The organism is Kitasatospora sp. NPDC059327, from assembly GCF_042752535.1.
Taxonomy (GTDB): domain Bacteria; phylum Actinomycetota; class Actinomycetes; order Streptomycetales; family Streptomycetaceae; genus Kitasatospora.
This window is the reverse complement of the sequence record NZ_JBHYYB010000050.1, coordinates 1-54,957: the sequence shown is the minus strand read 5'-3', so window position 1 is coordinate 54,957 and position 54,957 is coordinate 1. Positions and strand designations below refer to the sequence as shown.

Genomic DNA, 54,957 nt, shown 5'->3' with positions numbered 1-54,957 from the left:
GGAACCCGCGTGCGTGCCGATGCAGGGCGTACCGGGCCCGACGCACGCCCGGCGGCTCGGCGGGCGCCGGCTCGCGCGCCGCCAGGCGCAGCCGCAGCGCGACCGCGGAGAGCGCGTCGTCGGAAAGCCAGCGGGCCGCCGGTCCGGGCACGCACCAGGCCAGGTCGTCGGCCGAGCGGGCGCCCGCCGTGCCACTGCCGTCCGGTACCTGCCGGAGCGTCAGCCGTACGGCGGCGTCGTCGAGAGCGTCGGCGTACCGGATCCGGGAGAGCCGGTGTGCCGCGCGGACCACGGTGAGCGGGGTGCGCAGCGCACCCGCCAGGACGCCCGCCGTCGCCCGGTCGGCGCCGGCCAGGGCGGCGACCGGGGGCAGCAGTTCGCGCGGCCGGCCGGCCCGGACGAGGTCGGCCAGCCGCGCCGGGTGCCCGTCGAGCACCTGGCGGGCGCCGTAGCCGGTGAGGTGGTCGGTGCCGCCGGCGTCGAAGCGGGCCTCGGCGCCACCGGCGGCGATCAGTTCGGGCCCGGGCTCGTCGGTGAGACGGCCGGTCCGCGGGTCGGACCGCAGCTCGGCGTAGGGGAGGGTGTCGGGGCCGGGGGCGAGCACGGTGTGCCGCAGCCGGGGGGTGGCGGGAGCGAGCGCCGGGGTGGCCGGGCCCTCGGTCTCGCCGAGGGTGACGGCGGCCAGTTGCTCGGGGGCGGGCCGGCCCGGACCGGCCGTCCGGACCCAGGAGCCCTTGACCGCGCCGTTCCTGGCCGGCCCGCCGGATCCGGACGCCGGACGGGCTCCGATGCCCCCGGCCCGCGCCGCGACCGGTTCCCCGCCGCCGGGCGCGGACACGGGCGCGGTGGCGGTGACGGGCGGGGTGACGGGCGCGGAGGCGGGCGCGGAGGCGGTGACGGGCGCCGGCGGGACGGCGGCGGCGAGCAGCGCGACGGTGGCCGAGGCCGTCCCGTACGAGAGGTCGACCCCCAGCCGGGCCCGGCCCGCGTCGGCGGCCCCGGAGCCCGGGGTGCGGACCCGGGAGCGTACGGACTCCAGCAGCGCGCGGGTGAGTTCCCGGACGGCCGGTGCCTCGCCGCGCGACCGTGTCTCCCCGCCGGGCTCGTCGTACGTCGCGAGGTAGGGGCGGCCGCCGCGGATGGCCAGCGTGTGGCCGGGCGGCACCCGCTGCACGCCGAGGTACGGGGTGCCGGTGCCGAGCGCCTCCGGCGACTCCGGGCAGGCGAGCCGGGCGGCCAGGTGGCCGGTGTCCAGGGGCGCGCCGACCAGGTCGGCGAGCGGGAGCGCGGCGGTGGCGTACGCGGTGCCGTCGCCCCACGGGGTGTGGAAGACGGGCTGGGCACCGGCCAGGTCGGTGAGCAGCGCGGTCGACCGGGTGCCGGTGCGCAGGACGACGGTGTAGCTGCCGGGCCAGGTGGTGAGGTGGCGGACGGCACCGCCACGGGCGGCGGCCAGGCCGGCGGCGAGCTCGGCGTCGGAGGCGCCGCAGTGGCCGAGGACGGCGAGCCGGGTGGTCGCGGGCGTGTCCTCGACCTGGTCGGGTGCGGCGGGGCCGGTGGTGACCACGGCGGGGGCGCCGGGGCGCAGGGTGACCAGCCGGATCTCCTCGGGCCGCCAGTCGCCGACCGCCCAGAGCGGACTGGGCCCGGTCCAGAGGGGGCGCGCGGCGATCGGCGCCACCGCGCCGGGCGCCTCGTGCGCCGGGGCGCCCGCTCGGGGCGCACCCGTGCTCCAGCCCGTCAGCCACCGCATCGCGCCTCCACCGGACGAGGACCTGCACCGCGCGGCGCGTCCTCCGCCGGGCAGCTCCGGCCGGCCCGTGGCGTGCCGCGGCGGCCGGCCGCCGCGATCGGGCGCGCCGTCAGGAGACATCGTGCCACCGCTCGCGCGTCCCGTGACCGGAGTTGTCGTTTCCGATTCGCCACCCGGCGACCGGGCGACTCGCCGACCCGGCGGCGGGTGCGGCGGAACCGCCCCGGCCCGGCGGTCGCGACGGCCGGGCACACCGCCGCCCGGCAGCACCCTCCCGACGGGTCCGACCGCGAACCGGCCCTCGGGGGCACGGCCGCGGGGTCACGTCTCGGCGCCACGCCCGCGCGGTCCCGGCCGGACGCCCCGCCCGCGACGGCACGCCGCGCGCCGACGCGCGGAACCGCCGGACGGTCACCGTCCGACCGGGCGGGCCGGGCCTCCCCCTCCCCGGCCCGGACCGCCCTTGCGCCGCCCTTGTCATGGCCATCGCGACATGGCCGAAAGGCGCCGTCCGGCCCGGGAGGGCATCCGCATGCCCTCCCGGACTTCGCCACCGTCCGCGGGGATGGAGACGGCGGCATCCCCCGGCCCGCCGGGTCCTCGACGGCGGGCCGACCCACGACCACCAGCGAATCGCCGACCAGCCGGTCGGGCCAGGGGGCACGGCCGGGCGCACATCGACACGGGACCGGAGCACGAGGCTCCGGCGGAGGCCGGCCCGATCGCCTCCGGCCACTTCCGAGCGGTCGGCCCGGCCCCCGCGGGACCGCCCACCACCGGCCGCCGGGCGCGCGATCCCGCCATCCGGAATGCGGCCTCTTAACCCTCGGAACGCGTCCGACTACTCTAGGTACAGCAGCTACGGCCCGGTGCCGCCCGGGCCCCGCGCACAAGGCCGCAGGAGGTGCCGCCGCCACCATGACCGTCAGCCCACGAGGACCGAACGAACGGCTCGGCACGCTCCTGACCCTCGCCCAGATCAGCAACGCCGGCCTGGCCCGCCGGGTCAACGACCTCGGCGCCCAACGGGGGTTGACGCTGCGCTACGACAAGACCTCGGTGGCCCGCTGGGTCAGCAAGGGCATGGTCCCGCAGGGCCCGGTGCCGCACCTGATCGCCACCGCGATCGGTGGCAAGCTCGGTCGGCCGGTACCCCTGGAGGAGATCGGCCTCGGCGACACCGACCCGGCGCCCGAACTGGGCCTGGCCTTCCCGCGCGAGGTCTCCGAAGCGGTCCGCTCGGCCACCGACCTGTGGCGGGTCGACCTCGATCTGCGGCGCGGCCCCGGCGGCGGCCGCTGGAGCGACAGCCTGGCCGGCACCTTCTCGGTCGCCGCGTACGCGACGCCGGTCTCCCGCTGGCTGATCAACCCGGCGGACGGCTCGGTGGCCCGCGAGGCGCCGCGCGCGCCCGCCGAGGCGGGCTCGTACCGGGTCGGCCACTCGGACGCCGCCAAGCTCCGCGAGGCCGCCCAGGAGGCCCGCCGCTGGGACTCCAAGTACGGTGGCGGGGACTGGCGTTCCTCGATGGTGCCGGAGTGTCTGCGGGTGGAGGCGGCTCCGCTCCTGCTGGCCTCCTACAGCGACGCGGTGGGCCGGGCGCTGTTCGGCGCGACGGCCGAACTCACCCGGCTGGCCGGGTGGATGGCCTTCGACACCGGTCAGCACGAGGCCGCCCAGCGGTACTACATCCAGGCGCTGCGACTCGCCCGGGCGGGCGCCGACGTGCCGCTCGGCGGCTATGTGCTGGCCTCGATGAGCCTGCAGGCCGGCTACCGGGGCTTCGCCGAGGAGGCGGTCGACCTCGCCCAGGCCGCGCTGGAACGCAACCGCGGGCTGGCCACGGCCCGCACCATGAGCTTCTTCCACCTGGTCGAGGCCCGGGCCCAGGCCAAGGCCCGCAACGCCGCGGCGTGTGCGACGGCGCTCGGCGCCGCGGAGAGCGCGCTGGAGCGGGCGCGCGCCGGGGACCCCGATCCGGCGTGGATCGACTTCTACGCCTACGACCGCCTCGCCGCCGACGCCGCCGAGTGCTTCCGCGACCTCGGAGTGCCCTCCAAGGTCCGCCAGTTCACCCGGGAGGCGCTGGCCCGGCCCACCGAGGGGTTCGTCCGCTCGCACGGGCTGCGACTGGTGGTCTCCGCGATGGCCGAGGCCGAGGCGGGCAACCTGGACGCGGCGGTCGCGGCCGGCGAACGGGCGGTCGAGGTCGCCGGCCGGATCTCCTCGCAGCGCAGCCGCGAGTACGTGGTCGAGATGCTCCGCCGTCTCGAACCCTTCCAGGGGGAGCGCCGGGTCAGGGAACTGACGGAGCGGGCCCGCGCGGTGATCGTCGCCCCGGCCTAGCGGATCCCCGCGGTAATTCGGATGCACCGGCGGGAGGGGCCTGGCTATGGTCTCTCTCGTCCAGGTGCGCAGGCAGAGGTTACTTCCACTGTTAATGGGCGGGTCGCGGGTTCGAGTCCCGTCACCGGCTTTCGGGCCGGTGTAGCTCAGTCGGTAGAGCAGCTTCGTCACCTCAGCCGCCTTCGATCTCCGGACACCACATTCCTGAATAGGTTTTCCGCACCTCCCGGTGCGACGGCAGCGGTTACTTCGGTCGAGTGCCCCCAGTGGGGCGCGTTGAAGCTGAGTTCCATCGACCGCCGCCCACCTTGATCTCGGGAGGCAGAGCGCCGGGGTGCCCGGTGCGCAGGCGGGGGTTACTTCGGATCTTGCGGTTCCGGGTTCGAATCCCGGGCGTGCCGTACGCGGCCGCTAGCTCAATCGGACAGAGCACAAGGCATACACCTCCGCCGAGGCCGGCCGCCGGGCCGGCGTGATCTCGGGCACCCCTTCCTTCGCCGTGCCTCCTGCGCGTTCCACCAGCCAGCAGGGGGATCTCACCATGTCGCGTTTCAACACCCGTACCACCAAGCCCAGTCCGAACTCGCCCGTGACCACCACCGGCGCGCGCGCCGCCAACCACAACGGCGGCACCGGATTCCTGCGCGACGCGAAGTCCGAACTGTTCCTGCTGGCGGTCGCCAACCTGGTCGGCCAGGACACGTTCCACGAACAGGGCGGCGCCCGGGACGACCGCTACACCGCGCTGGTGCGCGAACTCGCCGTCGCCGACCCGCGGTGGACCCTCGGCCTGCTGCGCTGGCTGCGGTCGGACGCCCACCTGCGCACGGCCGCGCTGGTCGGCGCCGCCGAGTTCACCCGTGCCCGGCTGGAGGCGGCGGCGCCCGGCTTCTCCCGGCAGGCCGTGGACGCCGCCCTCCAGCGCGCGGACGAGCCCGGCGAGCTGCTCGCCTACTGGACGACCCGCTACGGCCGTGCGCTGCCGAAGCCGCTCAAGCGCGGCATCGCGGACGCCGTCCGCCGGCTCTACCACGGCCGCGCGCTGCTCAAGTACGACACCGCCGCCAAGGGCTACCGCTTCGGCGACGTACTGGAACTGACCCACCCCTCGCCCGATCCGGCCAAGCCGTGGCAGGGCGAGCTGTTCCGCTACGCACTGGACCGCCGGCACCGGCCGGACGAGGCCGTCCCGCCGGCCGGCGACCGGCTGCTCACCGCCAACCGCGAGCTGCTCGCGCTGCCCGTCGAGCAGCGGCGGGCGGCGGTCACCGCCGAGGGCGGCGCCGAGCGGCTGGCCGCGGCGGGACTGACCTGGGAGGCACTGGCCGGTTGGCTCCAGGGACCGCTGGACGCGGCCGTCTGGGAGGCGGTCGTCCCGACCATGGGCCCGATGGCGCTGGTGCGCAACCTTCGCAACTTCGACCGGGCCGGGATCTCGGACGAGGTCGCGGCCGAGGTCTGCCGCAGGATCGCCGACCGTGACGAGGTGCACCGCTCCCGCCAGTTCCCGTTCCGCTACCTCGCCGCGCACCGGCACGCGCCGTCGCTGCGCTGGGGGCACGCGCTGGAGACCGCGCTCTCCCACTCGCTCGCCAACGTGCCCGCGCTGCCCGGCCGGACGCTGATCCTGGTCGACCGCTCGGGCTCGATGTTCGACCGCCCGAGCGAGCGGACCGAGCTCAACCGGGCCGACTCGGCCGCGATCTTCGGCACCGCCCTGAAGGTCCGGGCCGCCGACGCGGACCTGGTCGAGTTCGGCACCACCAGCCGGGTCGTCGAGGTGGGCAGGGGCGAGGCGGTGCTGCGCGTCCTGGGGCGCTTCGGCGACCTCGGCGGCACCGACACCGCCGCCGCGATCCGCACCCACTACCGCGGCCACGACCGGGTCGTCGTGGTCACCGACGAGCAGACCGGCCCCGACGGCCGGAACCGCGACCCGTTGGCCGCCGTCCCGGCCCGGGTGCCCGTCTACACCTGGAACCTGGCCGGCTACGCCACCGGCCACGGGCCCAGCGGATCGGCGTACCGGCACACCTTCGGCGGGCTGGGCGACGCCGCGTTCCGGCTGATCCCCCTGCTGGAGTCGGGCCGTGACTCGACCTGGCCCTGGGCGGCGGCGCAGGGCCGCTGAGGCACCCTCGACCGGCACCGCCCGCCGTGGCAGCATCGGCGGCGGGCGGGGGCGGGCCGAACGAGGAGCGAGCGGTGGCGTACGACTTCGACGTGCTGGTGGTGGGCGGCGGGATCGTCGGGCTCTCCACGGCGTACGCGCTGACCCGGGCCCGCCCCGGGCTGCGGCTGGCGCTGCTGGAGAAGGAACCCGGCTTCGCCGCCCACCAGACCGGCCGCAACAGCGGGGTCATCCACAGCGGCGTCTACTACCGCCCCGGATCGCTCAAGGCCCGCTACGCCGTCGCGGGCGCCGCCGAGATGGTGGAGTTCTGCCGCGCCCACGCCATCCCCCACGAGGTGACCGGCAAGCTGATCGTGGCCACCGACCCGGCCGAGCTGCCCCGGCTGCGGACCCTCGCCGAACGCGGCCGGGCGAACGGCATCCCGGTGGCCGAGCTGGACCGGTCCGGCATCACGGCCCACGAGCCGCGGGTCACCGGCATCGCCGGGCTGCACGTCGGCACCACCGGCATCTGCGACTTCCCCGCCGTGGCCGCCGCCTACGCCCGGCTGGCCCGCGAGGCGGGCGCGGAGCTGCGCACCGGCACCGAGCTGCGGGCGGTCGCCCGCCGGGCCGACGGCGTGACCGTGCAGACCTCCGCCGGCGAGCTGCGCGCCCAGGTCCTGGTGAACTGCGCGGGCCTGCACAGCGACCGGATCGCCCGGCTGGCCGGCGACGATCCCGGCGTGCGGATCGTGCCGTTCCGCGGCGAGTACTACGAACTCGCCGCGGAACGCCGGGACCTGGTGCGCGGCCTGGTCTACCCCGTGCCCGACCCGGCCTTCCCCTTCCTCGGCGTGCACCTGACCCGGGGCATCCACGGCGAGGTGCACGTCGGCCCGAACGCGGTGCCCGCGCTGGCCCGCGAGGGCTACGACTGGCGCACCGTCGGCCCGCGCGACCTGGCCGGGACGCTCGCCTTCCCCGGTACCTGGCGGATCGCCCGCCGGCACTGGCGCTACGAACTCGGCGAGCTGCGCCGATCGCTCTCCAAGCGGGCGTTCACCACGGCCGTCCGGCGGTTGCTGCCGGCCGTCACCGCCGAGGACCTGGTGCCGGCCACCGCCGGGGTGCGGGCCCAGGCGGTGGCCCGGGACGGCACGCTGCTGGACGACTTCGCCTTCGCCGGCTTCGACCCGGACGACCCGCGCTCGACCCGCCGCCTGGTGCACGTGCTGAACGCCCCCTCCCCCGCCGCCACCGCCTCGCTGCCGATCGGCCGCGAGGTGGCCCGCCGGGCGCTGGCCGCCCTCGAAGCGGGCGGCTGATCCGGTGGGGCCCCGGACCCGCGTCGGGTGCGTCACAGCCCCTGGGGACCGCGCCGGGCGGCCCCGTAGACTCGGGTGATTGTGACTGCCACCGCCCCGATCCCCCAGCCCTCGCCGTCCGCCCGGCTCTCCGCCGCGCCGGCCGGCTACCCCGCGCCGATGTACCCGCACCGGGCCACCGAGGCCCAGCACAGCGAGCGGCGCATTCGCAGCTTCCAGCCGCGCCGGGGCCGGATGACCAACGCCCAGGCGGGCGCGCTGGACCGGGGCTGGGAGACGTACGGCATCGCCATCGACGGCAGCCCGCTGGACCTGGACACGCTCTTCGGCGGTCTGCCGGTCACCCTGGAGATCGGCTTCGGGATGGGCGAGACCACCGCCGCGATGGCCGCCGCCGACCCGGCGACGGGCATCCTCGCCGCCGACGTCCACACCCCGGGGCACGGCAACCTGCTCGGCCTGCTGGACCGGGACGGCTCGCGCAACGTCCGCCCGGCCGCCGGCGACGCCGTCATCCTGCTGCGCGACATGCTGCCCGACGCCTCGCTGAACGGTCTGCGGGTCTACTTCGCCGACCCGTGGCCCAAGCCGAAGCACCACAAGCGCCGGCTGGTCCAGGCGTCCTTCCTGGAGCTGGTGCTGCCCCGGCTGGCGCCCGGCGCCCTGGTGCACTGCGCGACCGACTGGGAGCCGTACGCCGAGCAGATGCTGGCGGTGCTCTCCGCCTCGCCCGAGCTGGAGAACCTGCACCCCGAGGGCGACGGCACCGGCTGGCTGGAGCCCGCCGACCACCCGGACGGCAGCGTCCCCGGCTACGCGCCCCGGCCCGACTGGCGGCCGGTCACCAAGTTCGAACGGGCCGGCATCGCCAAGGGCCACGTCGTCCACGACCTGCTGTTCCGCCGCCGCTGAGCCGCCGCCGGGCGTTCGACCCGGCGGCCCCGCGCTCACCCCGCGCCCCCGACCGCCCCGGCCCGCCGGAGGGGATTCGTCCCGAGTCCTCCCGACGGGCCGGTGCCGTGGCCTACCCTGTGCCGGGTGAGCAGCCCGTCCGCCGGCGGGTACCGGACCACCGTCCAGGCCGCCGGCGACCGCGAGACGCCCACGCGCACCGCCGGCACCCGCGCCATCCCGGGGCCCAGGAGGCGCCGGGCCCATCGGCTCGTGCCCTGGCCCCCCGCCCCCGCCCCCGACCCCGCACCGCCGGTCGCCGCCGCACCGGCCCGGCGCCCCGCCCGCCCGGCCGCGCTCTCCTCGGTGACCGCCACCGCCGTCCTGGCACTCGCCGGCTGCGGCGTGCTGATCCTCCACCTGGTCCGCCGCCAGACCGGCACCACCGGACTGCTGGTCGGACTCGGCCTGGCGCTCGTCCCGCTGCCCTTCGTGCTCGGCGGCCTCGCCTGGCTCAACCAGACCGCCCGGGTGCCGCTGCGCCACAGCGTGTTCTGCCTGGGCTGGGGCGCCTTCGCGGCGACCACCATCGCGATCCTGGCCAACGGCTGGGCCAGCACCTACCTGACGGCCCACCAGGGCAGCCTGGGCGAGGTGCTGGGCGCCGACCTGGTCACCCCGGTGATCGAGGAGAGTGCCAAGGGCGCCGCCCTGCTCGTCCTGCTGCTGCCGCTGGGCCGGCGGATCCGATGTCACGGCCACCGCACCGACCGCCCCTGCGCGAGCGTGCTGCGCCGGCTGCCCGGCCCCGGGCAGCCGCGCGGGTACGACCGCCGGCCGGCCCTGCCGCACGCCCGGGGCCGGCTGCGGCTGCGCCCCTACCTGCGCCCGCTCCCGTACCTGCGGCCCCACCCGCCGGCGCCCGACCGCTCGCGGGCCCGGGCGCGCCCGCGCACCCTGGCCGCCGGGGTCGTCCTCGGCGGGATCACCGCCTGCGGCTTCGCCTTCACCGAGAACGCGCTCTACCTGGGGCGGGCCTTCACCGACGACCAGCAGCAGCGGCTGGACAGCATCGGTCTCGGGGAGTCCCCCAGCCTGCGGGACTTCGACGGCACCGTGCAGACCTTCGTCCTGCGCGGCCTGCTCTCCCCCTTCGCCCATCCGCTGTTCACCGCGCTGACCGGACTCGGCCTGGCCATCACGCTCACCACCGGCCGGCGCCGGCTGGCCAGACTCGCCGCACCGGCCGGACTGCTGCTGTCGATGGCGCTGCACGGCACCTGGAACGCCGCCGCCGACCTCGGCACGCACGGCTTCCTGCTGGTGTACGCGGTGCTGATGGTGCCGTGCTTCGCGGCCCTGGTCTGCTTCGCGGCCTGGACCAGGACCAGGACCGCGCGCCGGGCGCACGCCCCTGCCGGGGCCCGGTGAGGAAGCGATTTCCCATCCGGGCGACTTCCCCGTATTGTTGTGTTCACCGACGCGGGGTGGAGCAGCTCGGTAGCTCGCTGGGCTCATAACCCAGAGGTCGCAGGTTCAAATCCTGTCCCCGCTACTCAGTAGCACGAAGGCCCGGAGGATTCTTCCTCCGGGCCTTTCGCGTGCCCGGCGCCTTGTCCATTCCCGGCGCCTTCTCCGCACTCCGGAACCTCGCGCGGGCCCGGAAGCCGTTCGCCCGGACGGGGCTCGACCGGCACCGTCAACGGCGCGAAGACCTTCAGCCTCAAGACGAAGGACGAGAAGGGCGAGGAGTCGACGATCCACATCGCCACCGAGGGCAAGCCCTACCCGGTGCGGATCGAGAAGACCGCCGGCAAGGACACCGGCCGGATGGACTTCACCGACTACGACAAGCCGCTCACCGTCCAGGCCCCGCCGGCCGACGGCGTGCCCGACTTCGGCCAAGTTCAAGGGCCAGTTCAAGACCGCCTGAACCCCGCGCGACGGCCCGGATTTAATCCGTTGCCCTCCTTCGGATGAGCTGCCTAAGGTAGCCGCACACTGAAGGGAGGTGATCCTGAATTGAGTTCCATCAGGATGCGTGAGGTGGCTGCTCGCTAGAGCCGCCCCTGCCTGCGCAGGACGAGGCTCGATGCCTCCGGCAGGCGAATTCCAAGCAGTCACCCGGCCCGTGGGCTCACCGGTACATCCCCGGTGCCTCGGCGCCCGGCCATCGCGAGGCCGGACACCGAGGAGCAGCCCACGGGCTGTCTGCTGTTCCGGGGCCGGCGCGCCGGGCCCGGCAGCGGACCTCCGGCGGGGCCGGTCACCCGGACGGGTGCCCGGGGCGTTTGCCTCCGGGAGCTCCGGCGCTAGAGTCGGCGCGGATTCCGGAGCGGAGCGGGACGGCCACAGGGGGTGGGCGATGGCGAGGACACGGCGGGCCGGGGGCACGACGGCCTTGCGCACGGCACAGCGGGGAACGGTCGGGGCCCTGTTGGGGGTGGGGGCGCTGGGACTGCTCCTGTTCTCCCTCGGCCGGGAGCACAGCTGGCAGGCGCTGGGCGGTGGGCTGGTGGTGTCCGGGGCCTCGGCCGTCCTCGGCGGCGCGCTCGGCTTCCTGTTCGGGGTGCCCCGGGTGCGCGGCGGCCCGGGCGGTGAGCCGCAGGGCTCGTACGTGCCGAACACCAATCTGGAGCAGGTCTCCGACTGGCTGACCAAGGTGCTGCTGGGCGTCGGGCTGACCCAGCTCGGCTCGCTCGGCGAGCGGCTGCACCAGCTCGGCGCGGCGCTGGCCCCGGCCCTGGGCGGCGAGCAGGGTGCGGCCCCGTTCGCGGCCGCGCTGGTCCTGTACTTCCTGGTGCTCGGCTTCCTGGCCGGCTGGCTGGTGACGCGACTGACCCTGCCGCAGGTGCTCTCCGACGCCGACCAGGCGCTCAAGCTCTTCCTGGCCGGCCAGGACCGCGACCGCCGGGGCGACAAGGTGGGCGCGGACGACCTGCGGGTCCGGGCGATGCAGCACCTGGGGCTGCTGGGCGGCAGCGCCGACCGGGCCGACGACCCGGCCCGCCTGCTGCCGTCGAACGCGACGACCGGGCCGGAGAGCGTACTGGCCGAGGTCCGGTCGACGGCCCGGCGTTCGGCGCTCACCTCGGACCAGGTCCGGGAGCTGTTCGCGGACGGCAACGAGGACCGGCGGATCCAGGCGCTCGCCCTGATGCAGGGCGATCCGGCCCTGGCCGACCTGCCCAGCGTGCTGGACGCGATCGAGCACCCGCGCTCCGGCTTCGAGCAGTACCACGCGCTGCTGGCCGCCCGGGGCCTGCTCTCCCGGCTGCCGGCCGCGGAGGGGCGGCGCCTGCGCGACGCGGTGGCCGGCCGGCTGGTGGCCGCGGACGGCATCCCGTACGGCTCGGACCGGAGCTGGCTGGCGGAGAAGATCCTGTCCCGCCTGGAGGCACCGGCCCCGCTCCCCCCGAAGGTCGACCTCCCGCTGCAGGCCGGTCCGACCGCCGGACCGCGGCCGGACCGGCAACAGGCCTAGGCCCTCGGCCGGGCGGCGGAGCGCCGCCCGGCCGAGCGGCCGCGCGAGGGCCGACTACCGCCCGCCCGGCCGCAGCGAGCCCGCGCCGGCGGACCTCGGACGGTGGTCGGCGGCCCGCAGGACGAGGACCCGCCCGAGGCGCCCCGAACCGGCCGGGAGCCGGCGGACCTCGCTGGCGATCCGGCGCTCACCCAGCGCGCGGCGCAGCCCGTCGAGGTGGCGGCAGCGGCGGCCCGCGCCGTCGTTCAGCGGGTGCACCCGGACCTCGCCGTCGGGGGCGGTCACCCGGACCAGCTCGGTCAGCGCCGCCAGCTGCTGGGCAGGGCCGAAGAGCTCCGGGTAGGCGAAGACCAGGAACCCGCTGAGGGTGAGCGCGAAGGTGTCGTCCGCGAACGGCAGCCGGGGCAGCGCGGCCGCCACGTACTGCTGCGGGTGGGCGGCGGAGTCGGCGGCGAACAGCCGGCGGGCCCGGTCCCAGCTGCGCAGGTAGCGGTCGTACGGGCGGTGGTGGGGCGCCGGGTAGAGGTCGGGCCGGGCGTCCATCGCGGCGGCCATGGCGGCCCGGGCGGCCAGCGCGCGGGCCGCGAGCTCGGGGGCCGGCCACGCGTACGCCGGGTCGGTGGCGATCACCCGGCAGCCCAGCTCGCGCGCCTCGGCGGCGAGACCGGCGGCGCCGCCCGGGCAGTCGAGCACCGGGCCGGGGAGGGCCGCGAGCGAGGCCCTGGTCAGGTCGAACAGCGCGCAGTACTCGTCCAGCGGGCGGGAGGTGACCAGGACGTCGGCGGCGAGGTCGGTACGGGCGGCCATTCGGCCATCGGAACACGGGTCGGCCCCGCCCGCACCCGGAGCGTCCGGTGCGGGCGGGGCCGAAGGCGCGGGCGTTCAGCGGCCGAGCAGGCCCCGGACGGCGAGCCGGTTGACGTTGGTCAGGCCGCGCACCAGCTGCGGGGTGAGCAGGACGAACACGAAGCCCAGCAGCGAGAGCCCGGCGATCTGCAGCGGCCCCTCGATGTAGTGGACGTGCTCGACGCCGTGGCTGTCGGTGTAGTCGAACACCTTGAGGCCCGGCCACCCGACGTACGTCGGGTAGACCCACTGGTAGAGCGGGTAGAGCGCCAGCACCCAGCCGACCAGCAGGAAGGTCAGCGACACCACGAAGCTGAGGACCGCCCACGGGAACATCACCACCTGGTAGAGCACGGCCTTCCAGCCCGCCGCGTCCGCCAGCCGCGCGGTGATCACGCCCCAGCCGCCGGGCCGGCGCACCCGGACCGACTTCGGGCCGGGCACGTCCAGGGCCAGCAGGCCGAGGGCCCGGGCCCGCTCCAGCCGTCCGAAGCCCCGGGCCCCGCTGGTCAGGGCGGCCAGCACCGGCATGCCGAGCACGGTGACGAGGGTGCCGAGGCCGAAGGCGAACAGGACGACGGCGAACGCGAACCCGACGAGGGCGACCGGCAGCCCGGTGAGGGCGAAGCCGAGTTCCCGGTAGAAGTACGACGAGAACGGCGCCCGCCACACGTACGGCGGCTCCTCGGTGCGCCGTACCGCGTCGTCGCGGTCGTACTCACTGCGCTGCGTGCTGAGGCTGCTGCTCATGGCCCTCGGTCCTCGGGTGCTTCTCGGTGGTGTGCCGGGCTGACCTCTCCACCCTGTCAAAGCCCGGACCGGGCGGACATCCGGCTCCCCCGCGAAGCGGGTGGGGGGTTAACCCCCCGTTCGGGGCCGCCCGCCGCCGGACGGCCACTCGTCGGCGAGCAGCGAGTACTGGAAGGAGTCGTGCCAGGCGCCGCGCAGCAGCACGTCGTGGCGGATCCGGCCCTCCAGCCGGAAACCGGCCCGGGTGAGCACCCTGATCGAGGCCGCGTTCTCCACGTCCACCCGGGCGGCCAGCCGGTGCAGGCCGAGCGGGCCGAAGGCGAAGTCGCAGAGCAGCGCGGTGAGCTCGCCCGCGTAGCCGTTGCCCCAGGTGTCGGGGCGCAGCGCGTAGCCGAGGTCGGCGCAGTGGTGACCGCCGAGGGTGAGGGCGGCGTTGCCGATCGGGACGGCGCGGGCCGGGTCGTCCGCGTCGGTGCGGCGGGTGACGGCCAGCCGGTAGACGGTCCGCTCGTCCCGCAGCGCCTCCTCCAGGTACTGCTCGATCTGGTCGGCGCAGTCCTCGCGGTCACGCGGCTCGAACGGGAGGTGGCGGGTGGCCTCCGGATCGCCGAACACCGCGTACAGGGCGTCGACGTCGCCGGGGCCGTGGTGGAACTCGCGGATGGCCAGGCGGGGGCCGGTGAGTCGGACGGGGACCATGCCTGCCGACCCTACCCGGGCTTTCCGGTTACCTTACGTGACATGGAAGAAGAAGACCTGCGGCTCGCCCCGCGCACCAAAGCCGCCGAACTGCTCGCCTGGGCGCGGACGCAGGACCACCCACCGGTGGCCGAGGCGCCGGTGCGGGCCGTGCTGGCGCTGCTGGAGCTGGGCGAGGGCAGGATGCGCGACGGCTGGCCGGAGCTGACCTCGGACGCCGTGGAGCAGTTGCTGTACGAGCGGCTCTACCTGTACGTCCAGCCCGCGCCGGAGGAGGACCCGCTGGCGTACGGCGCGGCCGTGCGGCTGCTGGTCGACCACCAGCGGGCCGCGAAGCGGCTGAACGCCAAGCGGCAGGAGCGGCTGCACGCGGAGGCCGAGTGGCAGGGTGAGGTGGCGGCCGGGCTGCTGCGCCGGGCCGATCTGGTCACCTGGCCCCGGCTGTACGCGCTGCTGCTGCGCGCGGACGGCGTGGACCTCACCGACCTGGAGGCGGTCCGGGGCTGGCTGACGGCGTTCCGGGAGCTGGCGCCGGAGGACCGGCTCGCCGCGTGCGAGGGGTTGGAGGCGGCCGGCGAGCTGGACGCGGTGGACGACGGGGGCTGGGGCGACGCCCGGGCGATCAGCGTCGGGATGGCCACCGACGGTGCCCGCCGGCTCCTGGAGCAGGGGCTGATGCGGCGCAGCTACCGCAACCTGGCGGAGCTGACCGCGCTGGGCCGACCGATGCCCGACGAGCTGGCCGGGGACTTCGGGGCGTTCGAGGAGGCCGCCGTGGAGGCGGCGCTGGACCTGGCCGGCGAGTGGACGGTACCGGGGCTGCCCCGGCTGCTGGTGGAGGAGTTCCCGGAGCTGGCTCCGGAGCCGGGCCAGGAGGAGATCGACGCGTACCTGGCGCAGCTCTCCGAAGCCCCCGACGGAGCCCCCGACGACGCAGCCGACGACGCAGCCGACGAGGGGGTCGAGCCCTGGGAGGCCGAGGAGGCCGACGGGACCGGGGCGACCGAGGTCCGGGACGCCCCAGGGGTCTGAGACACGCCGGTGCCCCGGCCGTCGTGGTGACGGCCGGGGCACCGTGGCGTGCTGTCAGGGGGTGATGCCGCGCTGCTCGAACCAGGTCTCCGGGTCGACCGGGGCGCCGCCACCGGGGCGGACCTCCAGGTGCAGGTGCGGGCCGGTCACGTTGCCGGTCGCGCCGACCTTGCCGAGCTGCTGGCCGGGGACGACCTTGCCGGAGCCCTTGATGATCGAGGAGAGGTGGCAGTACCAGATCTCGGTGCCGTCGGGCAGCGTCTCGACGATCCGGTAGCCGTACGACCCGGCCCAGCCGGCCGAGGTGATGGTGCCCTGGCCGACCGCGTACACCGGGGTGCCGGTGTCGGCGGCGAAGTCCAGGCCGGTGTGCAGGTGGGCCCAGTAGGAGGCGCTCTGGCCGTAGTGGGCGGAGAGGTCGTAGTCGCGCACCGGCAGGTTGATGGCGGCGAGCTTGGCCTTCTCGGCCGCCTCGGCGGCGAGCTTGGCCTCCTGCTGCTGGGCGGCGCGCTTGGCCTCGGCCTCCTTGGCGGCCTGGAGGCGGGCGCCCTCCTCGGCGGCGGTGCGCTGGCTGTCGGCCTGCAGCTGGATCCGGGCGGCGAGGGCGAGGCCCGGGTCCGCGGAGAGCGCGACCGGCGTCTCGTCCGGGGCCTCGACGGCCGGGGCGGCGGCCGGGGTGGCGGAGGCGAAACCGGTCGCGCCGAGGGTGGCGGCGACGGCGGTGACGCCGAGCAGCGGAGCGGTGCCGCGGGTCTGACGGGGCATCCGGTGCCGGTTGGCCTCGGCGGCCTGCGGGCCGCCGTCGGCGGGCCCGCCGAACTCGCCCGGGTGGGCGGGCGGCCAGGGGTGGTCGAGCAGCTGGGTGCCGGCGGGGGAGCCGGGCAGGTGTGCCGGAGAGTGCGACGACGCCACGGAGGCGCGCTCCTTTCCTTCCTTCGCGCCTACCGGGTTAGCTGACGGGTTCGGAGCAGGAAGGTCTCCTACGGCTGGGCGGGCCCGGCCGATTCACCCCAAGGAACGTGGTTCCCCGGCTCCCTGGCCTGCCCGGAGGCCGGCCGGCGGGATTAGGCGACGGCGCACGGTGCCGTCTGGGTACGGCGTTGCGGACCGCGCTGCGTTATCAAACGTTAATCCTAGGAGCCCCTGATTCCAAGCCGTCCGTTCGGGACAGCCGGATACAACTCGGACACCGCGCGACCCGATGGGCGTTTTGGGCGGATTGGCGGCAACTGACACTACCGAACGTGATTGGACGTCAACGAACGACCCCCTATCTGAGTACTCCTACTCATGTGCGGCCCGGACCGGCGCCGCCATCCTGACGCCATGAACGCACCGATGCAGTCACGCACCACGGCCGCGTACTACCTCCAGGCCGTCCTCTCCTTCGCCCTCTCCGGCGGCGCCCTCGCCGTCGGGATCGCCTACCTGCCGGTCGGCGGCTGGACCCGCGCCTTCCTCGCGATCGGACTGCTCTACACCGTCACCTCCGCCTTCACCCTGGCCAAGGTGATCCGGGACCGGCAGGAGACCAACGAGATCGTCACCCGGGTGGACCAGGCGCGGCTGGAGAAGCTGCTCGCCGAGCACGACCCGTTCAAGGTGGAGGGGGTCTGAGCATCGACGCCGGGGCACGCCGGGAGCCCGGCCGCGGACCCGCTTGACGGCTAAGACTATTAGCCTTAGCTTTATGGCTATCGGCACACAGTCGATGTCCCGGCGGACCGAGGAGGCCCCCATGCCCGGCACCTTCACCCCCAGCACCCAGTACCTCGACGTCCCCGGCGGCCGGCTGGCCTTCGACGACACGGTGCGGGGCGACGGCGCCCCCGTCGTCCTGCTCCCGGGGATGCTCGACAGCCGGGCCGCGTACCGGCACCTGCGCCCGCTGCTGGTGGCCGCGGGCCACCGGGTGATCACCCTGGACCTGCGCGGCTTCGGCGAGTCCTCGATCGACTGGGACGACTACTCGCCGGCCGCGATCGCCACCGACGTGCTCGCCCTGCTGGACCACCTCGGCATCGGCCGCGCCGCGCTGGTCGGCAACTCCTACACCGGCGCGACCGCGGTCCGGGTGGCCGGGGACGCGCCCGAGCGGGTCGCCGGGATCGTCCTGCTGGACGCCTTCGTCGAGAACCTGCCGCCCAACGCGCTGCGGCGCGCGATGTTCGGCGTGATGGGCGCGCTGCTGGTGCACTCGCCCGCGTTCTGGGGCCTCTACCACCGCAGAATGGCCTACCCGACCGCCAAGCCGGCCGACTTCGACGCCTATGTGGACGGACTGGTCGCCGCGATGCGCACGCCGGGCCGCAAGAAGGCCACCCGGGGCTACGTCCGCGGCGACTCCGCGCCGACCGGCTGGACCGCAGCCGTGACCTGCCCGGCGCTGGTCGTGATGGGCAGCGAGGACCCCGACTTCCCCCGGCCGGAGCTGGTCGCCGACCGGCAGGCCGCCGCGCTGAAGGGCCGCAAGGTGATGATCGAGGGCGCCGGGCACTACCCGATGGCCGACCACCCGCGGGCCACCGCCGACGCCCTGCTGCCGTTCCTCGCCGAACTGGCCTGAGCCCCGCCCCTTCCACGCACGGAGACCGCACCATGCCCCGAGTCGGACTGACCCCCGAGCAGGTCGTCGACCACGCCCTCGCCCTCCTCGACGAGCAGGGGTCCGAGGCCCTCACCCTGGCCGCCGTCGCCGGCCGCGCCGGGGTGGCCACCCCCTCGCTGTACAAGCACGTCAGCGGCGGACTCGCCGAACTGCGCCGGCTGATCGCCGTCCGGGTCACCGAGGAACTGGCCGACCGGCTCGCCGAGGCCGCCCTCGGACGCGGCGGGGACGACGCCGTCGCCGCCGTCCTGCGCGCCTACCAGGGCTACGCCACCGAGCACCCGCAGCGGTACAACGCGCTGCCGCAGGCCCCGCAGCCGGACCAGGACCTGACCAGGGCGGCCGGCCGGCTGGTCGGGGTGATCATCGCGGTGCTCCGCGGCTACGGTCTGGACGGTTCCGAGGCCGTGCACGCCGCCCGGACCGTCCGCTCGGTGGCCCACGGCTTCGCCTCGCTGTCGATCGGGGGCGGCTTCCAGCTCGCCGAGGACCTCTCCGACACCCAGGACCGCCTGATCACCCTGCTCACCGGCGGCCTGCGGAACTGGCCCACCGCCTGAGGCCCGCGCCGCCGAACCCCCGCCCGGTGCCGGCCCCGCCGACGCCCCGACCGACGCCCCGACCGACGCCCCGGGGCAGCGGCCCGGGGCAGCGGCCCGGGGCAGCGGCCCGGGGCAGCGGCCCGGAGCAGCGGCCCGGGGCAGCGGCCCGGAGCGATCACGCCGGCCGCCGGCCGGCCCCGGCGCACCCCCTGGTCAGGGCGGCCGACCCGGCCCCGACCGACGGGTGACCGCCGGTACCGGTGCGCCGTCCGGGTCACCCGTCACCCACTTGAGAAATAAGGTATGAAGAATTGAGTGCCCCCTAAGGCAACGGAAAGGCCGGGATTCCCATGGACCTGACCTCACCGTGGCTTCCCCCCTCCGAGGACGAGAGCCGGACGCCGCGCAGCAGCCCCACCGCGCGCAGCGCGATGCGCTGTGTCCGCTTATTGCTCGGCTGCGCCAGCGCCGCCGAACTCCTCGGCACCGTCCTCGCCGAGGGCCCGAGCTGGATCACCGGTGAGGGCTCCGCGCTCTACCTGGTGGATTCCGCCGGAATGCTCCGGCTCACCGCCTCGCACGGACTGCCCGACTGGGCCCACGAGCGGTACAGCCTCGTCGACCCGGCGAGCGAGCTGCCCGCCGCGATGGCGCTGCGACTGCGCCGCCCGTACCTGCTCAGCCCGGAGCGCACCAGCGTCGACTACCCCAACCGCAACGCCGGCATGGGCACCGGCATGGTCGCCCTGATCACCCTGCCGATGATCGTCGACGAGCGGCCCATCGGCGTGCTCGCCCTCGCCCTCGCCCACCGGGGCACCGTCCCCCGCCGGGACCTGGACGTCCTGGAGACGCTCGGCGACGCCTGCGCGCACCGGCTCGCCCACCTGCTCGACAGCGCGCGGGCCGGCGCCCGCCCGGCCGGGACGGCCCGCCCGGCCGGCGACACCGCCGCCGGGGCGGGCGGCGACCCGGCCGCCGGCCTGGCCCACCCGCTGCTGTCACTCGCCGTGCGCTCCGCCGGGCACGGCGCCTTCGAGCGCGACCTGGTGACCGGCGAGACCTACTGGGACGCCACCGCCTACCGGGTGGTCGACCGGCCGGTGCCGCCCGAGGGTGCCCCGGCCACCGCCCCCGACCTGGACCGGCTCGTCCACCCCGAGGACCTGCCGGAAGTGCAGGCCGCCCTCGCCGAGGCGCTCGCCACCGGCGGCCCGTACCGGATCGAGTACCGGGTGCCGCGCCGGGGCGGCGGCGCGATCCGGATCGAGGAGACCGGTGAGGTGATGCTGGACGTGCACCGGCGGCCGGTCCGGATCGCCGGGCTGCTCGCCGACCTGGACCGCGCCCGCGCCCCCGAGGAGGAACCGCCCCCCGGTGCGGCGGGTGGTGGTCCCAAGGCCGTCGGCGCCCGCTCGGCGCTGCTGCTGGCGCTCACCCGGGCGCTGTCCCGGGCGGTCACCGTCCGGGACGTGACCACCGCGGTGACCGATGTCGCCCGGCCGGCGTTCGGCGCCGCCAGCATCGTGCTCGACCTGGTCGACGAGGGCCGGCTGCTGCCCGTCTCGCACACCGTCTACGGCGGTCCGCGCCGCACCGAGCTGACCCGGCTGGCCGACCTCTCCGAGGGCGTGATGCAGCACTCGCTGGCCCGCTCCTCACCCCTGTTCAGCGAGCCCGGCCCGGCCCGGCGCAGCGGTGGCGGGCCGCTGACCCCGGCCTCCTGGGCGGTGCTCCCGCTGGTCGCCTCGGGACGGCAGGTCGGCTCCTGTCTGATCACCTTCTCCACCGAGCGGACCTTCGGCCGCGAGGACCGCACCCTCTACTCCGCCTTCGCCGGCATCCTGGCGCAGTCCCTGGAACGGGCCCGGCTCTACGACATCCACCACCACCGGGCCACCGAACTCCAGCGCGCCATGCTGCCCCGCACCCTGCCGCGACTGCCCGGGCTGGCCAGCGCCGCCCGCTACCTGCCCAGCACCGAGGGCATGCAGATCGGCGGCGACTGGTACGACCTGCTCCGGCTGCCGGACGGCCGGATCGGTCTGGTGATCGGCGACGTCCAGGGCCACAACGCCGAGGCCACCGCCGTGATGGGCCAGCTGCGCAGCGGCCTGCGCGCGTACGCCACCGACGGCCACGACCCGGCCGCCACGCTGGCCAGGACCAGCCGGCTGCTGTCCGAGCTCGACACCGACCTCTTCGCGACCTGTCTCTACCTCACCCTCGATCCCGCCGACGGCAGCCTGCGGGCGGCCCGGGCCGGGCACCCCTCGCCGGTCCGGATCGCGGCGGACGCCAAGGCCGTCGAGCTGGACCTGCCGGGCGGTCCGCCGCTGGGCGTGGACCCGGGGATGCCCTACCAGCTGGCGGTCGGGCACCTGGCGGTCGGCGAGACGCTGCTGGTCTACACGGACGGGCTGGTCGAGGACCGCGAGGAGGACTACGACGAGTCGGTGCAGCGGATGCTCGGCGGCCTGGAGCTGTGGGCCCGGCAGACCGGACCGGTCGGGCTCGGCCCGACCGCCGCCCTGGACCGGCTGGCCGATCTGCTCACCCTCAATGTGACCGAGCGCCGTTCCCGGCCGGACGACGTCGCCCTGCTGCTGCTGCACCGGAGTTCGCCGGTGCCGTGAGCGGGGCCTCGTCCACCGGCGGTACCCAGCCGGCACCCAGGTGACGCGGAGGCGCGCGGCCGGGCGCCTCCGGCGCGGGCCGTCCGGGCTCGAAGGAGGTCTGATTGGCGTCGTATTGACGGGATATTGACGAGATCCAGTCAGTTGGCGAGATCCGTTCACACCTTCGTAGGATCATCACCCTAGAATTCGCGGCGTGACGATGACTCAGTGGTGCGCAACGGCAACCGGCGTTCTCGCCGCCCTCGCCCTCGTGGCCGCCGCCCGCTACCGCGCGGTCTCCGTCACCCAGCGCCGCCGGGCCGACCGGCAGCAGCGCGACAACAACCGCCTCAGGGAACAGCTCGCCGCCCAACTGGCCCACCGCGGAACCGAGCTGGCCGCCGTCCAGCAGGAGCAGGAACTCAACGCCTCCACCCAGCGGGCCTTCCTCAGCGTGGCCCGCCGGATCCTCGTGATGGCGCACGACCAGCAGGCCCTGCTGGACGAGATGGAACGCACCCACGACGACCCGGCGCTGCTGGAGGGCCTGCTCAAGGCGGACCACGCCGCCGCCCAACAGGCCCGGCTCGCGCAGACGCTGGCCGTCCTCTGCGGGGCCCGGGCCGGGCGGCACTGGCCCGAGCCGGTCCCGCTGGAGGACGTGGTGCGCGGCGCCCAGTCACGCATCCTGCCCTTCCAGCGGGTGGTCGTCCGCAGCCGGATCGAGACCGCCGTGGTCGGCGCCGCCGCCGAGGCGCTCATCCACGCCGTGGCCGAGCTGCTGGACAACGCCACCCGCTACTCGCCGCCCAGCACCCAGGTGTTCGTCACGCTGATGCCCGTCCACAACGGCGCCGTCGTCGAGATCGACGACGGCGGCGTCGGCATGCCCGAGCAGGCCGTCGCCAAGGCCGCCTCCGCGCTGGCCGGCGGCACCTCGCTGGAGGTCTCCCGGCTGGGCGAGGTACCGCAGCTCGGACTGGCCGCGGTCGGCCGGCTCGCCGAGCAGTACGGGTTCCGGGTCACCCTCAGCTCCGCGCCCTCCCCCTACGGCGGCGTGCGGGTCGTGGTGCTGCTGCCGAACGCGCTGCTCACCGAGCCGCTCCCGCCGACCGTCCCGGGCCTGGGCCCCGACGACCCGGCGTTCAGCCCCGGCCCCCGCCGCACCCCGGCCGACCCGTACCCGGCCGGGCTCCCGATGACATCCGGCCACCCCCTGGTGGAGACCCCACCGCCCGGCCCCGCCGCCGCGCCGCCACTGCCCCGCCGGAGCCACCGGCGCGACCGCGCCAGCCGCCACGGCACGCCGTCGGCCCCCCCGCCGGCGCCCGCGCCGTACCGGTCGGCGCAGGACGCCCGGACGTTCATGGCGATGTTCCAGGCCGGCACCGCCAACGGCCGATCGGCCGCCCGGACGCAGGCCCAGCCCCACCCTTCCCTTCCCGCTTCCCCCCAGCTCCCCCAGCGCTTCGGAGAGTTCCATGACCACCACCCCTGATCTCGGCTGGCTGCTCGCCGACATCCTCACCGTCCCCGAGGTCCAGCACGCCGTCGTGGTGTCCAACGACGGCCTGGAGATCGGCCGCAGCGCGGGCATCCCGCGCGAGGACGCCGAGCGGCTCGCCGCGGCCTGCTCGGGCCTGCAGTCGCTGGCCCGCGGCGTCGCCCAGGGCTTCGGCGGCCACGGCAGCTCCACCCGCCAGATCGTCATCGAGTACGGCGGCGGCTACCTCTTCGTCGTCGCCGCCGGTGCCGGGGCCCACCTGGCCGTGGTGACCGGCGAGGCGGTGGACGCCGGCCTGGTCGCCTACCAGATGCAGGTCCTGGTCGAGCGGATCGGCAGCCATCTCACCAGCCCGCCGCGCGTCGATCACGCGGCGGGGGGCCTGCGGTGAACGGGCCGGTACGGCCCTATGTGATCACCGGTGGCCGCAGCCGGCCCACCCGGGCCGCGCTCGCCGTCGAGAGCCTGGTCAGCGCGTTACCCGACCGGCCCGAACTGCCCGAGGACGCGCTGCTCAACCGTGAGCACCAGCGGATCCTGGAGCTCTGCCGCAGCCTGCTGTCGGTCGCCGAGGTGGCCGCCTACCTCGGGCTGCCGCTCGGCGTCGTCAAGGTCCTGGTCGGCGACCTCTGGGACCTCGGCGCCGTCCAGGTGCTCCCGCCCGTCCCGCAGGCCGAACGCCTGCCCGCAACCCTCCTGGAAGAGGTGCTCGTTGGCCTCCGCCAACTCCGCTGACCGGCGCACCGCCGAGCAGCAGGCGCAGTCGCAGCCGCCCGAACCGCAGTACCTGCCCCCGTCCGTCCAGGGCGCGGTGAAGATCCTGGTCACCGGCCCGTTCGGGGTCGGCAAGACCACGCTGGTCGGCGCGCTGAGCGAGATCACACCGCTGCGCACCGAGGAGACCATGACGGCCGCCAGCGCCGGCATCGACGACCTCACCGGGCGCCCGGGCAAGACCACCACCACGGTCGCGCTGGACTTCGGCCGGATCACCCTCAACTCGCGGCTCGCCCTGTACCTCTTCGGCACGCCCGGACAGCAGCGGTTCTGGCCGCTCTGGGACGACCTGTCGCGCGGTGCGCTCGGCGCGATCGCGATGGTCGACCTGCGCCGCCCGGACGAGGCCTTCGACGTGCTCGGCCGCCTGGAGGAGCAGCGGATCCCGTTCGCGGTGGCCGTCAACACCTTCCCGGACACGCCGAGTTACCCCGAGGAGGAGCTGCGCTCCGCCCTCGACCTGCTGCCCGAGGTACCGATCCTGTACTGCGACGCCCGGGACCGCCGGGCCGCGTACGACCTGCTGATCGACTTCGTCGACCACCTGCACTCCACCGCCGTACTGGAGCTCCAGCGATGACGACTCCCGATCCGGGCCCGGCTGCCGCGCGGTCGACCGGACAGCTTTCCCCGCCCCCCGGCTGCCCGGCGCACGCCGGCGGCGGCCTGCCGACCGGGGTGCCGCTGCCGCCGCTGTGGGGCGCCGCCGTGGCCGAGGACCCGCACGGGCTGTACGCCCGGCTGCGGGACCGGTACGGCCCGGTCGCGCCGATCGAGCTGGAACCCGGGGTCGAGGCCTGGCTGGTGATCGGCTATCCCGAGCTGCTCGAACTCACCCGCAACGAGGCGCTGTTCTCCAAGGACTCGCGCCGCTGGCGGGTCCCCGCCGAGGGCCGGCTGGCCGCCGACTCCCGGCTGCTGCCGATGACTTCCTGGCGCCCCACCCTGCTCAACCTGGACGGCGCCGAGCACCAGCGGCTGCGCGCGGCGGTCGCCGACACGCTGGCCCAGATCGACCACCGCCAGCTGCGCGAGACCACCGAGGCAGCCGCCGACGCCCTGATCGACAGCTGGGGCCCGGACGGCACCGCCGACCTGGTCGCCCAGTACGCCCGCCGGCTGCCGCTGCTGGTCTTCACCCAGCTGCTCGGGCTGCCCGCCGAGGCCGGACCGCGCCTGGTCGAGCTGATCAGCCACTTCGTCGACAGCAGCAAGGACTCCGTGCGCGCCAACGCGGAGTTCCAGGCGATCCTGGTCGACCTCGTCCGGCGCCGCCGCGCCGAGCCCAGCGCCGACCTCACCTCCTGGCTGCTGGCCCACCCGGCCGCGCTGAGCGACGAGGAGGCGGTGCACCACCTGGTGGTGATGATGGTCGCGGGCAACGAGACCACCATCAACTGGACCGGCAACACCCTGCGGCTGCTGCTCACCGACCGCCGCTTCCGGGCCACCCTCACCGGCGGCCGGCTCACCGTGGCCGACGCGCTGGAGGAGGTGCTCTGGCGCGACCCGCCGACGCAGAACTTCCCCGGCCGGTGGGCGACCGGCGACACCGTCCTCGGCGGCCAGTACATCAGCGCCGGCGACATGCTGGTGCTCGGCCTGGCCGCGGCCAACGCCGACCCGGCCGCCCAGGGTGCCTCGTCCGCCACGCAGGGCTCCCTCGGCGGCAACCGGGCCCACCTGGCCTGGGGTGCGGGCAAGCACGTCTGCCCGGCGCAGCACCCGGCCCGGATCATCGTCGAGACCGCCGTCGAGACGCTGCTGCACCGGCTGCCGGACCTCCAGCTCGCGGTACCGCCGCAGGACCTGGCCTGGCGTCCGTCCCCCTGGTCGCGCGCCCTGGTCAGCCTGCCGGTGCTCTACAGCGCCTTCACCCCGCCCCGCCCGCCAGCCCCCGAGAGGCCGTCATGGACACCGCCGCCCCTGAGCACGACCGAACCGGCCACCGGCCGGAGCCCATCCGGCTCGACCCCTTCGGACGGGACCAGCACGGAGAGAACGCCCGACTCCGGGAAGCCGGCCCGGCGGTCCTGGTGGAACTCCCTGGCGGGGTGGTGGTCTGGGCGATAACCCACCACGACACCCTCCAGGAGCTGCTCGCCGACCCCCGGGTGGGCAAGAACCCGCAGCTCTGGACCACCTTCACCGAGGGACGGCTGCCCAAGGGCTGGCCGCTGCTGAACTTCGTCACCGTGCCGGGCATGATCACCGCGGACGGCGAGGACCACCGGCGGCTGCGCGGACTGGTCACCCAGGCGTTCACCCCGCGCCGGGTCGCCGAGCTCCAGCCCGCCATCGAGGCCCGCACCCTGGCGCTGCTCGACGGCCTCGCCGGGCTGGAGGGCGGGTTCGACCTGCGCGAGCACTTCGCCTACCCGCTGCCGATGCAGGTCATCGGCGAACTGCTCGGTCTGCCGGCCAAACAGCAGGACGAACTGCACGAGCTCTCCGACACCCTGGTCTCCAGCTCCGCCACCCCGGAGGCCGCGATCGCCGCCCAGCAGGGGCTGCAGGCGCTGCTCGCCTCCGTGGTCGAGGCCAAGCGCACCGAGCCGGGCGACGACCTGACCACCGATCTGATCGCCGCGCGCGAGTCCGGGGACCGGCTCAGCGAGCGCGAGCTGGTCGGCACGCTGCTGCTGATGCTGGTGGCCGGCCACGAGACCACCCTCAACCTGATCACCAACGCCGTCCGCGCCCTGCTCGCCCACCCCGACCAGCTGCGGCTGGTGCTCGACGGCGAACAGCCGTGGTCCGCGGTGATCGAGGAGACCCTGCGGTACGACTCGCCGGTCGGGCAGTTCCCGCTCCGGTACGCGACCGAGGACATCCCGGTGGGCGAGGTGGTGATCCGGCGCGGCGAGGCGCTGCTCGCCTCCTACGCGGCCGCCGGTCGCGACGCCGGGCACTACCCGGACGCCGACCGCTTCGACCTCACCCGGCAACCGAACCGGCACCTCTCGCTCGGGCACGGCCCGCACTTCTGCCTCGGCTCCGGACTCGCCCGGATGGAGGCGGAGACGGCGCTGCGCCACCTGTTCGACCGCTTCCCCGGGCTCGCCCTGGCCGAGGGAGCCGCCCCGGAGCCGATCGGGTCGTTCATCAGCAACAGCGTGCGGACCCTGCGGGTGACGGTGTGACACCGCCGCGGTGACCTGAGGGCGGCCGGGTCGTTGGGGGTTCCATGAAGAAACTCGCGACCCTGGCCGCCCTCACCATGGCAGGCCTCGCCCTGGCCGCCCCGGCCGCGTCGGCCACCACCTCCACCGCGACGTCGCCGGACGCCCTGGACGGGCTCTCCAGCGGCCTCAACCTGTCCCCCACCGACCTCGCCCTGCACGAGGCGGGCAAGCTCCCGCTGGTCGGGCACACCGCCCAGGAGGTGGAGGCGATCGGCACCAACCAGATGACCCACCCCGGCCTCAGCGGGCAGATCGGCTGACCGCCCGCCGGAGGCCCGGCCGAAGCCGGGCCTCCGCCGTCCGGCGTCGCGCCGGGTCAGCCCCGCGCCAGCGCGTTCAGCTCCTGGTAGGTGAGCCCGCCGTCGAGCGCGGTGTACGTCCCCCCGGCGTACACCTCCTCGGCGGCGCGGCGCACCGCCGCGTACGCCGCCTTGGCCAGCCCCGGCCCCAGGCTGACCCGGGCCACCCCGAGCTTCGCCAGCTCCGGCACCGACGGCGAACCCGGACCGGCCAGGATGTTCAGCGGTGCCGGGACGGCGGCCACCAGGGCGGCGATCGTCTCCGGATCCGCCACCCCGGGCACGAACACGCCGTCCGCGCCCGCCGCCACGTACGCCCGCAGACGGGCGACGGCCTCGTCCAGCCGGCCGGCCGGATCGCCGAGCTGCCGCAGGAAGACGTCGGTGCGCCCGTTGACGAAGAGCGCGACACCGGCCGCGTCCGCGGCCGCCCGGGCCGCCGCGATCCGCTCCGCCGCCTCGGCGGCGGGCCGTGCCCCGTCCTCCAGGTTCACCCCGACCGCGCCGGTGGCGAGCAGCGCGGTGACCGTCCCGCCGACCTCGGCGGCCGTCGCGCCGAAGCCGCCCTCCAGGTCCGCCGTCACCGGCAGGCCGACCGAGCGCACGACCAGCGCGGTCTGGGCGAGCACCTCGTCGCGGTCGGCCGCCTCCCCGTCCGCGCTGCCGAGCGTCCAGGAGACGCTCGCACTGGCCGTCGCGACGGCCCGGGCACCGGCGGCGGCGACCAGGCGGGCGCCCGCCGCGTCCCACACGTTGGCGAGGACCAGCGGGTCACCCGGACGGTGCAGGGCGTGCAGGGCGCGGGCCCGTTCCCGCTGAGTGGTCGTCACGGCGCGCACCCTACTTGGCGGCCGGGCTCAGGCGGGAGGTCACGCCGATCCGGTTCCAGGAGTTGATGGTGATGATCAGCGCGATCAGCTGGGCCAGCTCGGCCTGCTCGAAGTGCTCGGCCGCCTCCTGGTAGACGGCGTCCGGCACGTGCCCCTGGGTCAGCAGGGTGACCGACTCGGTCAGTGCGAGGGCCGCCCGCTCCTTGGCGGTGAACCAGGAGGTCTCGCGCCAGGCGGGGAGGGAGAGCAGGCGGTGGTTCTGCTCGCCGTTCTTCAGCGCGTCCGTGGCGTGCATGTCGATGCAGAAGGAGCAGCCGTTGATCATCGAGGCGTGCACCTTCACCAGCTCCGCCAGCACCGGGTCCACGCCCTGCCGGGCGGCCCGGTCCAGCGCGACCATGGCCTGGTAGAAGGCGGGGGACTGCTCGGGGAGGGAGATCCGCTGCTCGGGGGCGGACACGGTGGCGTTCTCGTTCGTCGTCGTCATACCGGCCAGCCTAGGGGCCGAGTGGACTGTCGGACCGGCACATTCGGGCCCGGAAATCGTGGGCCACTCGGGCAGCGGCGGGGCTCCCGGACGCCCCGCCCGAGTGTGGCACGGCGAAGGCGGAAGAACGAGGGGCGCGGGCCTGCCCGGATGCGAACGGCCGTGCGAGGATCGCGGGGAGGGCGGTACCGGTGGGCCGCCCGGTGTGGGCGAGGTCAGGGGGACAGGATCGTGTGCACCGCGTTCGTCAGCATCGAACCGACGCGGCCGGTGCCCGTGCTGCTGCTGGCGGTGCGGGACGAGTACGCCGGGCGGCGGTGGGCCCCGCCGGGCCACCACTGGCCCGCGCACCCGACCGCCGTCGGCGGGCTGGACCTGGCGGCGGGCGGGACGTGGCTCGCCGTCGAGCCGGCGACGGCGGGGACGGCGGGGACGGCGGGGACGGCGGCAGCAGCGGGGACGGTGGGAGCGGCGGGGACGGTGGGAGCGGCGGGGACGGGCGCGGGGGCCGCCGCGGCCTGTCTGCTGAACGGCTTCGGGAGCATGGCGCCGGCCCGGGCGCGGCTCTCGCGCGGCGAACTGCCGCTGACCGCCCTGCGGGACGGCGGGCTCGCCGGGGTCGACCTGGAGCGCTACGACCCGTTCCACCTGGTCCTCGCCGGCCCCGCCGGGGCCCGGGTGCTGAGCTGGGGCGGCAGCGCCCTGACGGAGCGCGCGCTGCCGTCCGGCCTGAGCGTCGTGCTCAACGACGGGCTGGAGGGGCTGGCCGAGGACCGGACGACCTCGGCACTGGTCCGCTCGCTGATGGCCGCCCGGGCCGCGCACTTCCGGGCCCGCTTCGAGGCCGCCGCCCGACCCTCGCCGACGCCCGGCCCGGCCCCGACGGAGCGGGCGTGGGGCGCGTGGCTCCCGATCGTCTCCGGCGACGGCCTGGCGCTCGACGATCCGGCGGCGCTGATCCAGCGGCGGGAGTTCGGCGACGGACGGATCTGGGGCTCGTCCTCGGTGTCGCTGCTCGCCTTCGGGCCCGACGGGGTGCGGTACGACTTCGGCCCGGCTCCGGTGACGGAGCCGGGCAGGCCGGGCGAGGGCTGGCGCCGAATCCGGTAGACGGGTGGAGTACCGTACACACGCTCCCCCGTCGGACCGAGCCGCTCAGCCCTGCGCGCGCGCCTCCAGCCAGCGCTTCGCGAGGGTCGCGTTCACCGTGTAGAAGAACTCCGACTTGAGCCCGGGCTCACTGGTGAGCGCCTCCACCCAGGTCATCGGCCAGTTGCGGCGCCGGTAGTGCTGGTGCACCGCCCGGGTGAAGGCGGCCAGGTTGCCCTGCAGGCTCTTCTTCTCCACGCCGAGCCGGGTGGCCAGCGCGGTGTAGCTCACCCGCGCGTCCGGCCGCTCCGCCAGGATGTCCAGCACCCGGGCCACCGTCTGCACCGAGCCCAGCGGCTCGATCATCAGCTGGCGGAAGTCCTCGACGGTCCACTCGACGACCGGGAGCTTGCCGTCGTCCGCCCCGGCCGCCTCCGCCGGTCCGGCCGGGGGGACCGGCGGAACCGGGGTCCCGCCGCCCGCCGCCGTCCCGATGCCCGCCGTGGCACCGGTCAGTTCCGCGAGGTAGGCGTACACCTGCGTGACGTACTGGCTCGGCACGGGTACCGAGACGAACTGCGGCTGGTTGTCCTGCGTCATGGTGGATCCTCCCCTGGTGTGCCCGCCGGCCTGCTGTCCGGCGACAGCACCGATCCTGACAGACCGCCAGTCGACCTGTCCAGCCTTTACTGCCATGTTCTCTAGGACTCTGTCGGGCAGCTGTCGCCGCTACTGCCCCCGATCGGCCCGGGCTGCACCCCTGCACCGGAGCGGCCGGGACGGCGACCAGGGCGGCCCACCGCGGCGGGGACCGACGATAATCCGGTACGGACACAAGCCCGGACGGCACAGCGCCCCGCACGGATCGGCTCCTCCCGCCCATGAGCAGCACCTCCTGGACCGCCTTCGGCGGCGATCTGCACCTCGACCTCACCGGCCGCCGGGCCGCCGGGGTCGGTCTGCGGGCGGCGCTGGAGGACGCGCTGCGGGAGGCCGTGCAGGACGGCCGGCTGGCCCCGGGCACCCGCCTGCCGTCGTCCCGGGCGCTCGGCGAGGACCTCGGGATCGCCCGCAACACCGTGGTCGAGGCCTACGGGCAGCTCACCGCCGAGGGGTGGCTCGCCTCACGGCAGGGGTCGGGCACCACGGTGGCCGGGCGGACCGCGCCCCGGCCCGCCACCCGCGCGGCCGACCTGCCGCACGGGCGCCGGACGGCCCGGTACGACCTGACGCCCGGCCGGCCGGACGTCTCGCTCTTCCCGCGCACCGCCTGGCTGGCCGCCGCCCGGCGGGCGCTCGCCACCGCGCCGCACGAGGCCTTCGGCTACGGCAGCCCGCTCGGGCGGATCGAGCTGCGGCAGGCGCTCACCGACTACCTCGCCCGGGTGCGCGGTGTCCGGACCGACCCGGACCACCTGCTGATCTGCTCCGGCTTCACCCAGGGCATCGGCCTGCTCTGCACCGCCCTGCGCGAGCGCGGACCGGGGCGGGCCCGCGGCGCCCGGACCCTGGCGGTCGAGGGGTACGGGCTGCCGCCGCAGCGCGAGTCGGTCCGGGCCGCCGGGCTGACCCCGGCGCCGCTGCCCCTGGACGACGCGGGTGCCCGGACCGACCTGCTCGGCGCCCGGCGGGACGCGGCCGTCCTGCTCACCCCCGCCCACCAGTACCCGACCGGCGCGGCGCTGGCCGCCGAACGGCGGTCGGCCGCCGTCGGCTGGGCCCGGGAACTGGACGGGTACGTGATCGAGGACGACTACGACGGCGAGTTCCGCTACGACCGGCAGCCGCTCGGCGCGATGCAGGCCCTCGACCCCGAACGGGTCGTGTACGCGGGCACCGCGGCCAAGAGCCTGGCCCCCGGCCTGCGGCTGGCCTGGCTCGCCCTGCCGGACGCCCTGGTCGAGCCGGTGGCCCGGCTGAAGCAACGGGCCGACACCATGTCCCCGGTGCTGGACCAGCTGACCCTCGCCGAGCTGATCACCTCCGGTACCTACGACCGCCACGTGCGCCGCTGCCGGCTGCACTACCGCCGGCGGCGGGACGCGCTCGTCGCGGCGCTCGCCGCCCGCGCCCCGCACGTCCGGGTCACGGGCATCGCCGCCGGGCTGCACGCGGTGCTGCGACTGCCGCCCGGCGCACGGTCGGAGGCCGATCTGCTGGCCCGCGCCGAGGCCCTGGACCTGGCCGTCACCGGCCTCTCCTGGCACCTGGCCGACCCGGCACTCGCCCCGCAGGCCCCGCCCGCCCTGGTGGTCGGCTACGCCACCCCGCCCGACCGGCTCTTCCCGGCCGCCCTGGACGCGCTCTGCGAGCTGCTGCGCACGGCGTGACCGGAAGGCTCGGCACCCACGCCGCCGAGGCCTTCCGCTACGCCGGCGAACGACCTTGCCGGGGAGGCTACTTGTTCCGGTTGCCCAGCTCGAACAGCAGGATGACGAAGCCGGCGAAGGCATGGGTGGCGACCATGTAGATCAGCACCCGGATGCCGACCCGGCGGTTGGCCCACTTGCCGGCGTCGACGGTCTTCGGGGCGACGGCGGGGGCCGCGGCCCCGGCCGCGGTGTCGGCGGTGACGGTGGTGACGGTGGTGGTGGGATCAGCCATGGGAGATCTCCTCCAGGAGTTCTGACGGTGGGTCAGTGGGGTGCGACAGGACCGCCGCCGAGGCAGAGTTCGCCGCCGGGGCTCTGCAGCAGGGTGTGGACGAAGAGCAGCTCGACCCCGCCCGCCGAGTCGGCGGCGATGCAGTGCGGGGTGAGCGAGTCGAAGTGCGCGGAGTCGCCCTCCGCGAGCTGGTGGACGCGGTCGCCGAGGGTCAGCCGCAGCCGGCCCTGGAGGACGTAGAGCCACTCCTCGCCGGGGTGGACCCGAACCACGTCGTCCTGCACGCCCTGGGGGACGTGGACGCGCAGCGCCTGCATCGCCCGGCCGGGGGCACCGGCCCGGCGGTAGCCCCAGCCGCCCGCGCGGCCCGGTTCGATCGCGCCGCCGCGCACCACCGGGTCCGGCTCGGCCATGGACTCGCCGAGCAGGCCGGAGACGGAGGTGCCGTAGGCGCGGGCGAGGCCGAGCAGGACGGGCAGCGAGGGCTGCCGGCGGCCGGTCTCCAGCCGGGACAGATAGGCTGGGGAGAGTCCGACCCGCGAGGCGGCGACCTCCAGCGTGAGGCGACTGCCGAGTCGGTGCTCGCGCAGCCTCGCGGCGAGGCCGACGACCTCCACGTCGTCGATCCGGTCGCCGGGGGTCGAGGGGCCGGGTGGGCTGGTGGTCATGTGACCAGTGGACACCTCGCGTGCCGCACAGGCAAGAGATTTGCCCCAGAGGCAAACCCTCGACGATCCCGCGCCCGGCCCGCCGGACGGGCCCGGGGCGGGCCCCGGGACGGGCACTACGGCCGGGGGATGTTCCGCAGGTTGCTCCGGGCCAGGTCGATCATGCGCCCGACCCCACCGGAGAGCACCGTCCGCCCGGCCGCCAGCGCGAACCCCTTCACCTGGGCGGCCGTGATGTGCGGCGGGATGGAGAGCGCGTTCGGGTCGGTGACCACGTCCACCAGCGCCGGGCCGGGCCGTTCCAGCGCCTCGGCGAGCACCTCCCGCACCCGCGCCGGGTCGGTGACCCGCTTGGCCGGGATGCCCATCGCCCGGGCGATCCCGGCGTAGTCGACGTCCCCGTTGTCGATCTCCGCCTCGGGGTAGCCGGAGACCAGCATCTCCAGCTTGATCATGCCGAGCGCGCCGTTGTTGAACACCACCGTCTTCACCGGCAGCCGGTGCCTGACCACGGTGAGCAGTTCGCCGAGCAGCATCGAGAGCCCGCCGTCCCCGGACATCGACACCACCTGCCGGCCGGGACAGGCCAGCTGGGCGCCGATCGCGTGCGGCAGCGCGTTGGCCATCGAACCGTGCAGGAAGGAGCCGATCACCCGACGGCGGCCGTTCGGCCGGAGGTAGCGGGCGGCCCAGACGTTGTTCATGCCGGTGTCCACGGTGAACACCGCGTCGTCGGCGGCGACCTCGTCCAGCACCGAGGCCACGTACTCGGGGTGGATCGGCAGGTGCTTCTCGATGTCGCGGGTGTAGGCCCCGACCACGTCCTCCAGCGAGCGGCAGTGCTTGCGCAGCATCTCGTCCAGGAAGGCGCGGTCGTCCTTGGGCTCCAGCAGCGGCAGCACGGCGCGCAGGGTGGCCGAGACGTCGCCGTGGACCGCCAGCTCCAGCGGGGTGCGGCGGCCCAGCCGGGTGGCGTCGTGGTCCACCTGGACGGTGCGGGCCTGCGGGAGGAAGGAGTCGTACGGGAAGTCGGTGCCGAGCAGGACGAGCAGGTCGGCGGAGTGCAGCGCCTCGTGACAGGCGCCGTAGCCGAGCAGACCGCTCATGCCGACGTCGTAGGGGTTGTCGAACTGGATCCATTCCTTGCCGCGCAGGGAGTGCCCGACCGGCGCCTGCAGGGCCTGCGCGACCGCCATCACCTCGGCATGGGCCCCGCGGACGCCCGCGCCGCAGAACAGCGTGACCCTGCGGGCGTCGTTGAGGGCGCGGGCGAGCGCCTGGACCTGCCCCCAGGGCGGCGCGGCGACCGCCTGCTCGGTGAGGAAGCCGCCGCTGCCGGTCGGCCCGGCGGCCGGCAGCGCGGCGACGTCCCCGGGAAAGACCAGGACGGAGACGCCGCGGGCGCCCAGCGCGTGCTGGATCGCCACCCGCGGCAGCCGGGGCGACTGCGCGGGCGTGGACAGCGTCTCGCACCAGCTGCTGCAGTCGGTGAACACCCGCTCGGGGTGGGTCTCCTGGAAGAAGCCGGTACCGATCTGCCCGGACGGGATGTGCGAGGCGAGCGCCAGCACCGGCAGGCCGCTGCGCTGGGCGTCGTAGAGGCCCTGGATCAGATGCGTGTTGCCGGGCCCGCAGGAGCCCGCGCAGACCGCCAGCCGGCCGCTCAGCTCGGCCTCGGCGGCCGCCGCGAAGGCGCCGGCCTCCTCGTTGCGGACATGCACCCAGCTGATGCCCTCGGCCCGCCGGATCGCGTCCACCACCGGGTTGAGGCTGTCCCCCACCACTCCGTAGACCCGCTCCACCCCGGCCTGCCGGAGCACCTCCACCATCTGCTCGGCCACACTCACCACGGGGCGCTCCTTCACCGGCCGCCGGTTGCCACGGGACACCAGCACCCTCCGGCGGGGCGGCCCGCGCCGCACCCCGGCCGGGGCCGAAGGGGTGACGGGCGGGACCGCCCGCGGCGACCGGCCGGGCTACTCGGCCGCCAGGTGCTCCGGCCCGGGGCCCAGCGTGCCGCTGACCACCCCCGCCTGCGGCTGGCGCCGCGCCGGCTCACGGCCCGGCGGCTGGCCGCACCGCTCCTGGGCGGGCGGCACGGTGGTGGGCAGGGTGACCGGCTCGCCCGCCTTCACCTGCACGCCCTCCCCGTCGTGCCGCAGGTGGATGACCTCGCCGCGGCGCAGCGTGTAGGTGGTGCCCTCGTGGGTGATCCGCACCCCGAGCAGCTGCCCCCGGATCATCAGCGAGAAGCTCAGCCGCATCAGCCCGGCCGGCAGCCGGGGCCGGAAGGAGGGCGACTCGCCGTGGTCCCGCAGCCCTCCGAACCCGGCCACCAGGGCGATGCAGGCCCCGGCCAGCGAGGCCATGTGCAGACCGTCGCGGGTGTTGCCGCCGAGGTCGTGGAGGTCCATCAGGGCGGCTTCGGCCGTGTAGTCGTACGCGAGGTCCAGCTGCCCGACCTCGGCGGCGATCACCGCCTGGGTGCAGGCGGAGAGCGAGGAGTCGCGGACGGTCAGCCGCTCGTAGTAGGCGAAGTTGCGGGCCTTCTGCTCGTCGGTGAAGGCGTCCCCGCGCACCTGCATGGCGAGCACCAGGTCGGCCTGCTTGACCACCTGCTTCCGGTACAGGTCGAAGTACGGGTAGTGCAGCAGCAACGGGTAGTTCTCCGGCGGGGTGTGCTCGAAGTCCCAGACCTGGTGGTCGGTGAAGCCGTCGGCCTGCGGGTGGACGCCGAGGTTCTCGTCGTAGGGGACGAACATCGCCGCGGCGGCGTCCCGCCAGGCGGCGGTCTCCTCGGTGTCCACCCCGAGCGCGGCCGCCTCGCGCGGGTGCCGCGCGGCGGACTCGGCGGCGGCGCGCAGGTTGCTCTGCGCCATCAGGTTGGTGAAGACGTTGTTGTCGGCGACGGCGCTGTACTCGTCCGGCCCGGTGACCCCCTCGATGCGGAACTTTCCGACCGGGTCGTGGTGGCCGAGCGAGCGCCACATCCGGGCCGTCTCGACCAGCAGCTCCAGCCCGTACTCGCGCTCGAACTCGACGTCCCCGGTGGCCCGGACGTAGCGGGCGACGGCGGCCGCGATGTCCGCGCCGATGTGGAACGCCGCCGTGCCGGCCGGCCAGTAGCCGGAGCACTCCTCGCCGCGGATCGTCCGCCAGGGGAACACCGCGCCGGCGAGGCCGAGTTGGACCGCCCGGTCGCGGGCCATCGGCAGTGTGGTGTGCCGCCAGCGCAGCGCCTGGTTGACCGCGCTCGGCAGGCAGTAGGTGAGCACCGGAAGCACGAAGGTCTCGGTGTCCCAGAAGCTGTGGCCGTCGTACCCCGGACCGGTCAACCCCTTGGCGGGAATGGCCCGTTCCTCGCTGCGGGCACCCGCCTGGAGCACGTGGAAGACGGCGAACCGGACGGCCTGCTGGAGTTCGACGTCGCCCTCGATCTCGACGTCGCTGGTGTCCCAGAACTCCTCCAGGAACGCGGCCTGTTCGGCCACCAGCCCGTCCCAGCCGGTGTACCGGGCGGCGGTCAGCGCGGCCTCGACCTGGTCGCGGACGGCGGGCAGCGAGCGGGTCGCGGACCAGCCGTAGGACATGAACTTCACCAACCGCAGCTTCTCGCCCGGCTGGAGCAGGGTGGTGACGCTGATCCGGCAGTGGTCCGCCTCCGCCTCGGCGACGGTGTCCAGCCGGTCCGGCCCCTCGATGACGTGGTCCATCCCGGCCGCGACCCGGATGCCGCTGTACCGGGTGCGGTGCACCAGCACGGCCTTGCTGCCGCCCGCGTGGTGCGCCTCGGCGAGCAGCGGCGCCTCCAGCACGGCGGAGGCCCGCGGGTCGCCCTCGGCGCCGCCGGGCAGCTGCTCGTTGGCGACCAGCTCCGACTGCAGGACGATCCGCACCGGCGCGCCCACCGCCTCCACGGTGTACTCCACGGCGGCGATCGCCCGCTGGGTGAGGGAGACCAGCCGGGTCGAGTGCACCTTGACGGTCCGCCCGGCCGGGGAGGTCCACTCCGCCTCGCGCCGCAGCAGCCCGTCCCGGAAGTCCAACCACCGCCGGTGGCCGATCAGTTCGCCGTAGCGCAGATCGAAGGGCTCGTCGTCCACCAGCAATCGGATGATCTTGCCGTTGGTCACGTTGATGACGCTCTGGCTGGACTCCGGGTAGCCGTAGCCGCCCTCGCCGTACGGCAGCGGGCGCAGCTCGAAGACGCCGTTCAGATAGGTACCGGGCAGACCGTGCGGCTCGCCCTCGTCCAGGTTGCCGCGCAGGCCGATGTGGCCGTTGGAGAGCGCGAAGACGGACTCGGCGCGGGCCATCGCGGTCAGGTCCAGGCCCTGTTCGGCGATCTGCCACGGATCGACGGCGAAGTTGTCCAGCCCGGTCATGCCGCGCCTCCTTCGAGCAGCTCGGCGAGGTCGGTGACGACCACGGTGGCGCCGTGGTGGCGCAGTTCGGCGGCCTGCCCGGTCCGGTCCACGCCGACCACCGCGCCGAAGCCGCCGGCCCGGCCGGAGGAGACCCCGGCGAGCGCGTCCTCGAAGACCGCGGCGTGCGCGGGCTCGACACCCAGGTCCCGGGCGGCGGCCAGGTAGGTGTCCGGCGCGGGCTTGCCCGGCAGGCCCTCCCGCTTGGCGACGACGCCGTCCACGACGACGTCGAACAGCTCCTCGATCCCGGCGGCACGCAGCACGTCCCGGCAGTTGGCGCTGGACGAGACCACCGCGGCGGGCAGCCCGAGCGCGCGCAGCCGGTGCACGTAGGCGACCGAGCCGTCGTAGGGCTGGACGCCCTGTTCGCGGATCATGCGCAGCACGGTGTCGTTCTTGGCCAGGCTGACGCCGTGCACGGTCCGGGCACCGGGCGGGTCCGCGTCGGTGCCCTCGGGCAGGTCGATGCCCCGGCTGTGCAGGAACGCCCGGGTGCCGTCGAGTCTCGGGCGGCCGTCGACGTGGGTGTCGTAGTCGGTGACGGCGTCGAAGGGGACGAACTGGCCACCGGTGCGGGCCGCTTCGGCGCGCAGGAAGGCGTCGAAGGTGTCCTTCCAGGCCGCTGCGTGCACCTTGGCGGTCTGAGTGAGCACCCCGTCGAGGTCGAAGAGGAAAGCGCGGATGTCGTCCGGAAGCCCCAGCATGGGTGCAGTCTTACCCGCGAACGCGGGGAAGACCCCCATTCCCGGCGGCGCGTCGCGGGAACGGGGGTCTTCCGGGGGCGCCGCGGCTACGGCGAGCCGGGCGAGGCGATCACCGCGAAGACGGCGCCCTGCGGGTCCTGCACGACGGCCAGCCGGCCCGCCTGCATGGCGAACGGCGGCTGGATCACCGATCCGCCGGCCCGGACCAGGGCGTCCACGGTGGAGTCGGTGTCGTCCACCGAGAAGTAGGTCATCCAGTGCGGGTTCGTCCCGGGTGCCAGGTAGTCGGGGACCTGCTGCATGCCGCCCACCGTGCGGTCGCCGACATTGAGCGAGTAGTAGCCCGCCATGCCCTGGACGGTCGCCGGGCGCAGGCCCAGCGCCCGGTCGTAGAACGCCCCGGCCGCGTCGGTGTCCGTAGTGTTGAGCTCGTTCCAGACCAGCGCGCCGGGCTCGTTGACGATGCCCGCGCCGATGAAGTCGACCTTCTGCCAGACGCCGAACACCGCGCCGGTCGGGTCGGCCGCGACCAGCATCCGGCCGACGGTGCCGACGTCCATCACCGGGTAGAGGATCGTGCCGCCGCTCTCGGCCACGGACCGCGCGGCGGCGTCGGCGTCGTCCGAGGCCAGGTAGGTGGTCCAGCCGACGGGCGGGAGGGGCTGGCCCTCCGGGGCCATCCGCGCCATGATCCCGGCCACCGGCCTGCCGTTCAACGCGCACACGGCGTAGCCGCCGAACTCCGGCGGGCCGACCTCGCCCTGCCAACCGAACAGGTCGCGGTAGAAGTCGAGCGCGGCCTGCTGGTCGCTCGCCATCAGGTCGATCCAGCACGGGGTGCCGGGCTTGTACGGATCGGTCACTACGGACATCGCTGGGCCTCCAGAAGCACTGGTTCCTCCGCCGTGTTCGTCCGCCGTGTTCCTCCGCCGCCGGTCGGGGGTGCCGGTGGGCGGCGGCGGTCGCCGGTGCCCGGACGGAGTGCCCGACGGATTGCCCGACGGGGATGCCGGACGGGACGCCCGGGTGGCTGCCCGGCGGCGGGGCGGCCGCACGGCGGTGCACCGCCCACCCTCGCCGCGCCACCGCGATCGCGCCACCGGACGGCGGCCGGTGGGGCGGGCCGGGCGGCCGGGTGTGCGCCGCCCGGGCACGGACGACCGGGCGTGCGTCGCCCGGGGGCCCGGCCGGCCGGCGAGGTCCCAGCCGTCCAGGTACCCGCCCAGTGCGGCGGGAAGGTGCCCACGTTCGTCCGGACCACCCGGTCCCGGTCGGCGCGCTCCCGGCGGAGCCGGAACGGCTCGGGGACGTCCGGGAGGTCGAGCAGCGGCACGTCGCCGTCCCGGTCCACCTCGGTGGTCCACCAGGCGGTCAGCCCGTCGTGGCTGTCGAGCGCGGCCGGCACGACGGGGCGCGGCGCCGCGATGTCGGTCCGCAGGGCGACCTCGGCCATGAGGTCCGCCTGTCGGGCGGCGCCCCCCTTGCTGGTCCCCCTCCGGCCGCCATGGCACGGGCCCGGGCGGGCGCGCCCCGGGCCCGGCGTGGTCGGCGTCCGTGGCGCCCCGCTCCTACCCGCCGCCGCCGTAGCTGGTGTTGGCGCAGATGTCGTCGTCCGCCGAGCGGGCCTCGTTGGTCACGCTGGGGGGCAGCGAGGGCGGCGCCGAGGGGGCGGCCGAGGCGCCGGGGGTGCCGGGCGCGGCCGCGGCGTCGCCGTTGGCGGCCGCGAAGTCCTTGCCCACGATGACGGTGATGCCGGGCGACTTGGCGGCCTCGACGCTCGCCCCGGGGAACAGCGCGGCGACCTTGTCGGCGTTGGCCTTCTGCCCGGAGCCGTACTCGACCATCGTGGTCGTGTACTTGGTGGCGGCGGCGGGGCCCGCCTTGGAGGCGGCGAACTTCGCCCCCTTCAGCAGCTCGCTGGCCTTGCCGTCCAGGCCGGAGACGGTGGTCCCGTTGTAGACGCTCACCTTGACGGCCGCGTTGCCCGCGTCGGCGGACGGCCCGGGTGCCGAGCTCGACGCGACCGGGGCCGCCGGGGTGGTCGGCGCGCCCTGGCCGGCGGCCGCCGGCTGTTCCCCGGTGGCGTTCTGGCCGTCGATGGTCCGGTCGGCCTTGAGGGTCTCCCAGAGCTTGGTGGCGTCCGACTGGATGATGTCGATGTTCTTGTCCTGGGTGCGGAAACGCCAGGGCAGGGTGACGAACTTGAGCTCGTGCAGGTCGATGTTCTTCAGCGAGAGACCGAAGGCGAGCAGCTTGTCGGCGGAGCCGAGGCCCGGGTCGACGATCATCGACTTGGTGGCGGCGTCCGCGAGCGGCAGCAGTGTGGTGGGGTTGAGGCCCTGGCCCTTGATGTTGGAGGCGAGCGAGCCGAGGAAGGCCTGCTGGCGCTTCATCCGCCCGATGTCCGAACCGTCACCGATGCCGTGCCGCAGCCGGACGTAGTCGAGCGCCTGCTGGCCCTCGACCTTCTGCTTGCCCTCCGGCAGGACGACCTTGCCCTTCTTGGGGAGCTTGGGGTTGATGTCACCCTCGTAGATCGGCTGCGGCAGGCAGATGTCCACCCCGTTGACGGCCTTGGTCATCGCGGAGAAGCCCTGGAAGTCCACCACGATGGTGTGGTCGACCCGGATGCCCGTGAGCTTCTCCACCGTGTTCTGGGTGCAGGCCGGATTGCCGTCGTCGCTGCCGCCCTTGGAGAAGGCCGCGTTGAACAGATCGCTGGTGGCCGCCTTGCTCCACGAACCGTTCGGCAGCTTGCAGGCCGGGATCGGCACCATGGCGTTGCGCGGGATGGAGATGCCGACGGCGTGCTTGTGGTCCGCGTAGACGTGCAGCAGGATCGTGGTGTCCGAGCGGGCGCCGCCGTCCTCCTCGCCGCCGCCGAGGTCGGAGTTGTCCTTGCCGCGGCTGTCGGAGCCGATCAGCAGGACGTTGACCGGCTTGTTGCCGTTGGCGTCGGCCTGCGCCTCCGGCGGCCGGTCGCCGGCTATCGCGTCCGCGTCGAAGGTCTTGATGTTGGCGTTCAGCTTGAGGTAGATCGCGCCGCCCGCGCCGGCGACCAGAACCAGCACGCCCGCGGCCGACCAGGCAACGATCTTCTTCACGTTCTTCCTGGGCTTGCGGCTGTTGCGGGCGGCCGCCCGCCCCCCGGCGGCCTGCTCCCCCGGGGCCCGCGTTCCCCCGGCCCGCGTTCCCGTGCCCGGTGTTCCCCTGGCCGGTGTTGCCTTGCCCTGGGCCGCGCGTCGGGCCTCCGCCCGTCCCCCGGTCCGCGGCTGCGGCACCGCGCCGTCGCCGCCCTCGGTCGTGAGCCCCGCACCGGGCGCGTCGTCGCCACGAGCCGGGCCCTCGCCCCACTGACCTGACATCCGAGTCCCTTTCATCGGCGGACGCTGCGCCGCACGACCGGGCGCTCTGCCACAAGGAAGACGGCCTGGATCGCCCCCGGGTTGCACATACGAAGGTCGTAATGACCGACGAACGCCCCCTGCGGCTGTGTCCACCCCACCCCCCGGGGCCCCTGCAGCCACAGCGAGCCCCGTTCGGAGCATACAAGCCGCTCATATGAATCCGGCCGCATCAAACAGCCTGCGCGACCCGGCCCGGGCACCGCCCCATGTCCCCCGGCACCGGCGGCACTTCACCCGCCACACCGCACACCGACCGAGACCCCGACCCCCTGACGGCCACTCACCCGGCACCCGCCGCCGCCCGCACCCCCGGGCCCAGCGGGGCCACCGAAAACCCGAAAGGCCCAGGTCGGAGACGTCCGACGCTGGGCCTTCACGGTGGGCCGCCAGGGGCTCGAACCCTGAACCTACGGATTAAAAGTCCGCAGCTCTGCCAATTGAGCTAGCGGCCCGCGACCCGCCCCATGCGGAGCTGGCCAGGGCGATCCTACCCGGTGGCGCCCATGGCTCCGCCAGTGGATTGCCCGGACGCGCCGGTCCCGGCGGGCGGCCGGACCGGCGGGGTGCGGGCGGGCGGGACGGACTGGACCGGCGGGGTCCACAGGGCCGCGCGGACGCGGTGGAGCCAGGCTTCGGCGGGGCGCGGGTCGGGGGCGGGCGGGAGGACGCCGGGGCGGGCGAGGCGTTCGGCGGCGGCGGCGAGCAGGGGCTCGGCGGTGGCGGGGTGTTCGGCGACGCGGTCGCCGAGCGCGCGGACCCGCTCGGGGTCGGGCAGCCGGACCAGGTTCTCCCCCGTCTCGTGGAGCCGGACGCCCTGTTCGACGAGTCGGACCAGGTGGCGGGCGTGCTTGGCCGCCCGGCGGTGGCCGGCCCGGTCGGTGGTGTCGCGGCCGAGCAGCTTGCGGAACTGCTGGTCGGCGTAGCCGAGATAGGAGTTCCGGACGGCCGCGGCGCTCAGGAAGGAGTCGCGGATCGCGATCAGCTCCTCGCCCAGCGGGGTGCGCACCTCGTACAGGTCGGCCGGCAGCCAGACGAGTTCGGAGGCGGTCGGGTTGCAGGTGAGCGCCAGGCGGCACCATTTGGCCGCCTCGTGCAGGGTGGTGTCGGGATCGGTGGTGACCCGGGACTCGGCCGGGCGGCCCAGACCGTGGAAGTCCTCGGTGGGGGCGGCGAACAGGCCGAGCCGGTCGATGTCCGAGCCGGCGTGCGCGAAGCCGTACGCGGTCGAGCCGACGATGCCCGAGAGCAGGACGGTGCCCGAGAGCAGGACGGTGCCGGGGGCGGGGGGCATGCCTTCTCCTCGGGTCGCGGATCGCAAAGCCTCGTACGGGCCTCGGCGGTCCGAGGATTCTGCCCCACCGGGCCGCCGCCCGGCGAGCGAATTCCGGCGCCCGGAAAGGCTCCCGGCGGGCCCGCCCGGCCGGCCGGTCACCGGGTAGCGTTCGAACCATGTCCTCCCTTCCTTCCGCCGCCGCAGCGCCCTCCTCCGCCGACCGGTCCGGCCCGGCCGACCGACCGGAGGTCCTCCTGATCACCGGTGCCGGTCGCGGCATCGGCGCCGCCACCGCCCTGCTGGCCGGGCGGCGCGGCTACCGGGTCTGCGTCAACTACCGCTCCGACGAGGCCGCCGCGACCGCCGTGGTGGACACCGTACGGGCCGAGGGCGGCACCGCCGTCGCCGTCCGGGCCGACGTCACCCGGACCGCCGAGGTCGAGCGGCTGTTCGCCGCCGTGGACACCGAACTGGGGCCGCTCACGGCCCTGGTGAACAACGCCGGCACGCTGGAGAAGCAGTGCCGGCTGGAGGAGATCGACGAGGACCGGCTGACCCGGATCTGGGCCTCCAACATCACCGGTCCGTTCCTCTGCGCCGCGCAGGCCGTCCGCCGGATGTCCACCCGGTACGGCGGGCACGGCGGCGCCATCGTCAACGTCTCCTCGGCCGCCTCCCGGCTCGGCTCGCCGAACGAGTACGTGGACTACGCGGCCGCCAAGGGCGCGGTCGACTCGATGACCCGCGGCCTGGCCCTGGAGGTCGCCGCCGAGGGCATCCGGGTCAACGCCGTCCGACCCGGCCTGATCCACACCGACATCCACGCGCTGGGCGGCGAGCCCGGCCGGGTCGACCGGGTCGCGCCCGGGCTGCCGATGCGGCGCGGCGGGCAGCCGGAGGAGGTCGCCGAGGCGATCCTCTACCTGCTCTCCCCCGCCGCCTCCTACAGCACGGGCACCTTCCTGGACGTGTCCGGCGGTCGCTGAGACCTCACGGTCCGTTTCCTTCCCCAGCCGGCTCCCCCGCCCGTACGGTGGAGCCCATGACCGACGACCTGCCGGACCGTGAACCCGACCTGCCGTCCGCCTTCCTCGACATCCCCGGCGTGCGCAACTTCCGCGACGCCGGGGGCGTCGGGACCCTCCGCACGGGCGTGCTCTACCGCTCCGGCTCCTTCCACAGCCTCACCCCGGAAGGCGCCCAGCGGCTCAAGGACCTCGGTCTGCGGACCGTGATCGACCTGCGCAGTCCCTTCGAACTGGAGACCTGGCCCGATCTGCGGTTCGGCCTCTCCCACGACGCGGTCAGCCTGCCCACCCTGCCGGCCAACCGCGAGGACGTCGACCGTCCGTGGCCCGAGGACCAGGCCGAGCTCTACCCCTTCATGGCCGAGACCGCCGGTCCCTCCCTGGTCGCCGCCATCCGCCGGCTCGGCGCCGCCGACGGTGTGCCGGCCGTCGTCCACTGCGCCGTCGGCAAGGACCGCACCGGCCTGACCATCGCCGTCGTGCAGTCCCTGCTCGGGGCCTCCGACGACGACCTGACGGCCGACTTCCTGCTCTCCAACGCCGGCCTCGGTCTGCTGGACGGCCCGACCCCCTACGTCGACGAGACCGGCACCGAGCGCGTCTCCCGCCCCGTCGCGGCCCCGCTCCTGGCCTCGTCCCTCGGCTGGATCCGCGCTCGGCACGGCTCCGTCGCCGACTACCTGCACGCCCACGGCACCACCGAGGCCGACCTGGCCGCCCTCCGCGCCAACCTCTCGGCCTGACGACCGGCCCTCGCCGCCCTACCCCTGGCGCTCCAGGTGCCACCACTGCGTGGGCGAGTCGATCTCCTCGCGCTGTTCGACCGGGTCGCCGGGGGTGGTGGCGGTGAGCGGCTTGCCGCTGATGAAGCTGGTCAGGGTGTAGGTGCCGGGAGCGTCGAGATGGTGTTCGAGGAGCCATTCCTGGGCCCCGAAGGCGTTGGGTGACCACTGCTGGATCAGCACGCCGTCCTCCGGGGACGCCCCGGTGACGTCGAGGCGCTTGCCGCTCCCGGCGTTCTCCAGGTGGTAGAGGGCACCGCCCGGATGGACGGCGGTGAGCCGCCAGAGCTGGGCGTCGGAGCCGCTCTCCACCCCGAGGACGACCTTGGCCCCACTGCGGCGGCTCCCGTCGGCGACCTCCAGCAGCAGCCCGCTGCCGACGTTGCGCACCCGGTAGAGGCCGTCCGTGATCACATGCTCAGTCACGGGGTGGAGTCTCTCACCCGGGGCCGACAGGCCTCGTGACCGAAGGCCGCGCCGAGCACCGCGACGACGGCGGCCACCTGGGCCAGCGCCGAGACGGCGGTGCCGAGTTCGACGGTACCCACCAGCGCGCCGGCCGCGAGCAGACGGGGGAGGTTCGGGGTCAGCGCGAAGGTCCGCCGCACCGCGGTGTTGACGACGAGGAAGAGGGCGACGCCACCGGCCAGGGCAGCGGCCTGGCCGGTGCCGATCGGGGCGTCCGGGTGGGCGACGGCGGACTTCACCCCGGTGGCGAAGAGCAGGACCCCCAGCAGCAGCCCGTAGTGACCGAGGTTGTAGACGCTGACGGCGAGCCGGTTGCGGCGCTCCGCCGGGAGCGCCGCCATGTGGTGCTCGGCGCGGGCGTCGTCGTCGTGGCCGAAGTAGGCCCACCAGAGGCCCACGCAGACGGTCAGGCTCAGCAGGGCGACGGCGACCAGCGGGACGGTGAGGTCGGCGGTCCCGGCACCGACGCCGATGGCGATCACGGACTCGCCGAACGCGATGATCACGATCAGTCCGTGGCGTTCCACGAAATGGTCCGAACGGAGCTGGAACCGCGGCAGGTCGACCAGCCCGGGCACCGCGAACTGCAGCGCGAAGGCACCCGCCCAGCAGACGAGTTGGGGGACCCCGGCGAGATAGCCGCCGGCCACCACCAGGGCGGTGCCGACCAGGTTGAGCCCACCCATCCGCAGGACGGAGGCGAGCACCACGCCGGAGGCCGCGAACATACCGGTGTGCACGGCGACCACCAGCAGGTACGCCCAGCCGAAGGCCACTCCGCTGCCCTCGAAGGCGTGCGGGACGGCGAGCGAGATCACCAGGAAGCCCGCCATGGCGAGCATCAGCAGGCCGCGCCGCGGGTGGGTGCTCGGCGGCATGGCGTTGGTCAGCCAGATGAACGCGTCGTACATCCACCAGATCACGGCCAGCATCACCATCACCTGGACGAGGCCGCCCACGGTGAGGTGGTGGACCAGACTCCCGGTGAGCTGGGTGATCGTGAAGACGAAGACGAGATCGAGGAAGAGTTCGAGCGGGGCCACCTGCAGAGCGGGTTCCGCCACGGCGGTGGAGGGGGCCGCCACAGCGGTGGCGGGGGCCGTCAGGGCACGGGTCTCGGTCACCCGCGCGAGTATGGATCACACCGCCCGTCCCCCGCGGGCGATTTCACCGGACGGACCGCCGCGGTCTCGGACCGGCCGGAGACGGTGGGTGTGCCGGGGACCGGTAGGCGCACCCGGGGAGCGGGCGCGGGCCGGCACCCGACGGCCCGGGTGTCCGGGCGGACGCCTATGCTGCGGCGAATGGTGTCCGACCGCATTGCCCCGCACGGCGGGTCCGCTGATCCGTCGGACCGTCAACAGCCCACCCTCGAAGGGGCGACAGCCGACCTGGAGGCGGCGACCGAGGCCGGCGACGCCGAACACCTCGAAGCCGCGTTCCGACGGCTCGGCGGACTGCTGGGACCGGCCGGGGAACGGGAGTCCGCCGCGGTCGGCCCCCGACTGGCCGCGCTGCTCCCGGACACCCCGCCGTTCCCCCGGGCCCAGCTGGCGATGATGGTCGGCGCCTGCGTCGAGCGCGGCGCCGACCCACTGGCCTGCGCCGACCACGTACTGGCGGGCCTGCGTGGCGCGCTGAGCGGCGCACTGCTGCTGGTGGACCGCTGGCGGGAGACCGGCGGCGGCGAGCTGCCCGACCCGGACGAGGACGACCCGGGCCCGGCGCACGCCCGGATCGAGGACCCGGACCGGCTGGACGAACGGCACGCGCACCGGGCCGTGATCGGCTGGTGGACGCTGCACCTGTGGCAGATGGCCTCGTTCGCGGTCCTCGGCCACGCCGCCGTCCGCACCGCGGCCCGGACCTCCGGCGTGACGGACGTCCTGGTCGAACTGATCGACCGGTACGGCGAGGGGAGACACGACCTCAAGGGTCTGCTCCACCTGGCGAAGACGCTCGACGACGAGCCGCTGCTGGTGCTGGACCGCCCGAGCGGCACCGGCTACCTGCTGCGGATGGACGGCCTGACCGACAACTTCCAGCTGCACACGCTGCTCGCCGACGTGCTGATCGGCGGCGGACAGCTGCCCGGTCCCGTGCCGGACCCGGAGGTCGTCGCGCTGAGCCGGACCCGGGAACTGGACGGTCGCCGGCGGGTCACCGCGTACGGCTCCTTCAACCTGGTCGCGCCCGACGGGATATGGATCTGGAACGAGGGCACGCCGAGCGACATCCCGGTGGTCGACGGCCTCCGCACCCTGGTGCTGGACCCGCAGGCGTACGAGCGCAGTTGGTCGGCCGGCCGGTTCATCCAGCAGGTCCCGGGGGATCTCCGGCTGGAACGGGTGCTGGCACCGGCCGAGGCCGCGGACCGGCTCTCCCGGGTGGCTCCGGCCGTCCCGTTCGAGCAGGCGTTCCGGTAGCGGCACCCGTCGGGCGGCCTGAGCCGGGGCGCGGCGCCGCACCGACCGCCGAACACGGCACCGGGCCGCGAACCGGACCGGGAACCGGACGGGTTATGGTCGGACGGACCCGAGGATTCTGAGGAGTGGAGTCGACGATGGCGAGGATCCCGCACGTACTCTCGGCCGCCGCGCCTGCCGCGCTGACCGCGGCGAGCGGCCTGGTCGGCGGCTACGGCGTCGCCCGGTGGACCGGTCGGCGTGAACTGGGCGGCGCCGTCCTGGCCGTGGCCGGGGCCGGGGCCGCCGCCCAGTGGCACCGCCGCTCGGGCGCGGCCACCGCGGCCGCGCTGACCGGGCTCTACGTGGCGGCCTTCGGCGGCTCGCACCCGCTGGCGAAGAAGATCGGCGCCTGGCCGTCCGTCCTCGCCGTCACCGGCGTGGTCGCTGCCGCCTCGACCGCCGCGACCGCCCTGGGCTCGCGCGAACGCTGAGCCGCCCCGCGGCACCCGCCCCTCCCGGCGCGGTCGTCCGTCAGCCGACGGCCGCGCCGAACCGGGCCTCGAAGGCGGCCCGGTTCGCCGAGACGGGCGTGCGGTCCCAGACCGCGAACACGACCCGGTCGAAGGCCGGACCGTACTGGGCCAGCGCTCCCTCGAAGGCCTCCGCGACCTGCGCCGGGTCGTTGCGGAACACCCCGCAGCCCCAGGCCCCCAGCACGAGCGCGCGGATCTCGTGCCGGGCCGCCGCCGCGAGCACCCGGGCCGCCCGCTCGGCGAGCACGCCCCGGACATCCGCGCCCCGACCGTCCACGCCCCGACCGTCCACGCCCCGACCGTCCGCGCTCTCGGAACGCCGCGCCAGCTGGCCGGCGTTCGGCGCGGGCGAGGTCAGGAAGGTCACCGGGTAGGGCCGCGCCAGCAGCTCCCCCTTCTCGCTCCGGATCACCGGGACGTCGGGCGAGACGATCACCCGGTGGCTGTACCTCAGGTCGCCGGAGGCCCGGTGCGCCTCGTAGTAGTCCGGCGCCTCCAGCAGACAGGAGTACAGCAGGGCGCTCCGGCAGAGGTCCTCCTCCTGGGCCCGGGCACCGCGCAGATAGCCTCCGCCCGGATTGCGCGCCGAGGCGAAGTTGAGCACGCCCACGCGGCCGGCCCCGGCCTCCACCAGCCGCCGGGCGGCCCCGATGCTGCCCTCGGCCGTCACCTCGACGGCCGCCCGCCCCGGCGCCGCCGGGCCCGGTGCTCCGGCCCGCAGGAGCGCGTCCAGCGCCTGCGGCGCGTACGACACCGTCCCCGCCCTGGCCGCCGCCAGCGGCTCCGCCACCTGGACGAGCTCGCCCCCGGCCGCCCGGTAGCTCCCCCGCAGGGCGATCTCCTCGTTCACCACCGCCACGTTGTGCAGTCTGCTGCTCATGACGGCGACCGTACGGGAGCGGGGTACCCCCGCGCCACAGGTTATTCTCACCAACAGAACAACAGCCGGAGCGGGAACGCGGACGGGCCCGCCCCACCGAAGTGGAGCGGGCCCGTCGGGCGTCGGCGCGAGGCGCTACGCGGTGTCAGTTCTTCCAGCGCGGCTTGCGGTCGTCGCGGTTGAAGCCACCCGAGTTGAAACCACCGGAGCGGTTGTCGCGGTCACCGAAGGAACGGCTGCCACCGCGGTCGTCACGGTCACGGTTGAAACCGCCGGAGGCCTGCGGGCGGCCACCGGAGCGGTGGTCGTCGCGGCGGGAGAACGGACGGCTGCTGCTGCCGCCGGCGCCGGCGCCACCGCGGTTGTCGCGGTCGCCGTAGGCCGGGCGGTCACCGAAGGAGCGGGCCGGACGGTCGCCGAAGGAACGGCTGCCGCCACGGTCGTCGCGGTTGAAGCCACCGGAACGGTTGTCACGGTCACCGAAGGAACGGCTGCCGCCACGGTCGTCGCGGTTGAAGCCACCCGAGCGGTTGTCACGGTCACCGAAGGAACGGCTGCCACCGCGGTCGTCGCGGTTGAAGCCACCCGAGCGGCCGCCGCGGTCGTCACGGTCACGGTTGAAGCCACCCGAGCGACCACCGCGGTCGTCACGGCCGCGGTCGTCACGGTCACGGCCGTACGCCGGACGCTCGGTGCGCGCCTCGCGGTACGACGGGGTCCGCTCCTCGGTCGCGGCGGCGACCGGGGCGGCCGTCTCCGCGGGGGCCTCGGTGGTCTCGGCGGTCTCGGCCTCGGCGGCGGGCGCCTCGTCCTCGATGCCCAGGTCGGCCCGCTCGCGCGCGGCACGGGCGGCCAGGCGGTCGGCCTCCTCGCGCAGCTCGGTGGCGCGGCGCTGCGCGCGCTCCAGCTGGCGGGTCATGTCGGCGAGCTCGCGCTCGGCGGCACCGGCGATGCCGGCGGCGCTCTCGGCCTGGACCTCGATCAGCGAACGGGCGCCGGTGATCTTGGCGACCTCGGCGTCGAAGGCGTGGTCGAGGATGTGGCGCGAGGCGTCCACGCCCGCGTCCTCCATCAGGCGGAACACGCCGCGACGCTGGTGCGGCAGCACCAGGGTGACGACGGCGCCGGAGCGGCCGGCCCGCGCGGTGCGGCCGGAGCGGTGCAGGTAGTCCTTGTGGTCGCCGGCCGGGTCCACGTTCAGGACCAGGTCGATGCCGTCGACGTGGATGCCGCGGGCGGCGACGTCGGTCGCGACGACGACGTTGACGTAGCCGTCCTTGAAGTCGCCGAGGACGCGGGTACGGGCGCCCTGGGTCATCCCGCCGTGCAGCGCGTCGGCCTTCACGCCGGCCTCGATGAGCTGCTCGGCGACGCGGTCGGCGCCCATCTGGGTACGGACGAAGATGATCGTGCGGCCCTTGCGGGCGGCGATCGCGTTGGTGATCGGCGCCTTGTCCTTGGGCTTCACCACGAGGATGTGGTGGGTCATGGTGGTGACCGCACCGGCCGACGGGTCGACCTCGTGGGTGACCGGGTTCTTCAGGTAGCGCTTGACCAGGGTGTCGATCTCGTTCTCCAGGGTGGCGGAGAACAGCAGGCGCTGGCCGCCGGCCGGCACCTGGTCGAGGATCTCGGTGACCTCGGGCAGGAAGCCCATGTCGGCCATCTGGTCGGCCTCGTCGAGCACGACGGTCCGCACGTCGCCCAGCTTGGCGCTGCCGCGGTTCAGCAGGTCGCGCAGGCGGCCGGGGGTGGCGACCAGGACGTCGACGCCACGCTCCAGCGCGTAGATCTGGTTCGACATCGAGGTGCCGCCGCAGACGACCTTGAGCTTGAGGCCGAGCACCGAGCCGAACGGCTCCAGCGCGTCGGCCACCTGCATGGCCAGCTCACGGGTCGGGACGAGGATCAGGCCGCGCGGGTGCTTGGGCTTGGTGCGCTCGCCGTCGGCGAGGCGGGTCAGCAGCGGCAGGCCGAAGCTGAGGGTCTTGCCGGAGCCGGTACGGCCGCGGCCCAGCACGTCCTTGCCGGCCAGCGCGTCCGGGATGGTCGCGGCCTGGATCGGGAACGGGGTGGTCACGCCGCGCTTGGCGAGGGCGCGCACGACGTCGTCGTGCAGGCCCAGGTCGCCGAAGGTGATGGTGGGCTCGGCGGCCTCGGCGCTCTCCTCGGACGCGGCCTCGTCGGCGGCGTCCTGGTCGGCGGTGAGGTCGATGTCCTGGTCGGCGTCGATCGGCGCGACCTCGGGGGCATCGGTGGGGGTGACATCGGCGGCGGACTCGCTCGCGGGCATGGCGAAGCGGGCGTCGTCAACGAGAGACATGCAAAACCTTCCGGAAGTGGCACGCGCCAAAGTCCGGGTTCTGTTTCACAACCGCCTCTATGCGGTCAGCCACGGATCGCCGGAACGCGCCAAGGGCGCCAGATGGGAATTAGGGCGCCAGTCAAATGAATCAAACGAACGATCTACCACCATAGGGGAACCTGGGGATCAGAGGCAAATGCACTGGCCAGAGCGCTAGTGCCCGCCCGAACCGGGGCTCGGTACCGAAGATCCGGAGTTGCCGGCCGAGGGCTCCGGGGCCGGGGTGACCGGCGGGACGGGCGTGACGGGGCTGGCGTCGGGGGAGGCCGACGGCCGGGCGGTCGGGCTCGTCGCCGGGCTGGTGACGGCGCCGCCACCGGACCGCCCGTCGCCCGCACCGCCGCTGGAGCCACCGCCGCCACCGGTGCCCGCAGCGCCTCCCGTACCGCCTGTGCCACCCGTGTCAGCCGCCGCCCCGCCGATGGAGGAACCGGTGCCCGAGTGAGGTGCGCCACTAGCGCTCACGCCCCCTGCGGCACCGTTCGCGCCGGGCGCGGCCTCGCCGGGCAGAGCGCCCTGCGCCGTGTCCGCACCGGCGACCGCGCCGTTCACGCCGGGAGACACCTCGCCCTGGACCGGGGGCGGAGCCGCCCCCGGCGTGTTGGCCACCTGCACGCCCCCGGGGCGCTCCGGGCGCCCGGACACGCCGCCCTGACGGCCGCCGGTCGGCGAGGCCGACGCCCCGGCCCCGGCCTTGCCGACCGTCCCCGACTGTCCGACCGGGACGGTGCCGTGCTTCTCGTCCGCGCCCGGCCCCACCGACATGCACCCGGTCAGCCCCAGTCCGGCCACCGCCAGCACCGCCGCCGCCCGCACCACACCGTTGCGCACCGCCACCGCCCTGGGCTCCGCCTGCCGGACCGCCACCGCCCGCACCACCGCCGGCCGGACCGCCACCGGACGACCGGCCGAACGTTCCTCCTGAGCGCCCACCTCGCGCACCGAACGCATCGCCGCCACCGAGCTCCCTCTTCCGCTGCCCCACCCGGGCCGCCGCCATCGCGCGCGGCACTTTCGGTGCCCAACGCGCGCCCCGGGCCACGGGACACGGGCGGTCCGGCAGGAAGCCCCGGACGCCATCCACCCGGCGCAACCCCGCCGGTTCAAACCTCCGGACCGGCCCGGGCGCCCACCCGGCCGGGCACCCGCCCGGCCACCCGTCCCCGGGCGCTCACCCCGGCTCGCTCACCCCCAGAACGCCGAGGCCAGCCCCGCCCCGGCGTACACGGCCGCCAGCCCCGCCGCCACGCTGCCGACCACGTTGGCCAGGGCGTACCGACCGGCCCCGCCCTCGGCCAGCCGCAGCGTCTCGTACGAGAAGGTCGAATAGGTCGTCAGCGCCCCGCAGAGCCCCGTCCCGAGCAGGAGTTGGACGTGCGAGGACGCCGCACCGGCCGCGACCGCCCCGGTCACCAGCCCGAGCACCAGGCAGCCGGCCACGTTCACGGTGAAGGTGCCCCACGGGAACACCGAGTCGTGCCGGGCCTGTACCGCCCGGTCGGTCAGGTACCGCAGCGGCGCCCCGACCACCGCCCCGACCACCACCAGCAGCCAGTTCACCGCCCCGCCTCCGCCCCGTCGCCACCGGGACCGGGACCGGGACCGGGACCGCCGAGCCCACCGCGGTCGCCCTCGCCGTGGCTGCCACCGTCGCCGTCGCGCCCGACGTACCGGATCACCTCGCAGGGGTCGAGCACCACCAACCCCTCCGCCACCAGTTCGTCCAGTTGCGGCAGGAAGGCGCGCACCCGCTCCTCGGTGTCCACGATCACCACTGCCACCGGCAGGTCCTCGCTCAGCGACAGCAGCCGGGCCGTGTGCACCAGCGACGAGGCCCCGAAGCCCTCGATGCCCCGGAACACGCTCGCCCCGGCCAGCCCGGCGGCCCGTGCCCGGTGCACGATCTCGCTGTACAGCGGGCGGTGGTGCCGGCGGTCGTTCTCACCCACCAGCACGGTGAGCCGCAGCGCCGGACCGGTCAGCCGCGTCATCCCCGCCTCCGCGCCCCGCGCAGGACCAGACGGCGCGTCACTCCGGCGGCCGCCCAGACCGCGCTCAGCGCCACCGCCAGCGTCAGCCCCAGGTAGGCCGCCCCGGCACCGGGCCGCCCCTGCGCCAGCAGCTGCCGGGCGTCCACCGCGTAGGTGGAGAAGGTCGTGAACCCGCCCAGCACCCCCGTGCCGAAGAACGGCCGCAGCAGCGGGTGCGCGGGCCGCCCCTCGGTGATCACCACCAGGAAGACCCCGATCACCGCGCAGCCCGCCCCGTTCACCGCCAGCGTGGTCCACGGGAAGCCCCCCGGCACGGTCGGCCAGAGCAACCCGGCCCCGTAGCGGGCCGAGGCCCCGATCGCCCCGCCCAGCGCGACCACCGCCACGACGGGCCCCTGGCCGCTCAGCACCGGCGCCCGGCGCCGGCGCGCCGGCGCGGGCACCGTCCGCAGCGCGCCGCCCGCCCCTCCCGTGTCCACCGGGTCGTCCACCGCGTCCTCCGAGGTCGCCATAGGCCCATGAAACACCGGCCTCCACTGCCTGGCACACCGTCACCCCAGACCCGACAATGATCGGGTGGAGATGACCCGGGAAGAGTTCGAGACGCTGGTCAGCGACGCCCTCGACCAGATCCCCCCGAAACTCGCGGCCATGATGGACAACGTCGCGGTGTTCGTCGAGGACGAGCCGGACCCGGCCGACCCGGAGCTCCTCGGCCTCTACGAGGGCACCCCGCTCACCGAGCGCGGCGAGTGGTACGCGGGCGTCCTGCCCGATCGGATCATCATCTACCGGGGCCCGACCCTGCGGCACTGCGAGACCCGCGAGCAGGTGGTCGGGGAGGTCCGCACCACGGTCATCCACGAGGTCGCCCACCACTTCGGTTTCGACGACCACGAGCTCGACGAGCTCGGCTGGTCCTGACCGCCCGCCGAGCCCACCGGCGACCCGGCCCGAACCCGTTTTGGCGATCGGCCCGACATCCCATATGCTTCTCGACGTCCCCGAACGCTGGAAACAGCGGGACAGGCCGCAAGCCCTCATCGTCTAGTGGCCCAGGACGCCGCCCTTTCAAGGCGGTAGCACGGGTTCGAATCCCGTTGGGGGCACAGCAGTACCGTAGTAAAGTGCAGTGCGCAAGACCTAGCAAGACCTCAGTGGAGCAATCCACACAAGGTCCCGTGGAGCAGTTGGTTAGCTCGCCACCCTGTCAAGGTGGAGGTCGCGGGTTCAAGTCCCGTCGGGATCGCTCGTCTCGCAAGAGACGGTGCAGTACGGCCAGGTAGCTCAGTTGGTACGAGCGTCCGCCTGAAAAGCGGAAGGTCGCCGGTTCGACCCCGGCCCTGGCCACAGACGCCTGAACAGGCACGATGCCCCCGAAGCAGCTCGCTTCGGGGGCATTTTCACGACCTGCGACGGCAACCGGGCAGCGGGCGGTCAACGGCCGGAGCGAGCGAGGCCCGACGCCGGCCCGAGGAACGGGGGCCACGGCAGGGCACCGTGCACGAGCGCCGTCGGTCCCGCCGCCGGACTACCCTGAGGGCGTTACCCGGCACTCCCGAGGAGACACCGCGCATGAACCCGGAGCACTTCGCACTCCTCGAAGAAGCCCGCCGGAGCCTGCCCGACGGATTCAAGGTGGAGATCTCGGGCGACACCATCGTCATGATGGTCAGCCCCTCGGGCATCCACCAGCGAAACCTGCTGTTGGTCCGCCGCCAGTTCGACAGGTATGCCCCGGTCGACCTGCTACCGAGTGAGAACACCGACCTGGTGTCACCTCATGTCGGCAAGAGCCGCAATCCGGACCTGACCTACCTGCCGAGCGAGGCCCTGGAAACGTCTGACAACCAGGTCCCGTCCGAGCTCGCCACCATCGCCGTCGAGCTGGTGTCCCCCTCCAACCCGGAGAACGACTGGGTGGGGAAGGTTCGCGACTACCCGTTGATGGGCATCCCGCTGTACTTGCTGATCGACGCCAGGCAGAAGACCGTCACCCTGTTCAGCCGGCCCGACGGTACGAAGTACCACCGCCGCGAGGACATCGAGTTCGGCGAGACCCTGCACGTCCCCGAGCCGTTCGGCTTCGACCTGGTCACGAACGAGCTACTGCCGTACTGACCGTGGAAAGGCCCCGGAGAGTCTTAGGTTCTAGCGGTCCTCGCAACACTCATGATCATGGGAGTTGCGAGGACCGTGGGCGGCAAGAGGCTCGATCCGGAGTTGAAGAAGCTGTTC

General features: G+C 74.8%; 51 protein-coding genes, 5 tRNA genes and 1 riboswitch (1 of these 57 only partly in view). Of the genes, 31 read left to right on the top strand and 25 right to left on the bottom strand.

Going from position 1 to position 54,957, the window contains the following annotated elements; genetic code table 11:
* Positions 1–1,753, bottom strand: partial view of an asparagine synthase-related protein gene (locus ACFXHB_RS27055; protein ID WP_380577245.1) — the 5' portion only. Its footprint begins 497 nt before the window's first position; 1,753 of the gene's 2,250 nt are visible here — the first part of the coding sequence; it begins with the start codon at positions 1,751–1,753; its stop codon lies beyond the left edge, outside the window.
* Between the two features lie 918 nt (positions 1,754–2,671).
* On the opposite strand from ACFXHB_RS27055, the gene ACFXHB_RS27050 reads away from it, so the two are divergent.
* From ACFXHB_RS27050 to ACFXHB_RS27015, 8 genes are all read left to right on the top strand, one after another.
* Entirely contained in the window at positions 2,672–4,099 is a 1,428-nt protein-coding gene (locus ACFXHB_RS27050) for an MFS transporter (protein ID WP_380577244.1), read from the top strand.
* A gap of 541 nt (positions 4,100–4,640) precedes the next feature.
* Positions 4,641–6,230: a TROVE domain-containing protein gene (locus ACFXHB_RS27045; RefSeq protein WP_380577243.1), complete on the top strand. Its 1,590-nt coding sequence runs from the start codon at positions 4,641–4,643 to the stop codon at positions 6,228–6,230.
* Between the two features lie 74 nt (positions 6,231–6,304).
* Positions 6,305–7,540: an L-2-hydroxyglutarate oxidase gene (lhgO, locus tag ACFXHB_RS27040; RefSeq protein ID WP_380577242.1), complete on the top strand. Its 1,236-nt coding sequence runs from the start codon at positions 6,305–6,307 to the stop codon at positions 7,538–7,540.
* Between the two features lie 81 nt (positions 7,541–7,621).
* The gene (gene trmB / locus ACFXHB_RS27035; protein WP_380577241.1) at positions 7,622–8,452 is read left to right on the top strand and encodes a tRNA (guanosine(46)-N7)-methyltransferase TrmB; all 831 of its coding nucleotides are present in this window, start codon (positions 7,622–7,624) and stop codon (positions 8,450–8,452) included.
* A 126-nt stretch (positions 8,453–8,578) separates the two neighbouring features.
* Positions 8,579–9,862, top strand: coding sequence for a PrsW family intramembrane metalloprotease (locus ACFXHB_RS27030; protein ID WP_380577240.1), 1,284 nt, complete (start codon positions 8,579–8,581; stop codon positions 9,860–9,862).
* A gap of 50 nt (positions 9,863–9,912) precedes the next feature.
* Positions 9,913–9,986, top strand: a tRNA-Met gene (locus tag ACFXHB_RS27025).
* Positions 9,987–10,222: 236 nt separating this feature from the next.
* On the top strand, positions 10,223–10,411 hold the full coding sequence (locus ACFXHB_RS27020; RefSeq protein ID WP_380577239.1) for a hypothetical protein: 189 nt from the start codon (positions 10,223–10,225) through the stop codon (positions 10,409–10,411).
* Between the two features lie 463 nt (positions 10,412–10,874).
* The gene (locus ACFXHB_RS27015) at positions 10,875–11,915 is read left to right on the top strand and encodes a hypothetical protein (RefSeq protein WP_380577238.1); all 1,041 of its coding nucleotides are present in this window, start codon (positions 10,875–10,877) and stop codon (positions 11,913–11,915) included.
* Between the two features lie 54 nt (positions 11,916–11,969).
* Here the strand turns inward: ACFXHB_RS27015 and ACFXHB_RS27010 are convergent, their stop codons facing one another.
* From ACFXHB_RS27010 to ACFXHB_RS27000, 3 genes are all read right to left on the bottom strand, one after another.
* Positions 11,970–12,722, bottom strand: a complete 753-nt coding sequence (locus ACFXHB_RS27010) for a class I SAM-dependent methyltransferase (protein ID WP_380577237.1) — start codon at positions 12,720–12,722, stop codon at positions 11,970–11,972.
* A gap of 75 nt (positions 12,723–12,797) precedes the next feature.
* Complete coding sequence (locus ACFXHB_RS27005; RefSeq protein ID WP_380577236.1) at positions 12,798–13,511, bottom strand: sensor domain-containing protein; 714 nt, start codon at positions 13,509–13,511, stop codon at positions 12,798–12,800.
* 108 nt (positions 13,512–13,619) lie between these two features.
* Positions 13,620–14,210, bottom strand: coding sequence for a GNAT family N-acetyltransferase (locus tag ACFXHB_RS27000; RefSeq protein WP_380577235.1), 591 nt, complete (start codon positions 14,208–14,210; stop codon positions 13,620–13,622).
* 42 nt (positions 14,211–14,252) lie between these two features.
* Here ACFXHB_RS27000 and ACFXHB_RS26995 point away from each other — a divergent pair, with 42 nt between their 5' ends.
* Positions 14,253–15,242 carry a hypothetical protein gene (locus ACFXHB_RS26995; RefSeq protein ID WP_380577234.1) on the top strand — a complete coding sequence of 330 codons (990 nt, stop codon included), beginning with the start codon at positions 14,253–14,255 and terminating at the stop codon, positions 15,240–15,242.
* A gap of 54 nt (positions 15,243–15,296) precedes the next feature.
* Here ACFXHB_RS26995 and ACFXHB_RS26990 read toward each other — a convergent pair whose 3' ends face one another.
* Entirely contained in the window at positions 15,297–16,154 is an 858-nt protein-coding gene (locus ACFXHB_RS26990) for a M23 family metallopeptidase (RefSeq protein ID WP_380577233.1), read from the bottom strand.
* A 12-nt stretch (positions 16,155–16,166) separates the two neighbouring features.
* Positions 16,167–16,323, bottom strand: a riboswitch (cyclic di-AMP (ydaO/yuaA leader).
* 245 nt (positions 16,324–16,568) lie between these two features.
* On the opposite strand from ACFXHB_RS26990, the gene ACFXHB_RS26985 reads away from it, so the two are divergent.
* From ACFXHB_RS26985 to ACFXHB_RS26935, 11 genes are all read left to right on the top strand, one after another.
* The gene (locus ACFXHB_RS26985; protein ID WP_380577232.1) at positions 16,569–16,859 is read left to right on the top strand and encodes a YiaA/YiaB family inner membrane protein; all 291 of its coding nucleotides are present in this window, start codon (positions 16,569–16,571) and stop codon (positions 16,857–16,859) included.
* Between the two features lie 73 nt (positions 16,860–16,932).
* Entirely contained in the window at positions 16,933–17,808 is an 876-nt protein-coding gene (locus tag ACFXHB_RS26980; RefSeq protein ID WP_380577231.1) for an alpha/beta fold hydrolase, read from the top strand.
* Between the two features lie 32 nt (positions 17,809–17,840).
* On the top strand, positions 17,841–18,410 hold the full coding sequence (locus ACFXHB_RS26975) for a TetR/AcrR family transcriptional regulator (RefSeq protein ID WP_380577230.1): 570 nt from the start codon (positions 17,841–17,843) through the stop codon (positions 18,408–18,410).
* Positions 18,411–18,742: 332 nt separating this feature from the next.
* A complete protein-coding gene (locus ACFXHB_RS26970) occupies positions 18,743–21,028 on the top strand; it encodes a SpoIIE family protein phosphatase (protein ID WP_380577229.1) in 2,286 nt (761 codons plus the stop codon).
* A gap of 202 nt (positions 21,029–21,230) precedes the next feature.
* On the top strand, positions 21,231–22,508 hold the full coding sequence (locus ACFXHB_RS26965) for a sensor histidine kinase (RefSeq protein ID WP_380577251.1): 1,278 nt from the start codon (positions 21,231–21,233) through the stop codon (positions 22,506–22,508).
* The gene (locus ACFXHB_RS26960) at positions 22,492–22,905 is read left to right on the top strand and encodes a roadblock/LC7 domain-containing protein (protein WP_380577228.1); all 414 of its coding nucleotides are present in this window, start codon (positions 22,492–22,494) and stop codon (positions 22,903–22,905) included. Before ACFXHB_RS26965 ends, ACFXHB_RS26960 begins: the two co-directional genes overlap by 17 nt.
* Complete coding sequence (locus ACFXHB_RS26955) at positions 22,902–23,249, top strand: DUF742 domain-containing protein (RefSeq protein WP_380577227.1); 348 nt, start codon at positions 22,902–22,904, stop codon at positions 23,247–23,249. Before ACFXHB_RS26960 ends, ACFXHB_RS26955 begins: the two co-directional genes overlap by 4 nt.
* The gene (locus ACFXHB_RS26950) at positions 23,227–23,871 is read left to right on the top strand and encodes an ATP/GTP-binding protein (protein WP_380577226.1); all 645 of its coding nucleotides are present in this window, start codon (positions 23,227–23,229) and stop codon (positions 23,869–23,871) included. The genes ACFXHB_RS26955 and ACFXHB_RS26950 overlap by 23 nt, the downstream gene beginning before the upstream one ends.
* A complete protein-coding gene (locus ACFXHB_RS26945; RefSeq protein WP_380577225.1) occupies positions 23,868–25,364 on the top strand; it encodes a cytochrome P450 in 1,497 nt (498 codons plus the stop codon). The genes ACFXHB_RS26950 and ACFXHB_RS26945 overlap by 4 nt, the downstream gene beginning before the upstream one ends.
* Complete coding sequence (locus tag ACFXHB_RS26940; RefSeq protein WP_380577224.1) at positions 25,328–26,434, top strand: cytochrome P450; 1,107 nt, start codon at positions 25,328–25,330, stop codon at positions 26,432–26,434. Before ACFXHB_RS26945 ends, ACFXHB_RS26940 begins: the two co-directional genes overlap by 37 nt.
* 44 nt (positions 26,435–26,478) lie before the next feature.
* Complete coding sequence (locus ACFXHB_RS26935) at positions 26,479–26,736, top strand: hypothetical protein (RefSeq protein WP_380577223.1); 258 nt, start codon at positions 26,479–26,481, stop codon at positions 26,734–26,736.
* A gap of 56 nt (positions 26,737–26,792) precedes the next feature.
* On the opposite strand, the gene ACFXHB_RS26930 is transcribed toward ACFXHB_RS26935, so the two are convergent.
* Positions 26,793–27,605, bottom strand: coding sequence for an isocitrate lyase/phosphoenolpyruvate mutase family protein (locus ACFXHB_RS26930; RefSeq protein ID WP_380577222.1), 813 nt, complete (start codon positions 27,603–27,605; stop codon positions 26,793–26,795).
* 10 nt (positions 27,606–27,615) lie between these two features.
* Positions 27,616–28,092, bottom strand: a complete 477-nt coding sequence (locus ACFXHB_RS26925; RefSeq protein WP_380577221.1) for a carboxymuconolactone decarboxylase family protein — start codon at positions 28,090–28,092, stop codon at positions 27,616–27,618.
* A 231-nt stretch (positions 28,093–28,323) separates the two neighbouring features.
* On the opposite strand from ACFXHB_RS26925, the gene ACFXHB_RS26920 reads away from it, so the two are divergent.
* Entirely contained in the window at positions 28,324–29,202 is an 879-nt protein-coding gene (locus tag ACFXHB_RS26920) for an NRDE family protein (protein ID WP_380577220.1), read from the top strand.
* Between the two features lie 45 nt (positions 29,203–29,247).
* Here the strand turns inward: ACFXHB_RS26920 and ACFXHB_RS26915 are convergent, their stop codons facing one another.
* The gene (locus ACFXHB_RS26915) at positions 29,248–29,781 is read right to left on the bottom strand and encodes a hypothetical protein (RefSeq protein WP_380577219.1); all 534 of its coding nucleotides are present in this window, start codon (positions 29,779–29,781) and stop codon (positions 29,248–29,250) included.
* Between the two features lie 281 nt (positions 29,782–30,062).
* On the opposite strand from ACFXHB_RS26915, the gene ACFXHB_RS26910 reads away from it, so the two are divergent.
* The gene (locus ACFXHB_RS26910; protein ID WP_380577218.1) at positions 30,063–31,511 is read left to right on the top strand and encodes a PLP-dependent aminotransferase family protein; all 1,449 of its coding nucleotides are present in this window, start codon (positions 30,063–30,065) and stop codon (positions 31,509–31,511) included.
* Between the two features lie 67 nt (positions 31,512–31,578).
* Here the strand turns inward: ACFXHB_RS26910 and ACFXHB_RS26905 are convergent, their stop codons facing one another.
* The 9 genes from ACFXHB_RS26905 to ACFXHB_RS26865 all read right to left on the bottom strand — a co-directional run bounded on the left by ACFXHB_RS26905 (position 31,579) and on the right by ACFXHB_RS26865 (position 42,282).
* The gene (locus tag ACFXHB_RS26905) at positions 31,579–31,785 is read right to left on the bottom strand and encodes a DUF6126 family protein (RefSeq protein WP_380577217.1); all 207 of its coding nucleotides are present in this window, start codon (positions 31,783–31,785) and stop codon (positions 31,579–31,581) included.
* A 32-nt stretch (positions 31,786–31,817) separates the two neighbouring features.
* Positions 31,818–32,453, bottom strand: a complete 636-nt coding sequence (locus tag ACFXHB_RS26900; RefSeq protein ID WP_380577216.1) for a helix-turn-helix domain-containing protein — start codon at positions 32,451–32,453, stop codon at positions 31,818–31,820.
* 116 nt (positions 32,454–32,569) lie between these two features.
* The gene (locus tag ACFXHB_RS26895; protein ID WP_380577250.1) at positions 32,570–34,282 is read right to left on the bottom strand and encodes a pyruvate dehydrogenase; all 1,713 of its coding nucleotides are present in this window, start codon (positions 34,280–34,282) and stop codon (positions 32,570–32,572) included.
* A gap of 147 nt (positions 34,283–34,429) precedes the next feature.
* Complete coding sequence (locus ACFXHB_RS26890) at positions 34,430–36,838, bottom strand: glycoside hydrolase family 65 protein (protein WP_380577215.1); 2,409 nt, start codon at positions 36,836–36,838, stop codon at positions 34,430–34,432.
* Positions 36,835–37,584, bottom strand: coding sequence for an HAD family hydrolase (locus ACFXHB_RS26885; protein WP_380577214.1), 750 nt, complete (start codon positions 37,582–37,584; stop codon positions 36,835–36,837). The genes ACFXHB_RS26890 and ACFXHB_RS26885 overlap by 4 nt, the downstream gene beginning before the upstream one ends.
* A gap of 86 nt (positions 37,585–37,670) precedes the next feature.
* Positions 37,671–38,456 carry a VOC family protein gene (locus tag ACFXHB_RS26880; protein WP_380577213.1) on the bottom strand — a complete coding sequence of 262 codons (786 nt, stop codon included), beginning with the start codon at positions 38,454–38,456 and terminating at the stop codon, positions 37,671–37,673.
* Between the two features lie 696 nt (positions 38,457–39,152).
* Positions 39,153–40,688 carry an LCP family protein gene (locus tag ACFXHB_RS26875; RefSeq protein ID WP_380577212.1) on the bottom strand — a complete coding sequence of 512 codons (1,536 nt, stop codon included), beginning with the start codon at positions 40,686–40,688 and terminating at the stop codon, positions 39,153–39,155.
* A gap of 682 nt (positions 40,689–41,370) precedes the next feature.
* A tRNA-Lys gene (locus tag ACFXHB_RS26870) sits at positions 41,371–41,443 on the bottom strand.
* Between the two features lie 35 nt (positions 41,444–41,478).
* Entirely contained in the window at positions 41,479–42,282 is an 804-nt protein-coding gene (locus ACFXHB_RS26865) for a DNA polymerase beta superfamily protein (protein ID WP_380577211.1), read from the bottom strand.
* A gap of 158 nt (positions 42,283–42,440) precedes the next feature.
* Between ACFXHB_RS26865 and ACFXHB_RS26860 the strand changes: the two genes are divergently transcribed.
* Entirely contained in the window at positions 42,441–43,250 is an 810-nt protein-coding gene (locus ACFXHB_RS26860; RefSeq protein WP_380577210.1) for an SDR family oxidoreductase, read from the top strand.
* Between the two features lie 56 nt (positions 43,251–43,306).
* Complete coding sequence (locus tag ACFXHB_RS26855) at positions 43,307–44,035, top strand: tyrosine-protein phosphatase (protein WP_380577209.1); 729 nt, start codon at positions 43,307–43,309, stop codon at positions 44,033–44,035.
* 18 nt (positions 44,036–44,053) lie between these two features.
* Here the strand turns inward: ACFXHB_RS26855 and ACFXHB_RS26850 are convergent, their stop codons facing one another.
* Both ACFXHB_RS26850 and ACFXHB_RS26845 read right to left on the bottom strand, forming a co-directional pair.
* On the bottom strand, positions 44,054–44,500 hold the full coding sequence (locus ACFXHB_RS26850; protein ID WP_380577208.1) for an RICIN domain-containing protein: 447 nt from the start codon (positions 44,498–44,500) through the stop codon (positions 44,054–44,056).
* Positions 44,497–45,666 carry a low temperature requirement protein A gene (locus ACFXHB_RS26845; protein ID WP_380577207.1) on the bottom strand — a complete coding sequence of 390 codons (1,170 nt, stop codon included), beginning with the start codon at positions 45,664–45,666 and terminating at the stop codon, positions 44,497–44,499. Before ACFXHB_RS26845 ends, ACFXHB_RS26850 begins: the two co-directional genes overlap by 4 nt.
* A gap of 180 nt (positions 45,667–45,846) precedes the next feature.
* Here ACFXHB_RS26845 and ACFXHB_RS26840 point away from each other — a divergent pair, with 180 nt between their 5' ends.
* Both ACFXHB_RS26840 and ACFXHB_RS26835 read left to right on the top strand, forming a co-directional pair.
* Complete coding sequence (locus ACFXHB_RS26840; RefSeq protein ID WP_380577206.1) at positions 45,847–46,968, top strand: hypothetical protein; 1,122 nt, start codon at positions 45,847–45,849, stop codon at positions 46,966–46,968.
* 137 nt (positions 46,969–47,105) lie between these two features.
* Positions 47,106–47,441 carry a hypothetical protein gene (locus ACFXHB_RS26835; RefSeq protein WP_380577205.1) on the top strand — a complete coding sequence of 112 codons (336 nt, stop codon included), beginning with the start codon at positions 47,106–47,108 and terminating at the stop codon, positions 47,439–47,441.
* A 40-nt stretch (positions 47,442–47,481) separates the two neighbouring features.
* Here ACFXHB_RS26835 and ACFXHB_RS26830 read toward each other — a convergent pair whose 3' ends face one another.
* The 6 genes from ACFXHB_RS26830 to ACFXHB_RS26805 all read right to left on the bottom strand — a co-directional run bounded on the left by ACFXHB_RS26830 (position 47,482) and on the right by ACFXHB_RS26805 (position 53,231).
* Complete coding sequence (locus ACFXHB_RS26830) at positions 47,482–48,363, bottom strand: TIGR02452 family protein (protein WP_380577204.1); 882 nt, start codon at positions 48,361–48,363, stop codon at positions 47,482–47,484.
* A gap of 145 nt (positions 48,364–48,508) precedes the next feature.
* Positions 48,509–50,686: a DEAD/DEAH box helicase gene (locus ACFXHB_RS26825; RefSeq protein ID WP_380577203.1), complete on the bottom strand. Its 2,178-nt coding sequence runs from the start codon at positions 50,684–50,686 to the stop codon at positions 48,509–48,511.
* A gap of 195 nt (positions 50,687–50,881) precedes the next feature.
* The gene (locus tag ACFXHB_RS26820; protein ID WP_380577202.1) at positions 50,882–51,688 is read right to left on the bottom strand and encodes a hypothetical protein; all 807 of its coding nucleotides are present in this window, start codon (positions 51,686–51,688) and stop codon (positions 50,882–50,884) included.
* 225 nt (positions 51,689–51,913) lie between these two features.
* Positions 51,914–52,288 carry a fluoride efflux transporter CrcB gene (gene crcB / locus ACFXHB_RS26815; protein WP_380577201.1) on the bottom strand — a complete coding sequence of 125 codons (375 nt, stop codon included), beginning with the start codon at positions 52,286–52,288 and terminating at the stop codon, positions 51,914–51,916.
* A complete protein-coding gene (locus tag ACFXHB_RS26810; RefSeq protein ID WP_380577200.1) occupies positions 52,285–52,719 on the bottom strand; it encodes a DUF190 domain-containing protein in 435 nt (144 codons plus the stop codon). The genes crcB and ACFXHB_RS26810 overlap by 4 nt, the downstream gene beginning before the upstream one ends.
* Entirely contained in the window at positions 52,716–53,231 is a 516-nt protein-coding gene (locus tag ACFXHB_RS26805) for a fluoride efflux transporter FluC (protein ID WP_380577199.1), read from the bottom strand. Before ACFXHB_RS26805 ends, ACFXHB_RS26810 begins: the two co-directional genes overlap by 4 nt.
* Positions 53,232–53,301: 70 nt before the next feature.
* Here ACFXHB_RS26805 and ACFXHB_RS26800 point away from each other — a divergent pair, with 70 nt between their 5' ends.
* The 5 genes from ACFXHB_RS26800 to ACFXHB_RS26780 all read left to right on the top strand — a co-directional run bounded on the left by ACFXHB_RS26800 (position 53,302) and on the right by ACFXHB_RS26780 (position 54,840).
* Positions 53,302–53,643, top strand: coding sequence for a metallopeptidase family protein (locus ACFXHB_RS26800; protein WP_380577198.1), 342 nt, complete (start codon positions 53,302–53,304; stop codon positions 53,641–53,643).
* A gap of 112 nt (positions 53,644–53,755) precedes the next feature.
* Positions 53,756–53,828: transfer RNA gene (locus ACFXHB_RS26795), tRNA-Glu, on the top strand.
* Positions 53,829–53,894: 66 nt separating this feature from the next.
* Positions 53,895–53,968: transfer RNA gene (locus ACFXHB_RS26790), tRNA-Asp, on the top strand.
* A 27-nt stretch (positions 53,969–53,995) separates the two neighbouring features.
* Positions 53,996–54,069 (top strand) — tRNA-Phe (locus ACFXHB_RS26785).
* A gap of 225 nt (positions 54,070–54,294) precedes the next feature.
* Positions 54,295–54,840, top strand: coding sequence for a Uma2 family endonuclease (locus ACFXHB_RS26780; protein WP_380577197.1), 546 nt, complete (start codon positions 54,295–54,297; stop codon positions 54,838–54,840).
* Positions 54,841–54,957: the final 117 nt, after the last annotated feature.

Excerpts from the sequence above, each read along its gene's own strand:
- ACFXHB_RS27050 (WP_380577244.1), top strand. The coding sequence starts at position 2,672 with ATGACCGTCAGCCCACGAGGACCGAACGAACGGCTCGGCACGCTCCTG.
- ACFXHB_RS27045 (WP_380577243.1), top strand. The coding sequence starts at position 4,641 with ATGTCGCGTTTCAACACCCGTACCACCAAGCCCAGTCCGAACTCGCCC.
- ACFXHB_RS27010 (WP_380577237.1), bottom strand. The coding sequence starts at position 12,722 with ATGGCCGCCCGTACCGACCTCGCCGCCGACGTCCTGGTCACCTCCCGC.
- ACFXHB_RS27005 (WP_380577236.1), bottom strand. The coding sequence starts at position 13,511 with ATGAGCAGCAGCCTCAGCACGCAGCGCAGTGAGTACGACCGCGACGAC.
- ACFXHB_RS27000 (WP_380577235.1), bottom strand. The coding sequence starts at position 14,210 with ATGGTCCCCGTCCGACTCACCGGCCCCCGCCTGGCCATCCGCGAGTTC.
- ACFXHB_RS26995 (WP_380577234.1), top strand. The coding sequence starts at position 14,253 with ATGGAAGAAGAAGACCTGCGGCTCGCCCCGCGCACCAAAGCCGCCGAA.
- ACFXHB_RS26985 (WP_380577232.1), top strand. The coding sequence starts at position 16,569 with ATGAACGCACCGATGCAGTCACGCACCACGGCCGCGTACTACCTCCAG.
- ACFXHB_RS26980 (WP_380577231.1), top strand. The coding sequence starts at position 16,933 with ATGGCTATCGGCACACAGTCGATGTCCCGGCGGACCGAGGAGGCCCCC.
- ACFXHB_RS26975 (WP_380577230.1), top strand. The coding sequence starts at position 17,841 with ATGCCCCGAGTCGGACTGACCCCCGAGCAGGTCGTCGACCACGCCCTC.
- ACFXHB_RS26970 (WP_380577229.1), top strand. The coding sequence starts at position 18,743 with ATGGACCTGACCTCACCGTGGCTTCCCCCCTCCGAGGACGAGAGCCGG.
- ACFXHB_RS26965 (WP_380577251.1), top strand. The coding sequence starts at position 21,231 with ATGACTCAGTGGTGCGCAACGGCAACCGGCGTTCTCGCCGCCCTCGCC.
- ACFXHB_RS26960 (WP_380577228.1), top strand. The coding sequence starts at position 22,492 with ATGACCACCACCCCTGATCTCGGCTGGCTGCTCGCCGACATCCTCACC.
- ACFXHB_RS26945 (WP_380577225.1), top strand. The coding sequence starts at position 23,868 with ATGACGACTCCCGATCCGGGCCCGGCTGCCGCGCGGTCGACCGGACAG.
- ACFXHB_RS26935 (WP_380577223.1), top strand. The coding sequence starts at position 26,479 with ATGAAGAAACTCGCGACCCTGGCCGCCCTCACCATGGCAGGCCTCGCC.
- ACFXHB_RS26925 (WP_380577221.1), bottom strand. The coding sequence starts at position 28,092 with ATGACGACGACGAACGAGAACGCCACCGTGTCCGCCCCCGAGCAGCGG.
- ACFXHB_RS26915 (WP_380577219.1), bottom strand. The coding sequence starts at position 29,781 with ATGACGCAGGACAACCAGCCGCAGTTCGTCTCGGTACCCGTGCCGAGC.
- ACFXHB_RS26910 (WP_380577218.1), top strand. The coding sequence starts at position 30,063 with ATGAGCAGCACCTCCTGGACCGCCTTCGGCGGCGATCTGCACCTCGAC.
- ACFXHB_RS26905 (WP_380577217.1), bottom strand. The coding sequence starts at position 31,785 with ATGGCTGATCCCACCACCACCGTCACCACCGTCACCGCCGACACCGCG.
- ACFXHB_RS26900 (WP_380577216.1), bottom strand. The coding sequence starts at position 32,453 with ATGACCACCAGCCCACCCGGCCCCTCGACCCCCGGCGACCGGATCGAC.
- ACFXHB_RS26895 (WP_380577250.1), bottom strand. The coding sequence starts at position 34,282 with ATGGTGGAGGTGCTCCGGCAGGCCGGGGTGGAGCGGGTCTACGGAGTG.
- ACFXHB_RS26890 (WP_380577215.1), bottom strand. The coding sequence starts at position 36,838 with ATGACCGGGCTGGACAACTTCGCCGTCGATCCGTGGCAGATCGCCGAA.
- ACFXHB_RS26885 (WP_380577214.1), bottom strand. The coding sequence starts at position 37,584 with ATGCTGGGGCTTCCGGACGACATCCGCGCTTTCCTCTTCGACCTCGAC.
- ACFXHB_RS26880 (WP_380577213.1), bottom strand. The coding sequence starts at position 38,456 with ATGTCCGTAGTGACCGATCCGTACAAGCCCGGCACCCCGTGCTGGATC.
- ACFXHB_RS26865 (WP_380577211.1), bottom strand. The coding sequence starts at position 42,282 with ATGCCCCCCGCCCCCGGCACCGTCCTGCTCTCGGGCACCGTCCTGCTC.
- ACFXHB_RS26860 (WP_380577210.1), top strand. The coding sequence starts at position 42,441 with ATGTCCTCCCTTCCTTCCGCCGCCGCAGCGCCCTCCTCCGCCGACCGG.
- ACFXHB_RS26855 (WP_380577209.1), top strand. The coding sequence starts at position 43,307 with ATGACCGACGACCTGCCGGACCGTGAACCCGACCTGCCGTCCGCCTTC.
- ACFXHB_RS26840 (WP_380577206.1), top strand. The coding sequence starts at position 45,847 with ATGGTGTCCGACCGCATTGCCCCGCACGGCGGGTCCGCTGATCCGTCG.
- ACFXHB_RS26835 (WP_380577205.1), top strand. The coding sequence starts at position 47,106 with ATGGCGAGGATCCCGCACGTACTCTCGGCCGCCGCGCCTGCCGCGCTG.
- ACFXHB_RS26830 (WP_380577204.1), bottom strand. The coding sequence starts at position 48,363 with ATGAGCAGCAGACTGCACAACGTGGCGGTGGTGAACGAGGAGATCGCC.
- ACFXHB_RS26825 (WP_380577203.1), bottom strand. The coding sequence starts at position 50,686 with ATGTCTCTCGTTGACGACGCCCGCTTCGCCATGCCCGCGAGCGAGTCC.
- ACFXHB_RS26810 (WP_380577200.1), bottom strand. The coding sequence starts at position 52,719 with ATGACGCGGCTGACCGGTCCGGCGCTGCGGCTCACCGTGCTGGTGGGT.
- ACFXHB_RS26805 (WP_380577199.1), bottom strand. The coding sequence starts at position 53,231 with ATGGCGACCTCGGAGGACGCGGTGGACGACCCGGTGGACACGGGAGGG.
- ACFXHB_RS26800 (WP_380577198.1), top strand. The coding sequence starts at position 53,302 with ATGACCCGGGAAGAGTTCGAGACGCTGGTCAGCGACGCCCTCGACCAG.
- ACFXHB_RS26780 (WP_380577197.1), top strand. The coding sequence starts at position 54,295 with ATGAACCCGGAGCACTTCGCACTCCTCGAAGAAGCCCGCCGGAGCCTG.